The sequence below is a fragment of the Paenibacillus pinihumi DSM 23905 = JCM 16419 genome, assembly GCF_000422505.1.
Classification (GTDB): domain Bacteria; phylum Bacillota; class Bacilli; order Paenibacillales; family Paenibacillaceae; genus Paenibacillus_D; species Paenibacillus_D pinihumi.
Window position 1 is genome coordinate 150,069 of record NZ_KE383865.1, and the last position, 57,671, is coordinate 207,739.

The following is a 57,671-nucleotide window of genomic DNA, read 5'->3' on the forward strand; positions in this document are numbered from 1 at the left end:
CACCCATGCGAATACGTACCGGTATTTATTTGTGCTGACCCTGTTGCGGACCGAGCTTGGCGGTATGCTGGTCCGGCTGACTCTGCTTGGCATGCTCGTCATTTATCTGCTGGTGCGGTCTGCACTGCTGGAAGGGTTCGGAGCGGCTGGTATTTCGGTCCTGTTTCTCATCATTATACGGATTCAGGTTAGTGCGCTCAGACAGTCGCACCGCCATTCCGTATGGAGGCATATCTATCCCCTGCCGGATGAGCAGCATAATGAATCCATGATGCGGGTGGTTGTCAAAACATTGCTGATCTGCAGCCTTTTGTTATGGCTGCCGCTGCTGCTGCTTCTTGCAAAGGGGTTCATCTGGCCGCCGCTTATTACGATTGGTTTGAGTCTGGCCTATATCCTGTTTCGCCTCCCGGGTCAATTCCTTAAGAAACTGTCCAAGGAGCAGGACGACTAGGACAGGTAACGGCCTGCGCTCAATATTGATTATTACATGGACAGCTATATGTTGCTGATTGCGGAGTAAAGGGAATAAGTCGAACAAACCGTGAGCAAAAGATAACAAGGTCAAACAAATAAATGGAATAGAGCAATTCAGCATACAAAAGGCAAGAGACCTTCAAACCGGAATTCCGTTTGAAGGTCTCTACATGCTGTGCTTATATATAGATTATGCAGCTTTAAATCTGTTGTTAGCCCAAAGCGTACTTTACTTGCCGCCCACTTCAACAACAGCTTTATGAATCGTATCAAACAGCTCTTCCAAATGCTCTTCCTCAATACAGGAGAACGCAACACGAAGGTCTGACTCTCCAAGAGCAATGGTGCCGATTCCGTAGCTGTCCAGCAGTTTGACGCGAACGGATTCCGCACTGGCTGTGGTCAGCTTGAGGCACATAAAGTAACCGGAGTTGAACGGGTAGTATTCCCATACATCGCCATAACGTCCGCTATCCAGCAGTGTTTTAACCCGATTGGCGCGGCCTTTCATAATCTCGTACTTCTCCTGTTTTTGCGCCGCGAATTCAGGGGATTGCAAGGCATGCAGCACAAAGGTCTGGGACGGATGCGAGCAGCTGGAGATTGTTGCACGGATAATGCCCATTGTTTTTTGCTCCAGCGCCTTCAGAATTGCCTCAGACGGAGATGCATAGGTTACAAAGCCGACACGGAAGCCCCACACATATTCTTCCTTAGTCGCACCGTCAACCTTGACTGCCAGAACGCGAGGATGCAGATCAGCCAGCTGCCCAAAGATCGATTCCTGCAGGGAGTCCTCGAAAAACAGCCCAAAGTAGGCATCGTCCGCTACAACAACAACGTTGATTCCATCTTCAGCAGCCTCACGGATCGCAGCGACAATCTTGTCAGCATCCTGTTTGTCAGGCGTATAGCCGGTCGGGTTGTTCGGGAAGTTCAGGACAACGACTGCTTTGCCTTTGTCTTTCTGAGCCAGCAATGCTTGGCGCAGCCCTGCCGAGTTGAAGCGGTATTCATCGTTGTATAAATTATATTCTACAATTTCAGCCCCACGGCGGAGACCGAAGGTCAACTCATAGTTTTCCCAATTTTTATTCGGAATGATGACAGAATCACCTGCTCCCACAAAGAGATCAGCGATGATGCTCAATCCATGGGTCAGTGCATTCGTAACAACCGGGTTGCCGAAGGACTTGCCTTTCAGAGACGGGTTCTCTTCAATCATCTTCTCGCGCCATACAGAGCGAAGCTCGGGCTTGCCCTCTGGTGGCGCATATGGATAAAGGTCTTTGGGCTGATAAGCGGACAATGTATCTTGAATCATCTTCAGATGCATCGGCTTGCCGCCTTCCAGCGCAATCCCAATAGTAGCATTGAATTTATTAGCCTTATTTTTGGCTTCTGCTGATTGGCTCAGAATGCCCTCTTTTGGAAAATAAATCGCTTGTCCGATGTCAGACAGCATTTCGTAGACATGCGGATTCTCCTGTTGAATCGCTTCATTCAACTGTTGAGCAAGTGGGTTCATGAATCTTCATCCTTCCGAATTGTTCGATTCTTTTCGGGTTATTATATCACTTTTTTATCGCTTTCGGCAGGATGGAAAATGAAATTTTTTAAAAAGTTGCACACTGTTTTTGGAGTGTTGTATGATGACATCGTTAGCAAGTTTGCACGAGGCCTTCAAGGAGGTTAAAAATAAATGTTAAATGCCGCGCCTTCATCTTTTATACTTAAGCCTTCCTTTGCAAAAATTGTCTGTGAGCCCGGCTGGAAATGGCAAAAGCGGGAAAAACCGCTGGCTAACTATGACTTGTTTTTTGTGTGGAGCGGAGAAGGAAATCTGGAACTCAATGGGGTAACGTATCCGGTCGGAAAAGGAAGCTGTTTTTTGTTTCGTCCAGGGGATCATCCAAGCGCGACGCATAACCCTCAAAAGCCGCTGGTTCTGACTTATATTCACTTCGATATTCTGGACCAGGTCGAGCTTGTGCCCAAGTCGTACCGGGTATTGGAGGATACAGTCGATTTTGAATACTTGCTGTCCCGTTATGTCCGGCTGTTCCTCGTCAAGACCTATGCGGCAGAGGAGGAAGCACAGCTTATATTGAAGCAGCTGCTGATCCATCTGCTTCGGGAAGACCTGATGGAACGCGATTCCATAGAGCCGCGTGCCAGCAACCAGCTTACCGAGGCGATTCATGAGATTGCCAACTATATCCGGCAAAATCCCGGACATGCCCACCGTGTCGAAGATCTGGCCCAGCGTGCCCAATTGTCCCCCCGTTATTTCTCGATCAAGTTCAAGGAGCTGATCGGCGTATCCGTGCAGGCCTATATGATTCGCACACGGATCGACCGTGCGAAGCATCTGCTCATGCATGCGGGGATGAATGTGACAGAAGTCGCTGATGCCCTGGGCTACCGCGATATCTTTTTTTTCAGCAGGCAGTTCAAGCAGTACACTGGCAAGAGTCCTTCCGAGATCCGGTAGACACTCAAGTAGATAGCAAGAGCCTCCTTAAAGCAGCAAATTGCTGCAAGGAGGCTCTTCATTTATGATCTAATTGAATGGGAGAACAGCATAGGGGCCGTTATTTTTCTGCCAGTCTGCCAAGCTCCTCGCCCATCTTGACCCGCTTGCCGACCATCAGATCATTACGCAAGGTAAATGTATCGTCCTCTGTCAACAGAACTACGGTTGAGCCGAATTCAAAATAAGCCAGCTCGCTTCCTTTCTCTACGCTGGTGCTTTTCTCATCCACATATTTAATGCTGCTGACATTCATAGCCCCTACCTTTACGACAGCAACCTCGCCGGACTGATGACGGATATAGGTCGCCAGACGTTCGTTGCGGCTCAGCACGCGGCGCATATTGCGCAGCCCAAAATCATTGACCGGGTACACCTTCCCCGGTATATGGTCCCGTTCGACAACTTTGCCGCTGACCGGGTTATGTATGCGATGATAGTCCGTCGGGCTCAAATAGAGCACCAGGCAATACCCATGCTCATAATTTGCCGCCCGAGGCGAATTATTCAGCAGTTCTTCAATGGTATAATCCTGTCCTTTAATATTCAGAACGGTACCGTCTGTAATCGGCCCGGCTCCGGTAATCAGAGCGTCCACCGGGCTGACCAGCACGGAAGCATGAGGGTGAACCGGCCTGGCTCCAGGCTTTAGCCTTCTGGTAAAAAACTCATTGAGAGTGCCGTATTCCTGAAGCCGCTTCTCTGCCTCCTCCACACGAATCCCGTATAATTTCGCAAATCGGGGAATAAAATGCCGGCTTACGGATGATTGCGCCAGCCTTCCCGTAATTTTGGATATCCATTTTCGCGAGCTAAGCTCGGTCATGGATCTCAGCAGCCATTTGGTCATGCCGATTGTTCCCACCCTTTCTACTGCACCTTGTTTCAGCGGTGCCTTCCACGTAAGTTTGCCATATTGCGCAGGACAAATCAACATTTATAAGCCTAAGCGCCTTAAATGGGCAAATGATAGACTTGGCAATTGCTAATTTAATAAAGCAGATGGAAGTTTTTTGCACAAAAGAGCCAAAAATTAGGTCTATCTTCGGACAGAAACAACCTGTCTAGTAAAGTATAATGTAGAATATAAGAAAATATTACATATTACAAGAGAGGGTTTAGATGAAAAAAATAGTTTTAATGACAGTTGTAATCATGTGTTTGTCAGTGGTGATCAATCTGGTACCGGTAAAGCTGGAGGCGGCAGGTTCATATAAGGCAAAGGTTTTGAACGGGCCGCTGGATGTGCGCAGTGATGCTGACGGTAAATCGAAGATCATTGGTTCTGTCGCAAAGGGCGAGACAGTAACGGTTACAGAGGATGCTTTTGGCTGGTCCAAGATCAAGTCCGGCAAACTGACCGGATGGATAGCAGGCTACTATTTAAAAAAGATAGATGAACAGCGTACATCTGGGGGAGGAAAACAAACCGGGACGGCAACAACTGCCGGGGTCAAGACGGTGACCACCAGTTCGGGAACAGGTACGGTTACGGCTGATTCACTGAGAATCCGCGAAGATGCCGGAACCAAATACAACGTGATCGGCGGATTGAAAAACGGAGACGTCGTTACTATTACCGGCAGAAAAGGGGACTGGCTGCAAATTCAGTTATCCAGCAGCCAGAAGGGCTGGGTATCCGCTGAATTTGTCAAGGAAGGCGGTTCCGTGAAAACAACTCCGGCCGTATTCACTCCTTCCAAAGGCGGCAAGGGCTTGAAAAATCGTGTCATTGTCGTTGACCCGGGGCACGGCGGCAGTGATCCGGGTGTCGTTGGAACAAAGCTTGGAACTGAAGAGAAGACGATTAATTTGAGTACAGCACTCTACCTCAAAGAGGAGCTTCGCAGCCGCGGCGCCAAGGTCGTGATGACCCGAAGCAAGGATGAGAAGCCGTCTTTGGAAAAACGTGTAGAAATTAGCCATGCTTCCGGAGCGGATGCTTTTATAAGCATTCATTATAATTCCTCTACCAAAAACAGCTCCGGTACGCTGACTTTCTATCATAACGAGAAAAAGGACATGCCGCTTGCCAGGGCGATCGATCAGCAGCTTGGTGCGAGCGGAAATAAGCTTAAAAATATCGGGATCTCCTTTGGTGATCTGCATGTGCTTAGGGAGAACCGTGTACCGTCTGCGCTCGTAGAGCTGGGCTTCCTGACGAACGAGTATGACGAGAAGATGGTAATCACCGATGCCTATCAGCGCCGTGCGGCTGCTGCGATTGCCAATGGCGTTGAACGTTACTTCTCTAACTAGCGCCCTTAAAGGGATGCAACTCCTCCACAAACCGGTTGTCGTCCGGTAACTTGGGTCAGGGCAGGGGCCATACGCCGTGACTGCTTGGTCTAATGCTGTGTATGTTAGGATAGCCAAGCAAATCTGGAGGAGGTGGCTGTCATGACGAGGATGAAAATCGGGTTTGTGACGCCTGGATCCTACCCGCTCCCTTCTGCGGGAAGCAGCTCGGTAGAGAGGGTGGTAGAGCATGTTGCCGGACAGCTTGCTGCACGGATGGATACGAGAGTCTATGGTCGAAGCTCCCCCAGGCTGGCGCGCCGCTCCAACCTGAGGGGGGCGCTCTGTGTCCGTTTTCCCGCCGCAGACAAGAAGCGGTATGTATCGCTCGTTTCCCGCTCACTCCAATCTTTTGCCCCGGACGTCATCGTTGTCGAGAATCGCCCTTCTTATGTGCTTCGTATACGCAAGCGTAACCCGAAAGCCCGGATTTGGCTCAATCTCCATTCTTCAACCTTTATCAGACCCCCTTACATCACACTCAAACGGCTGAAGCTTAGCTTGCGCCATGCGGAAAAAATTATCGTCAACAGCAGCTTTCTGCGCGATGTGGTTGCTGCCAGAGTACCTGAAGCTGCGGGCAAGCTGCAAGTGATCCACCTGGGTGTTGAATGCGAACGATTTCCTTCGCAGTATTCGGCAGAGGGTTCAATCCGCAGGTATGCGCTGCGCAGCAAGAGGGGATGGCAGGGCCGCAGTGTCGTGCTCTTTATGGGTCGCCTAATTCCGCTCAAGGGCGTTCATCATCTTCTGCAAATTATGCCTGAGCTGGTGAAGCGGCACCCCCGGCTGCTGCTGGTCATTGTCGGCAGCGCATTTTATGGCTCGCACAGGACAACGGCTTACACCAGGAAGCTGCACCGGCTGGGCAGACAGTGGAAGGATCATATCCGATTTGTGCCCTATGTGCCCCATCCTCAAGTTCCGGACTGGTTCCTGGCATCGGATATTGCAGTAGTGCCTTCCGGGAAGCGGGAGGCCTTTGGTCTGGTGAATGTGGAGGCCATGTCCTGCGGGCTGCCAGTTGTCGCTACGGCCTCGGGTGGGATCAAGGAGATCATTGAGGACGGTCGGACAGGTTTTCTTGTTGATCCGCAGCGTGTGCAGGCCGAACTTCAGGAGCGTCTGCTGCTGCTTCTGGAGGATGATATTCTGCGGACTACAATGGGGCTGCGAAGCAGGGAGCGGGTGGAGCAGATGTTTACATGGCGCTGTACAGGTGAGCGGTGGATAGAGCTGCTGCACAGCCTGAGATAAAGCATGTTCGCAGTAATGCTTGACAAATCAGGGAATAAATCGGTATAGTTTTACCAAGAATCCACTAGGGGCGCCCGTCCGGGCTGAGATAAGGCAAATTGATGCCTTGGTCCCTTTGAACCTGATCTGGGTTATTCCAGCGTAGGAAAGTGGGAATAATGCCTTGTGCCTTATTTCAGACTGCCTTTCGCCGGGCAGTCTTTTTGTGCTGCCGGCGTTGGCAATATGGGATGGGGGAGCTGAAAGCCAGCCACCCGCATTGCCGCCGTTACAGTCTGGCATGGACAGCAGTCGCAACCAATCAATAAGCTGCAGTCTGTGAAAGGTATTTTTGGCAGTCATTTATTCAACCTGCTTACCAACTGATAAGCCTCCTAGGGATTCGATTTGTCTTGCTGATTGTTTAGCGTCGGTGTCGCCAAAATTATCCCGGGAGGTTTTTTGTTATGTCCATTTTGCAAACTTCTTTACCAGGTAGCAGAAAAGTATATCTTACAGGCTCGCGGCCGGATATCCGGGTTCCGATGAGGGAAATTGCTCTGTCTCCCACCAGAAGGGGAGATGTGGAGCAGGCCAATGAACCGATCCTCGTCTACGACTCCAGCGGACCGTATACGGACAGTACCTTTGAGGCCGATATTCGTCAAGGGCTTATTCCACTGCGCAGCAGTTGGGTTGAAGAGCGCAGGGATACCGAAGCATACGAGGGCCGCCGGATCAGGCCGGAGGATAATGGCTTCGCCTCGCAGAAGAGGGTTGATGAGAAGGGAGCGGCGCAATTCCCCGGCTTGAAGCGTGAACCGCTCCGGGCCAAGTCCGGACGCAACGTCACCCAGATGCATTATGCCCGCCAAGGCATTATCACGCAGGAGATGGAGTATATCGCGCTCCGCGAAGGAATGGAGCCTGAATTTGTACGCCGGGAGGTGGCTGAGGGACGGGCAGTTATTCCTTGCAACATTAATCACCCGGAAAGTGAACCGATGATTATCGGCCGCCATTTCCATGTGAAAATTAATGCCAATATCGGGAATTCAGCCGTTGCTTCCTCCATTGAGGAGGAGGTGGAGAAGATGACCTGGGCTACCCGCTGGGGAGCGGATACCATTATGGACTTATCCACCGGCAAAAACATACATACAACCCGGGAATGGATTATCCGCAACGCCCCGGTGCCGGTGGGAACCGTGCCGATCTATCAGGCGCTGGAGAAGGTCAACGGAGTTGCAGAGGATTTAACCTGGGAAATCTTCCGTGATACCCTGATCGAGCAGGCAGAGCAGGGCGTGGATTATTTTACCATTCATGCCGGAGTCCGGCTTAGATATATTCCGCTTACAGCCAGCCGGGTGACCGGCATCGTCTCACGAGGCGGCTCGATTATGGCTGCGTGGTGCCTGGCGCATCATCAGGAAAATTTCCTCTACACTCATTTCGAAGACATTTGCAAAATTATGAAAGCCTATGATGTCACGTTCTCGCTGGGGGACGGTCTGCGTCCCGGCTCCATTGCCGATGCCAATGACGATGCCCAGTTCGCAGAGCTTGAAACCTTGGGAGAACTAACAGAGATTGCATGGCGGCATGATGTACAGGTGATGATCGAAGGGCCAGGGCATGTGCCGATGCACTTGATCAAAGAAAATGTAGACCGCCAAATGGAGGTGTGCAAGGAAGCGCCTTTCTATACCCTGGGGCCGCTCACTACAGATATCGCCCCCGGCTATGATCATATTACCTCTGCCATCGGGGCGGCGATGATCGGCTGGTTTGGTACCGCTATGCTGTGCTACGTGACGCCGAAGGAGCATTTGGGCCTGCCCAATAAAGAAGATGTCAAGGATGGCGTCATTGCATACAAAATAGCTGCCCATGCCGCGGATCTTGCCAAAGGACACCCGCGGGCAAGAGTACGAGATGACGCACTGTCCAAGGCAAGATTCGAATTCCGGTGGCAGGACCAGTTTCACCTTTCTCTTGATCCTGAGCGTGCCATGGCGTACCATGACGAGACCTTGCCAGCGGATGCAGCCAAATCGGCCCATTTTTGCTCGATGTGCGGCCCGAAATTTTGCAGTATGCGGATTACGCAGGATATAAGGGAGCATGCGGAGCGCAACGGATTGGATACAAGACCGGCCTTCTTTTCCTGACAGAGAGTCACTTTCCTGGGTGAAAGCATAGGATAAGGAAGACTACTCTGTATCAGAGAAGGGAAGAGCCATGAAAAAAAACAGGCGAAGCAAAATCAGCAAGCCAAGAAAGCCGCTTTTTTACACGGCGGACCCGCGCACCTCAGAGCTTAAATACCTGGATGAGCTGAAAAAAACGTCCGCAAACAGCAGCAAGGAGCAGCCGCCGCGCAAGCCGGTCATGATCCATTCCGTTGTCGCGGATTATGAGACAACGAGGCAGAGTTCTCCGCAGGAGAAGCACCAGGTGAGCCGGACCTCCGCAGAGCCAAGCATCAAGATTATCGAGCATGCCATCACAACTACAGAGAATCAAAAGGCCGGCAGCACAACCATCGAAAAAGTTACCATCGGGGAAGCCAAGCTGGAGCAAGTGGAAAGCAAACTGCAAGCATCTCTTATCCCCATTCAGGAGCAGCCGCAAGATCATGGATTTAGCGATGCCGCAATACAGTCACGTTCCGTTGCAAATGAGACCAATGAAGAACAGGTGTTGTCCATGCAGGCACAGGCTGTACAGGCGGCAGACAATACCGCGAGCAATCCCGATGTATCCAACCTTCAACAGACCTCGGGGGGCGGCTACTGCTGTGGTGTCACTTCGTTTACGCTGCCGGACAGGGTCGACCGGATTCATGTGGGTCTCGTAATGCCGGATTCGTTCCGCTCCATGCTGGGCAGGAGTGCAAACTACGCGTTGACTGCCGCTTGTAATCAACCGGGCTGTCAGATTTTCATCGCCTCCAAATCTGCCGCGGGTGCCACTATTGCCATTGTACGCAATAAACAGGACGGCATCCTGACAGGTGAGCTGAACTGGATTGCGGCCCGGGTACAATAAATGCCAGATTGGGCAAATGAACATCAATCAGGTCTTTGCATCGTTATGATGCAAGGCCTGTTTTTTTTATCTCAAGCCGTGTAGCAGCCCACCCATATTCGTATCGGTTTTTATTGGCATCTGCCTTGTCCGTCATACCTGTATTCCTCAACGCCATGCGAACTGGCCGTCCGCCCGAAAAACCAAAGGCGAGAGTTCTCTCCGACCTGTACAAATGCCGTTGCGTGGAATAAGCACTGGCATACAATGACTCGTATAAGTACATTTCAAAAAGTGCCTATTCCGCAAGTCGGAATGGCTTTGAAGAACGGAAGGCTAGTCGGACTTTATGTGCAATTCAAGTGATAAGCCGGGATATGCCGGCCCGGGCCAGGAGGTGATGATATGCGCAAAACGGCGGCAAAACGAAGCGGAGCTGTATCGAGCAAAGGGCGTTCCTCTACTTTGCTGCGGAGAGGCTCCCGTTTGACTATTGTGAACTCTGAAGATCCGCTTGTATCGGTAATTATTCCTTATATGAATGAAAAACGGCTGATCCGCCGAATTATTCGCGAGGCCAGAGCCGTCCACCCAAGGACGGAAGTAATTATCGTTGCCAACGGCTCCACCAGGGAATCACTGCGTACAGTGCTAGGCAGTGGAGCCAAGGTGCTCGTATACAATGAAAGGCTGGGCCATGATGTAGGCCGCAGCATTGGCGCTCAGGCAGCATATGGGGAGGCATTGTTGTTTATCGATGCTGATATGGTGATTTCATCTGCACGGCTGCGACCCTTTGTGCAGGCAGTACTATCCGGGTCGGCCGATGTTGCGCTGAACGACTATTCCGGCCCTACCGGGAAGTTGGAGGTGCACCGTGTAGTCTTGGCCAAACATGCCCTGAATGCCATGCTGGGCCAGGAGTCGCTGAAGGGCGCTTCCTTGACTGCGATCCCTCATGCCATTAGCCGCAAGGGGCTCGCAGCTGTTGGTCCGGAATCTCTTCTGGTCCCTCCACTGGCTCAGGCCAAGGCCATCCAGTTTGGATTAAAGGTGAAAGCCGTTCATTCGGTACAGGTAGGCAAGCTGAATCCGATTCGAAGAAAGCGCGAGAAGCAATTCTCACTGGCCTCGGTTATTGTTGGAGACCATCTGGAAGCGTTGGATTGGTGGACTGGTGCTACGGATGATCGCGGGGGGATGGAGGATTTCAGCAGGAAACGTCATATTCTGGGGGGATAAGATGGCTACGCTGGCGAAAAAACAGCCTGGAGCAAGACACATCTCTCCCGGCAAAAAATCGACGGTTCGCAGCTCATCCGGCTCGATGCCGTCCCGGATAAGAGGTTCCAGGGGCGGCAGTTCCGCAGCTTCCGGACCGGCAGGGACGGCTTCACGCAAGCGCCGCCGTGGTTCAACCGGAACTGCGCTGCGAAGTCAGGGAGGCTGGTATAAGAGAGGGAAGCTGTCAAAGGCAGCATTCCGGGCTGCGTATGCTTTGGGCCAGGCAAGTGCGCGGGAGCTAAAGCAGGAGCAGCAAGAAGGCGGGAGACAGCAGTTGCTCAAGAACGGCTCGCAGATCAGCCAGACCATGAATGCTGCCTTCAGCAAAAGTAGGGCGGGAAGGCGCGATGCTTCCTTCTCCGCGATTTTACGTGAGGGAGCTGCATTCCGCAATGGCTTCATGGATGCATGGGGAGAAGGATTGGCCATGACTCCTTATGTACTGCTGCCGCTAAGAGGGACGGCAGCTGCAGTTGTAACAGTATGCAATGAGGAGGATTCAATCCGCCAGGTGTTGCATGAGCTGAAACTGCTGCCGCTGACCGATATCATTGTGGTCATTAATGGCTGCACGGATCATAGCTTTAAATATACCATGGAGTTTGAAGGTGTTACTGTGATCCATGAGCCTGAGGCGCTGGGGCTGGATGTGGGCCGCGCGCTTGGTGCCAAATTAACGAAGGCTGATACTGTATTGTTTGTAGACGGCGATTTTCCCGTCTCTGCCTGGCAGCTTGCTCCTTTCCTGCTTGCTGTGGATCAGGGAGTGGATGTCGCGTTAAATGATGTTACCCCTTATCTTGGGGCTTTTAAATACTGGGATGCTGTTTCCCGTGTGAAACAATTTTTAAATTGTTCGCTGGACCGTCCCGATCTGGTCACGAATTCAATGACGTGTATCCCTCACGCATTGTCACGGCGGGCGCTGGATACAATCGGAGAGAGTACGCTTGCCGTACCTCCCAAAGCACAAGCTGCTGCTCTGGCGGCCCCGCTGAAGGTTCAGGCAAGCGCTAGTATAAATGTCTTTATGAAAAACCGGCGTCGTAATCAAAACGTTGGCTCAGGCAATCCGGTAGCCCGCCTGATTATTGGTGATCATATTGAAGCATTAAAAAGTATTCAGCGCAAGCAGGGGTCCAGATTGTCCTTTGCGGACCGGGTAAGGCGCAGAAGTCAGGCAGGGGGATGAATTTATGCAGTTGACGAGCATTGTAATACCAACATACAACAAACTTCCCCTTCTTCAGCAGGCTGTTGCAGCTATTCGCACCTACACACGTATGGATGAGACTCCCTATGAGATTGTTGTAGCAGACAATGGCTCCCAAGACGGCACTGTCGAGTGGTGCAGGCAGGAGGGCCTGAGATTTGTGGCCTTGCCATATAATGCAGGCTTTCCTGTTGCCTGCAACAAGGGGATGAGAATGGCATCCGGGGACTTTTTTCTGCTTTTGAATAATGATGTGACTGTCACAAACAATTGGCTCCCCAACTTGCATCGGGCATTGGCATCAGATTCCAGAATCGGAATTGTTGGCCCTGTCTCCAATTTTGTCAGCGGCAAACAGCAGGTTGAATGCTCATTTAGAACCATGGAGGAGTTTCAGCAGCTGGCAGCCTCGGTAAATGTACCGGATTCCCGCAAGTGGGAGGAGACAGAGCGTCTGGTTGGATTTTGCCTGCTCTTTTCCAGAGCATTTTACCAGCAAATCGGCGAGCTTGATGAATGCTTTTCACCGGGGCATTATGAGGATGATGACTTATGCTTCCGGGCACGAAAGATGGGTTACAGGCTGCTGTTCTGCCGTGATGTTCTCATTCACCACATCGGAAGCGCCAGCTTTAAGAATCAGGATACAGCCGGGCTGCAGGAATTGCTGCAGCGAAACCGGAAGTTATTTATGGAAAAATGGCAGATCGATCCCCATATTTATATTTAATTGTGCTCTGATTCGTTTTAATCCACTGCTCGGCAAATCGGCCGGTCAGAGGTTTATGTTTGGGAGGGATGGTTTTGAAGGCAGTTATTTTGGCCGGGGGAACTGGAACCCGGCTGCGTCCTTTAACAAGTTACTTAAACAAGCATATGCTGCCCGTGGGCAAATATCCGATGATTCTTTATTCGATCCGCAAGCTGAAGGAAGCTGGAATAACGGACATTGAGCTTGTGACTGGAAGAAGCAGTGCAGGCTTGTTTACAGAATTTTTAGGAAGCGGCCGTGATGAGGGTGTTTCCCTGACCTACCGTATCCAGGAGGAGGCTGGCGGCATAGCGGAGGCGCTCAAACTGGCGGAGCCATTTGTCGGGTCGTCCCCCAAGTTTGTCATGCTGCTCGGCGATAATTTGTTTGAAGAGCCGCTCACAGCTCACATTGAGGCCTTCGGCGAACTGGAGGAGGGAGCAATGGTGCTCCTCAAGCAGGTTCCAGACCCTCACCGTTACGGTGTGCCGGAATTTGATGCAGGGGGCGAGACCATTGTCTCCATTACGGAGAAACCGGCTGATCCCAAGTCCAATTTTTGTGTGACCGGAATTTATATGTACGATTCATCCGTCTTCTCATTTATCGACCAGATCAAGCCTTCCCGGCGGGGGGAACTGGAGATTACCGACGTAAATAATGCTTATGCTTCAAAAGGACAGCTCCGTTTCCGCACGCTGGCAGGCTGGTGGACGGATGCGGGCACATTTGATTCCCTTCATGAGGCGGCCAGCCGATTAAGAGAGGGGGAACCGGAATGAGTACCTCAAAGCTTCTTGTAACCGGAGGCCTTGGGTTCATTGGCAGTAATTTTATCCGGTATATGCTTAAACGGTATCCTGGCGTCTCCATTGTAAATTTCGACGCGCTGACTTATGCGGGCAATCCGGATAATCTGCAGACATTTGAATCCGATCCCCGCTATCGCTTTGTCCATGCGGATCTGACAGATGCAGGAGGGGTCGCTCAAGAGGTGGCTCAAGGGTACGATGCCATTATTCACTTTGCCGCGGAGTCCCATGTGGATCGCAGCATAGCGGACCCGGGACGCTTCGTTCAGGCGAATGTAGTCGGCACCCATCACCTGTTGGAGGCTGCCCGCAAATATGGTATTCCACGTGTAATCCATATATCTACGGATGAGGTATACGGTTCGCTTGAGGCTAATGATCCGGGTTTTACGGAGCTGACCCCTCTTGCGCCCAACAGCCCATACTCAGCCAGCAAGGCATCCTCCGATTTGTTGGCCCGTGCGGCCTACCATACGTATGGTCTGCCTGTCATTATTACCCGTTGTTCCAACAATTACGGTCCATACCAATATCCGGAGAAGCTGATACCGACCATTATTACGAAAGCCATGGCCGGCCAGCCAATCCCTGTATATGGAGACGGACTCAACGTAAGAGATTGGCTTCATGTAGAGGATCATTGTGCTGCCATAGATTTGGTTCTCCAACACGGGACTCCTGGTGAGGTCTACAATATTGGCGGGGAAAATGAGCGTACGAACCTTCAAGTTGTTAAGAGCATATTGCAGACACTGGGTAAATCGGAAGAATTGATCACATTCGTCAAAGACCGTCTTGGCCATGACAGAAGATATGCCATTGACGCATCAAAAATAAAATCAGAGCTTGGATGGCAGCCAGAGATAGCCTTTGAGGAAGGGATCAAGACGACGGTAGATTGGTATGTTCACCACCAGGACTGGTTGAGCGCCATTATCACACGGCAGGAACGGATTAACGGCAAGGGGTTGAGCTGATGAAACGGCGGGCCCGGCGCAAAGTATCCTCTTTGAGTGTCCGCATCAAGAGCGGATCGAGAAAATCATTGCAGAAGCGGCAGACTGGCAGCAGGGGCAGGAAAATCGTATCGGCTGCTGGCGGAGCCAGAACGAGAAGGAGGCGGGAACCTGCTGCTGCACCTTCGATGCAGGAGCAGCCAGCAGCGGAAATGTCGTCCTTGCAGCAGCATTATCTGGAGGAAGGCCGGCAACTGGGGCGTTATGAGGGAGGGGAGGAACTGCTTGAGAGGGCGGTTCCTGCCGATCTTCTGCTCCCCGAGATTACGCTGGAGGAAATCATCAAGGCAGGCATAATGTCGATTCAAGACCGATGTATGCCGCTGCTTAATGTCCAGCAAGTCTATGACAGGCTTCACCAGGCCATGGAACAAAAAAGCCCCTGTTCAGTTGTAAGATTGGGTGATGGGGAATTGCTCGCCTTGGCCCAGGATACGGTCTACAGTACGGAGCAGGTAGCAGCAGAGGGAAGCTTTTTGTCTTATGCGGGAATCCAAGTGCCGGATCTCTCTGCCAGAGATACATTATCACATGCCATCCGGTCAGCAGATATCATTGGGGTACCGTTATCCCGGCAGAAAAACTATCATCCGCTTCTGCACCCGGTTTTAAGAGCCCATCATATTGAACTGAATGAGCAGCATACCACCTCTTCAACCATTAACTACAGTCTGCAGCAGACTGGCATGCTGCAATCCCTGATCCGCAGCCGTTCACTTCTGCTTATTGGCAATGCAGCGCCTGAGCTGGCTCAGGTAATGACGGTGCTCGGCTACAGGGTTAGCGGCGTAATCGCACCGGTTAACGGATTTGCAGATATAGACCGGGTCATCGGAGAAGCCAGCGGGCATTCATTTGATCTTGCCCTTGTGTCCGCAGGCATTCCTGCCGTCGTGATCACTTGGCGGATTGCAGCGGAGCTTGGCAAGGCTGCCCTGGACTTCGGGCATCTAGCTAATTTTATATCAAGCGGACAAATGTCTATATAGATTTGGAATGCTCAGGAAGGAGGAGAGCCAGATGGACCCGAAGAAGCAAAGCACGAACGGGCTGAACCGGCCGGAACTACCGAAATTGCCGAAACTGCACCAGTCCAGCCCGCTCAATCCCAAGCCCAAGCAAATAGAAAAGCAAAAGTCAAAATCAAAGCAAAAACTAAAATCAAAGCAAAAACTAAAACCAAAGCAAAAGCAGCATCGCTTAAAACCCAAGCGGACCAAACAACCTGTACAAGTGCAAACGGAGCAGGAATTGAACTCGCCACAGCCTCAGACGGCTGCTACAGCCTATCAGTCAGGCTATCAAACAGGCTATGAGGCGGGGGTAGCAGCGGGATCTGGCAGCTATGGAAGCTATTTTAACGGAACAAGTATTATTATTCCGAGCTATAATCAGGGAGAGTACTTAAAGCTTTGTATAGATAGCATCATTCAGCATACCCGACTGCCCTATGAGATTATTGTCGTGGACAATGCTTCTGAAGATGGAACTGCAGATTATTTGCACAGCATGGCAGGACGTGTCCGCTACCGGATACTGGAGGAGAACCGCGGTTTTTCTGGGGCGGTGAATACAGGTTTAATGATGGCCAAGGGCATGAGGATGCTGCTGCTGAATAACGACACACTGGTCACGGAGAACTGGCTGGAAAATATGATGGCTTGTCTCGACAGTGACAGTCGCATTGGTATGGTCGGGCCGGTCACCAACTTCATCAGCGGGCTGCAGAAGGTCGATGTTCCGTACACCAAGGTTGAGGATATGCCAGCATTCGCCATCCAAAACAATAGATCTGATCCTTCCCGATGGCAGCGTGTAGACCGGCTGACCGGATTTTGTCTTCTATTCCGGCGTTCACTGTGGGAGAGGACAGGATATTTCGACGAAGGCTATCAAATCGGAAATTATGAGGATGATGATTATAATATTCGCGTCAGGCTGCAGGGGTATACGCTGGTTATCGCCCGTGACGCCTTTATCCATCACTTTGGGAGTGTCAGCATGAAGGCTTTGGGGGAACAGAAGTTCCTTCAGGTCAATGCGATTAATGAGCAGTACTTCTTGAACAAATGGGGAAATCCAAATGAACTGGTTCAGCATATAAGGGAGCTGAAAGCGGAGCATCACCCGGACGGGCAGGTCACATATCCTGTTCCCCTTGCCAGTAGTGAAGCAGGTTTTCAGCCGCAGTATGTTTTGATTAAAGGGCTGGGGGATACCTTATACTGGCTGGAGCACGGACACCGCAGGCCAGTTGAGGCAGCAGAGGGCCAGCAGCTTCCGATCCAGGCATTCCGAATCCCGGTAGTGGATTTAATACGCTGGCCGATTGGTGAGAAAATAACAGCTTCTCAGGTACAGGAGAAATGGCAGCATGAAAATTCCCCCAATGAGGGGCAGCTTGTTTCATCAGCCGGACGGTTATATTGGCTGGAGCAGGGTATACGCCGCAGGATCGTGAGCGGGCTCGCAGCATCCATGTGGGGGATTAACAGTAAATCGTCTGTTCAGATGGATGAATCTGACCTGCTTCATTGGCCGGAAGGACTGCCGGTCATCGCACCTGTCAAAATGGTGCAAAGGTTATAACTTTAAGGCCCGGAACGTTTGCGTTCCGGGCCTTAATACGGTCTGACCCAGAGTAGCACCTCCATTAATTGTGCATATGCTGTACTAGACGGGTAGACGGGGAGGGACGCAAAGATGCAGCGTAAGGTCGATGAGATTATTGAACATCTGTCCAACTCACATCAGCAGCTTGCCCGCGTATTGGAAGCCAAAAGGCATGTGGCGGTTCGGATGTCGCAGATTGTACATGACATACCGGACCAGCATCCAGAATTGGATGGGTTCGACGGGTTGGTGGATAGTGCTCAGGTTGTCTCCAAAAGCGTTGTTTCGTATTTAAATAGTCTGGCAGATTTACAAGAAACAATTGCTGATAACCTGTCGCATGTTATGAAGGAGCTGGCTTCCCAGGAAGAGGAATAAAGCAGATGGAGAACTCCTACAGACTGGACTGAATTAGATAGTAGGAGCGATTACACAGTTGACTGCTTGACTATCACCATGCTGTTCCTGCTGCAAAAGCAGGAACAGTGCGCGGAGATTCATAAGTGGAGATTCATAAGTAGAGATTCATAAGTATTGAAGGATGTAAAAGAAGAAAATAAGAACCAAAGCGGAAAAGAGGTGGGGAGGCCATGAGCCGGGAGCAATCTTATATGCGTGTGCTGGATGCTTCCGCAAAGCTGCAGTGGAACGTGGCGATGATTTTGGAAGCCAAGGCAGTGGAGGCAGAGAAGGTAAGGAGCTGGCTATGCAATCATATGACCTGTCAGGCGTTTAGCAGTCAGCAGGATCAACTTAAGGGCTCTATGGATGTGCATGATCAGCTCATAGAAGTAATTGAGGGATTAACCAAGCTGGGACAAGGCATGTCCAGCGTACTGAAGGTCGTATTGCAGCAGGATGCAGAGTCCGGCGGAGATAATATGGGCGGCATGTATGGGGGCGGCGGCGGTTTTGATATGGGCTTTGGAGACAAGTGATGAGCCGTCTTGAGAAAGAATGGGAAATCAAAATGGAACTTATTGCGTCCATTACGCAGAGCCAGGCTGCACTTGCCAGAATATTAAACAGTGTCGCTGACTTATCGGAGCATTCACCTGGAATGGCAAAAAGACTGCAAGATAATATGGCAACATTAACGGGCCTTCAAGAAATGATTGCCCAGAAAATCGCCGGCATCAGCTGGCGGAGACCTTCCCGCGGGAAGCCGGGCCGCATATGGCTGGCTCATGCGAGGCTCGCAGTGGGCGGAAGGGATGGACTGGATTGTGACGGGAGGAATAAAGTTGATCAGGAAAAAGAAAACGGCTGGACGAAAAACAACAGGGGGTTCCAAGCGCAAACGCACATTGCGCCGCAAATCGATTACAGGCAGAAGGCTCAAGGCCAGACGCCGGACAGGAGCTTCCAGCAAGCTGAGAGCAGGCAAAAAGGGCAGGAGACGAATCAAAAAGCTGACCCGCGGCCGTATTAAAAAACGCCGTATCATCCGTGTACCGGCTGCCGATGCAACCTACAGCCAAGGTTATGACAGTGCCTATAATGAGGGCTACAACTCTGGATTTGCCAAAGGCTTCGAAGACGGTCATCAACTCTCCTACGAACAGCAGCCATAATGTATGGTTCCTCAGCCGTATTGAACTTTTCCACGGAAAAGCTCAATACGGCTTTCTTATGTACTTCTTGACAGAGTTTATAAGCACTTATTGATAAAATTTCGGGATTTTGAATTTTTGGGAAAAACAGGGTGATGCTGCAGGGTGATATCTCTTTTAGCCGGTTTTAATCCATGTCTCACTATTCCCATTACTCAGCAAAAATAACTCGATAAGAAAACTCAGGTTACCCAGTAAATGACTTAGCAAAGTGATATGGCAAAGTGATGATAAAAATGGTCCGGTAAGAGTGGCATGACAAACATAGCTAAGCAAGTGTGGTTGAGTAGAAATGAATAACAGAAATGACTAAGTAGGCGCGGTTGAGTAGAAATGAAAGACAAAAGTGATTAAGTAAGCATGCTTGCAGGAGTGAATGATAAAAATGACTAAGCAAGCGAGGCTGAGTAGAAATAAATGATAAAAATGACTAAGCAAGCGTGGTTGAGTAGAAAAGAATGATAAAAATGACTAAGTAGGCGTGGTTGGCAGAAGTGAATGATAAAAATGACTAAGCAAGAGCGGTTGAGTAGAAGTGAATGATAACAATAACTAAGCAAGAATGGTTGATATAGAAGTGATTGATAACAATAACTAAATAGGGTATATATGTAAAAACATGTGATCTAAAGTAACTCAGCAAGTGTAGCTTGGCAAAAGTAATTCTACAAAAGTATCTGTATCTTAGTAAGCATGATTAGAAATTGACAAAAATAACTCTGCCAGCGTGGATTGATGAAATTAAATCGAATAAAGTGACTCACCAAAAGTCACTCGAAAAATGACCCCGTAATAGTGACTTGGAAAAAGTAAATTTATTCAGTAACATGATTTAGACACTTTGCATGCATATGGCTGTCAGAGCAGCAATAGGTGACTGCCGGCGCATATGGCAGTTAAGACGGAAGCAGAATTCATCCCAGTAAAGCTGCAAGTATCTTGGTCCAATTCCATGAAACGTCTTGTTGACCCAATGCTTGGCCTGCATAGCAACTCTTTCTAAGCCAGGAGCATTACTATTTAAAATAATACTTTTCTCAGAACTTGAACTGTAAACCTCTGAAGATAAGTGGACGTGCCGTCTGAAAAACATAGGTTGGAGCACCTCAGGCATTCTTCGGTTTACCATGAAAGCAGGATTAGCGATTTTTAGTTTAATATAAGGTGAATCAGTTACATGCTGATTCCTGACATCCAATGCTGTTTCGCTCCATGTATTCAATGTCGTGGGGGAGTTGGAATTTATAAGATCATTAAGATTATCTAACTCATTGATAATAGAAGGGACGGAGGCCATAGCTACAATGGTATGCTCCTTCAGATGGCGTCTTATGGATGGTCTGTTAGCTCTGTTAGCCTGGCCGTAGAAAGTAATCTCAGCTCGAACATCTCCATACAGAGGCTGCTCCATATCCAGCATACTGATAGCCATACGGATTCTTTTCAGCATAGACCAGGCAGTCTTATAAGAGACTTTAATATCTTTGTGCAGACGCATAGCCTGAGTCCCTCCAGGTTGAGCCATTCGTTGCAAAGCTTGAAACCATGTCTCAAGCGGAATACGGGTATGCTCCATAACTGTCCCGACAGTTAGAGAGGTTTGATGACGGCAGTGGATACATTGGAATAGAGGAACCTTACGACTACTAACTAAATAAGCATGCCTATGTTTGCAACGCGGACAGCAGTAGCCTTGAGGCCATTTTGCCTGGTAGAAATAAGCAAGAACTGGATTTCCCTTGATTTTCTCAATCTGCATCTGCCGCCCTCCAGCATATCTAATCTATTGATTTACCGGTAAAGCAATAAAGAATCTATTGAATGAAATAGTAACATTGATATGAAGACTGAGATTCAGTCACTTTTTTTGCATGTAAGTCTTTCCTATACGAAGCATTTCTATAAATCAATTATAACAAACATATGTTCTTATTTCAATATTGAATTAGAAAAAATATTAATAAATGGATATTAAGATGTTAATCAAAAATAGCTGATTTTAGGGATATGGTCTATTCATTTTAGAGGTTGATAAGCTGATTAAAGGGAATAGTGCAACATTTTGAAAAAGGTTATAAAAGAGATACATTCATCTGTCAAAAGTAAAAAATTAGAAATTTATTGAAATGTCATATATTTGACGTTCTTTAATGACTTTCATATTCTGCAATTTTAAATTGTTAACTTCATTCCCCGTATATATCCCTTCTTGTCGAACATTCCATTAGCCATCTCGTATACTCAGTTCATAATACAGAAGTGCATGTCTTGCGTTAAAAAAATATTTTCCAAAAATGTTCCTCACCAAGACTGAATCCCTTTAAACTTGTTCGAAATCCGAAATCCGAAATCCGAAATCCGAAATCCGAAATCCGAAATCCGAAATCCGAAATCCGAAATCCGAATAGACGGGTAGCTGAATGATAGAGATAGCTCCCCAAATTGATAGGCTCATAGAGAAAGCAGCGAATGGGTTGGCAGCGGCGAGCCTGCACGGGCCCCAGTAACGCCGGGCGTTGGACAAATCCCCCGCCTAAATTAGGTACACGAAGGACAAGAGACCATGTTCATTCCACACCTGCCGCATATATTTAGAAAATACAAGAAACGCACTATATGGGAAAGCAGGTGACGACATGCCAGCCCGTAAACACAGAAACCCGAAACGAAGGCCGCTTTATGACAGCGCGTTGGATACAGGATACAAAAACGGCTGGGAGCATGGAAGGAGAGATGGCGCCTGCAAGGCTATTTTGGAAAGCGTGGTTCCTCCTCAGCTCCCGCATTACAATTTGCGTATTTTGTACGTTCCACAAGGTTTTGAAGCGATTGATGCCGGAATTATCGGGGCATTGAAGGCGATGGTGAAGGAGCTTCATATTGTAGGCGATTTGAATCAAATGTATGAAATGGCTTCTTCATTGCGCCCGGATTTCGTTGTCGTTCTTAACGGACTGCATATTTTTCCGGGTGATCATCTGGAGCAGATTGATGCTATCCGTGCACTTAACATTAAGACGATGATCTGGTTTGTGGATGATCCCTATTCTTCAGAGGACAGTATCAAGATTGCCCCGCATTATGATATTGTCCTAACTCATGAACTTGGGGCAGTCGATGCGTATCAGCAAGTGTCCAACGGACAGGTACACTATATACCGCTCGCCGTTCATACGGACTGGTTTAAGCCGACGCGAATCGAAAACCAGTATATGAGTGATGTCTGTTTTATCGGGCAAGGCTTCTGGAACCGGATTGAGTTGTTTGATGATCTTGCTCCCAGCTTGAGCAGCAGGCGGGTCATTATTTGTGGAGGGCTATGGGACCGTCTGAAAAATTATGAGCTGTATGGAGATGCCATTCGCCCGGGATGGATGCCGGTTCAAGAAACGATTCGTTATTACAACAGCGCGAAGATTGTGATTAATTTGCATCGCACAACTGAGGCGGGATCCGATAACCGAAATACGCTCCAGCTTTCCGGACGCTCCATTAATCCGCGCACGTATGAAATTTCAGCCTGCGCAACACTGCAAATGGTCGATATCCGGGAGGATTTGAACCAGTATTACAAACCAGGTGTGGAGATCGAGACGTACGCCAGTGCTTCTGAGCTAAAGGACAAAATCGCATATTATCTGGAGCATGAGGATGAACGGCTTATGATCGCGCTTAGAGGGTTGAAGCGGACCCTGCAGAGCCATACCTTTTCGCTGCGGGTTCAGGAACTGCTCAATATTATTATGAAACAGGAGGGCATGCCCAATGGTTAGGAGCACAAAGAAAGCATCTAAACGAATCATACGAAGACAGTCAAGAATCATACCTCCAAGAATTCTGCATCCGTATGAGCATGGAAGAAGGGACGGTCTGGCTACTGGCTGGGATCATGGATACTGGTATGGCCAATGTGAGGCTGTTATTCAAAAAACGATCCGGCCCGCAGTTAAAAAGGATATCCATCTGATGTATGTGGCTACCGGAAAAGGATTTCCTTACTCCCCGATAGATGAAGCGATTATTACGACGCTGTCTTCTGTCGTGTCTCATATCACGGTTACCGATGCTTTACAGGATGTCTCTCTGATCGCCAAGGAGAAGCGGCCGGATCTTGTGCTGGTGCTGGACGGCTTGCAGTTGGATCTTATCCACCCTAAGGAGATGAGAGCAGCAGGCATCCGTACGGCTATATGGTTCACGGACGATCCTTACTATACAGATGTGACCGCTAATGTTGCCCAGCATTACGATCATATCTTTACGCTGGAGAAAACCTGCGTTGATTTTTACCGTCAGCATGGCTGCCAAAGTGTGCATTACTTGCCGCTAGGCTTCTATCCTAATGAATTCAGGCCTCGTAACCCGGACCGCAGCAGACGCAAGGAAATTTGCTTTGTGGGAACCGCTTATTGGAAGCGGATTGAATTTTTTAATGAAATCTCTGATTATTTGAGCTCCAAGGACTCGCTGATCTCAGGTATCTGGTGGGACCGGCTGCCTAATTTTGAGCAGCTTGCTACTAAGATCGAGCTGAACAAATGGATGGGGCCGGCTGAAACGGCTGAGACCTATAACGGTGCCAGGGTTGTTATCAATATGCACCGGGCTCATGACGACGAAACTTTCAATAATAACAGTGCCAATATCCCGGCCGTGTCTCTTAATCCGCGTACTTTTGAAATATCCGGTTGCGGAACGCTGCAGCTCTCGGACATCCGTGATGATATGGAGCAGTTCTACACGCCAGGAGAGGAAATTGTCACCTACGCTTCCCCGCAGGAGCTAATCGAGAAGGCTGAATACTACCTGAATAATGAAGAGGAACGTCGCCGGATTGCTCTCAAAGGGCTATACCGGACGATGCGCGACCATACGTATGAAAGAAGATTGGAAACATTGCTGACAATCCTATTCGGCTAATTGGGCAAATGTCACAGGGGTGCAAAGGCGGAGAGCTGCAAGCCGTAATTTGTACACTTGTTCACGGTTCAAATGTCGTGCCGATATGGCTGCCTGATTAATATATTGTTGGAGAAAAGCAAAAGGAGGTGAACACATACCCGAGCTTTGCAGGGTATGGCAAGCAATTGGCAAATAGCAAACCGGTCTTGATTGCATTTTCCCATATCTGTGGTTCTGATTTTATCACCGGGGCAGAAAAGCTCCTTCTGTTCATGCTCCAGGAGCTTCAAAGCTCATACGAATGCAGGCTTGTTGTTCCAGAAGAAGGGATCCTCGCCAGAAAAGCCAGAAAGTCAGGCATTCAGGTCATTCTTTTGCCTATCCCGATCACGCCTGCGCTTTATCTGGCGGGTCCGTCCGCCAGCCAAGAGGCGGAAACGCTAAAGCATCACCCGGCATGGCCGGCTACGATTTCATTGCTTCAGTCACACGGTCCGCAGCTTGTGCTTGTCAGTACCTGCGTCCACCCGTTGCCAGCTATGGCTGCCAAGGCACTCGGCATTCCGAAGATCTGGGCGGTTATGGAGACAATTACGGAGTCAGAACATACTTCACACGCCGCCTCTTTCATTCATCAGCATGCCGACTGGATCATAGGCATCTCGTCTACCACTCTGCGTCCATTCCATAATGCCGGCTTGGATGGCAAGACGACGATTTTGTTCCCTTCCTGGAATATGGAGGATTATCAGCCTGAAGCCTGGGTGGAGAACCGGGCAAGCAAGCGCGCAGAGTTGGGGTTTCATGACGGGCAACGGGTAATCGGGTATGTCGCCGCCTCGATCTATAAACGCAAAGGCTTTGAGGATTTCATGAGCATGGCGCTGCAGATCGGGGAACGCTTTCCGAAGGCGGTATTTGCAGTCATCGGCCATCCTGTGGAGAAGGAGCTTGTAGAAGAAGCATTTGACCGTGTACGTGCTGCCGGGATGCTGAACCGGTTCCGCAGGGTTCAATTTGAACAAAGCATACAGAGAATCTATCCCGCTATAGATATTCTCGTTGTCCCAAGTCTTATGCCCGAGGGCTTCGGTATGACCGCACTGGAAGGATTGCTGTTCGGGAAGGCTGTCGTTGCCTACGATTCAGGCGGACTGGGAGAAATTCTGAATCTTACAGAGAATAAGAAATTTCTGGTGCCAACCGGAGAAGTAGACGGCCTGGTAAAAAAGGTGGCAAAGCTGCTGGACGATGAGAAACAGCTTGTCCAAACAGGCCTGCGCAACTCTTATAATGCACAGGCGGTATTCGGGATCGCGGCCTACCGCAAACGGCTAAGTCATTTTTTAAATCTGTTGGCCGTGAAGGGGCATACACCGCTCCATCTGGTAAGAGGCTCTTCCCCGACAGTATATGTACTTGAAGGAGGCATACTGCGGCCTTTTGCTTCAGAAGAGGCCTTTCTAAAGTCCGGCCATTCCTTTCAGGATGTGCGTACCATCACGGACGATATGCTGGATACATTCCCTCAGGGGGATCCGGTCATAGGACTGCCAGTTGCTGCCCCGGTAAGACGGAAGGCACGCAAAGGCAAGTATGGTCTCGTCAAGGGCAGAGGAAGAACAAGGGGGAGAAAGAAGAGGAAAGGCTTCAGCCAGTCCAACCGGCGTGTGAAGAAAGGAAGCGTAGCACGTCGTAAGCGCAGGCCGAAAGCCGCGTCCCGAACACGGACGAAGGGCAGACGGCGGGCGTAATGAATTGGCTGGAGTGATTGGGTTAGCAAGGAGAGGAGGAGCTTGGTTTGAATATCGCAACCATACTGGGGACCCGTCCTGAGATTATAAGGCTCAGTCTGATTATACCGAAATTGGACAGGATGGCCCAAAAGCATATTCTCGTCCATACAGGACAAAATTTTACCGCTTCACTGAGCGATATTTTTTTCGAGGAACTGGGAATCCGAAATCCCGATTACTTGATTGACAGCCATCAGTCTACACTAGGCGGGCAATTGTCGGTCATGTTCGGAGAGATTGAGAGAATTCTTCGCTTTGAGAAGATTGATCTGGTCCTGTTGCTTGGCGATACGAACAGCGCTCTCAGTGCAATTTTGGCAGAAAGAATGGGCATTCCGGTCGTTCATATGGAGGCGGGCAACCGCTGCTTTGACCTGACTGTACCGGAGGAGAAGAACCGCAAAGTCATAGACGCCATCTCAACAATTAATATGCCGTATACCGAGTACAGTAAAGCCAATTTGCTCCGCGAGGGCTTTCCGAGCAACCGGATTGTCGTTACAGGCAATCCGATTTACGAGGTGCTGGAGCACTTCAAGGAGCGCATAGACAGCAGCGATGTGCTGGAACGGCTTGAATTACAGGAGGGCAAATATCTGCTTATGACTGCTCACCGGGCCGAAAATGTGGATCATCCGCAGCATTTGTCAGGCATCATTGAGGGAATTAATAGGGCAGCGGAAGAACTGGAATTGCCGGTAATTTGCAGCATTCATCCCCGTACCCGCTCCAAGCTTGATCATGGCTCGTCAAGCTTGAAGCTGCATCCTCTTATCCAGCTCCACGAGCCGTTCGGATTTTTTGACTTCGTCAAGCTGGAAAAGCATGCCCGGTGTGCCATAACAGACAGCGGTACAGTCCAAGAGGAATGCTGTATATTTCAGGTGCCTACAGTTACGATTCGCAATACGACAGAACGGCCGGAGACGGTTGATTGCGGCAGCAATGTCGTATCAGGCCTTCTTCCCGGACGTATTGTCCACGCTGTCAAAGCCATGACCTCTCTTCCCGCCGATTGGAATCCCCCGAGTGGTTATTTAGCACAGGATGTTTCAAATAAGGTGGTCAAATTCTTGCTTGGAGGGAAATGGAATGTTTGAGAATCAAACCATTTTGGTTACGGGTGGTACGGGTTCCTGGGGGTATGAGCTGGTTCGCCAGCTGCTCCCGCAAAATCCGAAGGAAATCATCATTTTCTCCCGCAATGAATCCAGTCAGGTTACAATGAGCCGGACTTTTGAAGATAGCAGGCTCAGCTTCTGCATTGGCGATATCAGGGACAAGGAAGCTATCGTCAAGGCATGCGAGTCTGTAGATTATGTATTCCATCTGGCAGCACTGAAGCATGTACCGGTCTGTGAGGAACAGCCCTATGAAGCTTTAAAAACAAACGTCATCGGTACGCAGCATGTCATCGAAGCCGCTATTGCAAATCAGGTGAAGCGCGTAATCTATATATCAACGGATAAAGCTGCAAACCCATCCAATTTCTATGGTATGACAAAGGCTATTGGGGAGAAACTGATTGTCTACGCTAATCTGCTGCGTACAGAAACGAAATTCGTCTGTGTGCGGGGCGGAAATGTGCTAGGAACAAACGGAAGTGTCGTGCACTTATTCATGAGTCAGATCAAGCATAAAAACCAGGTCCGCATAACAGACAAGCGGATGACCCGCTTTTTCCTGACGCTGGAGGAAGCCATATCACTGCTGTTCAAGGCTTCGGAAGCAAGTTTGGGCGGTGAAATTTATGTCATGACCATGCCAACTTGCCGGATCACCGAGCTCGCCGAGGTGCTGATGGAGGATATGGGCAAGCAGGTGGAAATGGTGGAGACCGGTGTGCGGCCCGGTGAGAAGCTGCATGAAATATTGCTCACCGATTTTGAAAGCAAGAGCACAGTCGTTTACGATGAGCAGTATCTCGTCATCCTGCCTGCATTGGAAATTCCGGGCCTCAAAGAGCATTACCAGCATTGCCTACCGGTGGACTTCGAGAGCTTCTGCTCTAGCGAAGGACTGATGAATAAAGCGGATATCCGGAAAATGCTCGTCCATGGAGGCTTTCTGTCATGAAGCTGCTTATCATCGGGGGCGGCGGGATGGCCGGGCATCTAATGGTCAGATACTTCAGATCCCGGCCCTCCTTCCAGGTTGTATACACGACAAGACAGTCTAGCGCTTCTCAGGCAGGCAGCTGTGAGCCGTTTGCTGAGGGGAGAAGATTTCTTGATGCCTCGCATTATGAGGCAGTGGAAGCGCTGGTGCTGGATGAACAGCCGGATGTTATCGTAAACGCTGTAGGCATATTGAACCAGGAGGCGGAGAATCATCCGTTAATGGCATTTCGCATTAACGGATTCCTGCCCCATTGGCTCGCGTATCTGGCGAACCGTTGTCAGGCGAGGCTTATCCATATTAGCTCAGATTGTGTGTTTTCAGGAAAAAAGGGGAGCTATACTGAGAGTGATGTCCCCGACGGCACCACGATTTATGCCCAGACAAAGGCGCTTGGGGAGCTGCGCTGCGGACCCCATTTAACCATCCGCACCTCGATTATTGGTCCGGAAGTCCGCAGTCACGGAATTGGCCTGCTGCAATGGTTCCTCTCTCAGGAGGGAGAAATCAAGGGCTATGAACGTGTGCTCTGGAACGGGGTAACGACGCTAGAGTTGGCCAAGTCGGTCGAGTACGCAATTGAAAATCCGCAGCTTGAAGGGCTAGTCCAGCTCACAGCCCCCGAGACGGTTAGCAAGCATGAACTGCTGCTGCTTTTGCAAAAGCATTTTAACCATAATGGCGCAATGATTATTCCAGACTCGAAAATTGTAATTGATCGCAGCCTTCGCCCGATACGCAAGGATTGGCAGTTTGATACTGCCAGTTATGATATCATGCTGAGCGAACTCGCTCAATGGATGAGAGGCGTATGAGCGTTAAGGGGCAGCGTATACTTGTCACTGGAGCCGGCGGGTTTTGCGGAGAGCATGCCTGCCGGTACTTTGCAACAAGGGGCATGAAAGTTACCGCAGCAGTCCGATCGATCCCATCCAGTGGCGGCAGCGATGCGGCTACAGGGATCGGATGGCCTGGGGCTGTAGATGTCCGTATCTGCGAATTGACTGACAGGGAGCAGGTGAGCAGACTGATTGACGAGGTGCAGCCTGACTATGTGCTCCACCTGGCGGGCCTTAACGCGGTAGTACCGTCATGGCAGGACCCGGTTTCATACATGGAGACGAATATGCTGGCGACAGCTTATTTGTTGGATGCTGTCCGCCGCCTGAACAAAAACGTCAAGCTGTTGATAGCCGGATCTATGCTGCGTTTTAAGCTTCCCCAGGATGGTGAACTGCCCCAGCCGGTCCATCCGTACGGCATGAGCAAGACATTGCAAGTATTGATTGCCCAGTGTTGGGCACAGTTATACAGCATGGAGGTGCTGATTGCCCAGCCATCCAACCTCATTGGGCCGGGGCGTTCAACCGGGCTATGCAGCTTGCTTGCAGGCTATACGGTAAAGACGGAAGAGGCTTACGGATTTCCTCTGCAAGGGCAGCCGCCCCAAAGTGAAAACCAGAAAGCGGAATCAGGCTTTCAGCTTTCTTCCCGAACCGAGAAGCGGGATTTTCTGGATGTCCGTGATGCAATGGCAGCATACGAAACCATATTTATAAAGGGCCAGCCCGGCTTCATTTATCCGGTCGTATCCGGCAAAATGATAACGCTTGGCAAAGTAGCCGATACATTTGAAGAACTGGCACTATGTCCCCTTGGTATTCGGAACGGCAAGTCCAATGCGCCATCCCCTGCGGAAGAGAATGGAAAACCAATGCGGGAACTGGGCTGGCAGCCGCAAATTCCTTTCCGCGACTCCATAAGGGACCTGTTGCTGCATGTTCGTCTGGCAAGGATGAAGGCTCGCCGGGAAGGGGCCCGACTTAAATGACTGTGAAAGTAACGATAGTCATCCCGTTCTATAATGATCCATATATCGTCCATGCCTTAGAAAGCGCCTTGTCCCAAACCTATGGCAATATTGAAATCATTGTTGTGGATGACGGCTCCAGCAAGTACCAGGAGCTGTTATGGCCGTATATGAACAAAATCCGCTACATTCTGAAGGAACACGGGGGAACAGGCAGCGCACTCAACCAGGGTTTTCGTGAAGCGGAGGGCGAATATATTGCCTGGCTTAGCTCAGACGACTTCTTTTACCGGCATAAGGTGGAGCTTCAGCTCAAAGCCATGTTTACATCCGGAGCGTGGATCAGCCACACTGCGTTTAATTACATTGACAAATTCGGACGTGTCACCGACTATCTGGTCTCCCACGCACAAAGCGATACTGATCTGTACCAGGTTTTTTTAAGGGGCAACCCGGTAAACGGCTGTACGGTCATGATGCGAAAAGCGCTGTACAACAAGGTCGGTCCTTTTGACGAAACGCTTATCTTCACACAGGATTTGGATTTTTGGTATCGCGTGCTGCTGCTGGGAATTCCATTTCTATCTTTGAAACAACCGCTTACCGCTTACCGCAGGCATGAGAAAATGGGGACGCTTCTCCATCAGGATGATGTCATGAAGGAAGCATTATATCTCTATAGCAAGTATGAGCAGCAAATGACGGCCTTAATTTACCGCAACGGGATTGGCACAGAATGAGCATCAATAAACGAAGGGGTATCTCGTCCGCTAAGGATGACGGGATACCCCTTCGTTGTGAGCAAATGCAATAAAAGCTATCGCTATGAATAGAATTCTCAGCCGGGAAGTGATGCGGTCAATGAATCCAGCATCGCCCCGTACTGCTGGCCAATGAGCGCCAGCTCCTGCTGGATCTGCGGCAAAAAGCGCACTGTTCCCATGCCGGAGTGGCGGCGGTAGACAGTCAGGGGCTGATTAATATAATGAAAGTCGACCCGTGAAAGCAGGACACGTATCCATAATTCGTAGTCATGCGTATATTTCAGGCCTTCGTTGAACCAGCCAAGCGCAGGAAGAAGCTCGCGTCTCATCATTACAGTACAGCCGTTCACCGGACATACCCGGCGGAAGGACTCGATAAAGGAACGGGCGGTAGGAAATTTCATGCCTTCGCCGATCACCGTAATTTGCCCATGCTCATTCATGACATCAAAATCGGTATGGCTGATTTGAGCGCCAATCTGCTCCATGAATGATGCCTGAAAAGAAACTTTATGCGGGGCAAAGCGATCATCCGAGCTTAGCCATGTGACATATTTGCCGCTTGCTACACGGAAGCCATAATTCAGCGCACTAGCTGTCCCGCCGTTAGCCTTGCCAATATAGTGGATGCTCGAATGGTAAGGGGCGAGTCTTTCCTGATGCATCGTAGAGCCGTCATCCACGACGATGACCTCAATATTGGGATAGGTCTGATGCAATGCACTGCTTACGGATTGTTCGATATAAGGGCAGTTATAGAAAGGGATTACGATCGATACTAAAGGTAAAATGATTATTCACCTCCATCCCGCTTGTCATTACAAATCAATATATGGCAGGATGGCCCGGGAGGGCACGGACAAGTGCGGTCATACCCGGATTTCTTTTTTTGAAGCAACACGAATTGTTTGCTTGGTATCTTCTATAGAGGGAAACCCATTGCCCGTAGAACATTGAAAACATCTTCCACATAACGATGGGGCGAAAAATGCTGCCGGATATGCTCCTGGCCTTGGGTTCTGATGGAACCGCGCAGCGTAGAGGAGGAAATCAGCTCCAGCGCTTCTGCTGCTGCAAGAGAAGGAATATGCTCCATAATCAACTTGCCCGTGCGGTTATGTTCAATAAAGAACTGCACCCCATCGGAAGCAGTAGCAAGAACCGGACATTGGCAGCTCATCGCTTCTGCAACTGCATAGCCAAAGCCTTCAATATGAGAGGTGGAGAACATCAAGCCTCCTGATCGGCCAACTTCATAAAAGTAACGGGGCATCTCATGATGTGGAACATTGGAGCGAATTGTGAGGCGCTCAGAAAGCTGATACTGTGCGACTAGCGCTTCAAAATAAGCGCGCTCAGCCGGATCGTACAGATTGGCATCTTGAAACATCCACAGCTGCAAATCCGGAACGCTTTTTATGAGTTCCACAGCCGTTTCAATGTAAAGCAGCCAGTTTTTGTTCTTTTCCAGCCTGCCTACCCAGGCAAGAACAGGTCCTTTCGCATCGGGGAGACTCGTTTCAGACGGCACAGGCGGACAATTCTCGGTATCAACTGCATTCTGAATATAGAACTGTGGGAAACCGGCTAAAAATTCATGATAAAGCTGCATCAGATGGGGAGTAGGGGTGCATATGGCTGCATCGGCGTAGCTTTGGATATAAGGAGCAGCCACACCCATCAATTCTCTGGCCTGGCTTAGCATTCCAAGTCCTTGGGCTTCATAAATAATGCGCCCCGTATGACCCATATTCCTCAGACGGGGCAGCATTAGGTAATCGCTTGTACATATAATGGCGTCGTATTGGTACATTTGGATAACTGGTGCAATCTCATGGTCCAAATCCGAAATAAATAAGGGGATATCTTTAATATTTTGCTTCCCTGCGCCATCCCGCAAATAAAGCAGATGGGTCTCAATACCAGCCTTCATCAATGCTCTGCAGCGGGTACGGTTCAAGGTCTCAACGCCTCCGCTGGGGATGTAATACGTAAACAGTATGCGCAAGCGAAACCCCGCCTTCCGTTGGTGTCCAACATGGTGGATAAGTTCAAACTTCTCCTTATTTATAACCTATGTCGGGCCAAGCAATGAGGCGTGGGATTATGCACCGGGGAGCCTGCCCGATCACAGTATAATATCAGGAAGCCAGCGTCCATTTTAGCAGGAGTGCTGCTTGGGTCAAGCCGCCGCCGAAGCCATAGAGCAGCAGGAGCTGATCTTGTTGTACCTTGCCAGTCTTGATTCCAAGATCAAGTGCCAGCGGGATTGTTGCCGCTGAAGTATTTCCGTAGTAAACCATACTGTATAATGTCTGATCCATCGAAATGCCGGTACGTTCACAAATGGCTTCAATAATACGCAGATTCGCGCTGTGCGGAATAAACCAATTGATATCCTGAGTAGTAAGGTTTTGCTGCTCAAGCAGTTTCTCTACGCCTGCGGTTACACGAGTGACTGCCCATTTATATACCTCCCGGCCATTCTGCACCAGCTTGCCTTTACGGTCAACCGGGATGCCTCCTATATGATTTGAGAGATGGGAGCTGTAGACGTTATGTCCGAGTTTGCCTTCTGTGTGTGAATAGGAAGCGAGGAATGAATCAGACTGGTCGGCTTCAACAAGTACAGCTCCAGCACCGTCTCCGAACAAAATGCATGTTGTCCGGTCTGTGTAGTCTGTAACCTTGGTCAGCGTCTCGGCTCCGATCACAAGAATCTTGCGGCAGATGCCGGAAGCCAGCAAACCTGACGCCATCTGCAATGCGGCGACGAAGCCTGCACAGGCCGCCTGAAGATCAACCGCGCCGCTTGAAGCAATATTGAACTCAGCCTGAACGCGAGAGGCTACAGCCGGGGTTATTGTATCCGGTGTAGTAGTGGCGACAATTATATAATCAACATCCTCTATGGTAACCGGGTAACGGGTAAGCATGTCGCGTACAGCACCAAAGCACAGATCACTTGTAAATTCATGCTCCGCAGCCGCTCTGCGCTCTACGATACCCGTTCGTTGAACAATCCATTCATGATTTGTATCGACCATAGCCTCCAGATCACTGTTGCTGATCACGCGCTCGGGTACATAGCTCCCTATGGCGGTTATTGCTGCGCGGGCCGAGTAAAATGATTGAGTCATTCGCCATTCCTCCTTGGTTCTAAAACCTGATATTAGTACCAGGTGCTAAATTTAAGTTAAATGTATACAACTTGCGAACAATTGTCAATAAAAATTCCGTTCATCTTACATCTTTTTTTACTGCTGGCTGCCAATCTTTTGGCCGTATAAGGGATGGTATATTGTCACACGATATGAAGGACAATTGTCTGAATGGAGGAGCTAATGATGATGAAACGTAGTTTCACTGCGCTGACAGCAAGTATTGCTCTTGCTGCCATGCTGACAGGCTGTGCAAGCAACCAGGGGGAAGTAGGCAATAAAAGCTATCAGCAAAACAGTGTGCTTCGGGATGCCAATGGCAACCGGATCATGAATAAAAGATTTGCCAATGATCAAGGCAATGAAATGAACCGTGTCAATGGACGCCGCCTCAACAGCAACAATGTCTTAGGTGCTCATCAAAATTATAAAATTGATATGAGCGAATCCGCGGCGAATCATGTGGTATCTCTCAAAGAAGTACATTCTGCTTATGTCATGCTTGGAGACAAAAATGCTTATGTAGCTGTAAATCTCCATGATTCCCGGATGCCCGGAACAATGAGAACCCACTCGGCAGGTACGGATGTTGCTTTAACGGATCACCTGAAGGAAAAGATTGCTGCTGAAGTAAAAAAAGTTAAACCGGACACCCGGCATGTCTACGTATCTACAAACCCGGATTTTGTCGGACGCATGACCAGCTATATGGAAGATGCGCGAGCAGGCCACCCGATTCAGGGGCTGATAGCTGAATTCAATGCGATGGTCGAGCGTGTATTTCCTGAAAGGGCAGCAGGTACACGATAATCACGCTAATACTCATTATGAAATTTCTCAAAGGCTTCAGACAGGTTTTATCCTGTACTGGAGCCTTTTTATTTGCCTGTCCCAATCGCTTGCGGCTGAAAAGGCTGAAGCGGGTCAAACGCTTGCTGTGCCCAAATTTATCCCTTACCGCACCACTCTTGAATCCCTTTCATACTATATTTTGACTGTATCCCTTAACCTTGTTATACCACAAAAACCCACGCAAGGAGGGGTGACTCATTTGAAGGCCAGCGAGCACAAGAGCAAATTTTTGTTGACGCATCGTGAACGTGAAGTATTCGAACTATTGGTACAGGATAAGACAACACGGGACATAGCGCAGCAGCTATTTATCAGTGAGAAAACCGTCAGAAATCATATTTCTAACGTCATGCAAAAATTAAATGTCAAAGGCCGTTCCCAGGCCGTTGTCGAACTAATTAAGCTTGGAGAGCTTACTATCTAATTGCGTTCGCCCCGGCTGAGCATGAAGCCTTCCTGAATCCCAGACCAGGAAACAGGAGGGCTATTTTATTTATTCTCATTGTGCAAATTTTCAGATCACATGACAGCAGTTCAAGAACAGAATATGCCTGTTCAAAAATATTCTTGACGAATCCACTGCTGTTATGTAAAATCTGACTTATAAAGGGGAGTAGCTTTTACAACAAGGTCGTCAATTCACGAGGTTATCGCCTCCGGCTTTGTTGGCAGCGTTCCGTTGTTAGCCAGACCTTTACCGCAGGGTAAAGGTATATCTTTTTATGACCATTACCGTTTGCGGTAGTGGTCATTTTTATTTTCCGGAGGAGGGATAAGCCCAATCAGCCAAAACAACGAGTGAAATACACATAGTTTGGAGACTTTAATGAAATATAAGAATTATCCCCGATAATGACTTATATTTCCCGCGAAGCAAACGACGCTTCCGTTAACACATGCCGGGTAGGGCGGTCTGCTTTGACCGTTTGCCGGTTGTTGCAAAGGAAAGCTTTTGTTTCGTGTTTCAACATAAACGATAGATGAAGGAGTGGCACATTATGGAGCTTTTTACACCGGAGTTTTGGTCAGCTCTATTGGCAATTGTAATTATTGATTTGGTATTGGCAGGGGATAATGCGATTGTAATCGGAATGGCAGCAAGGAATTTGCCTAAGGAAAATCAAAAGAAAGTGATCTTCTGGGGAACTTTCGGCGCGATTGCGATCCGCAGTGTGTTGACACTAGTCGTTGTATGGCTGCTGCTGATCCCGGGTCTGCGTGTCGTTGGCGGACTGCTTCTGGTTTGGATCGCTTACAAGCTGCTGGTTGAAGAAAAATCACATGAAGTGAAGACAGCCACAAATCTTTGGGCAGCTATCCGTACGATCATTATTGCGGATACGGCAATGGGATTGGACAACGTCCTTGCAGTCGGTGGCGCAGCCCACGGCAACTTTGTACTGGTCGTCCTCGGTCTGTTGATTAGCGTGCCGATTGTCGTGTGGGGAAGTACGCTGATTCTGAAGCTTATGGAACGTTTTCCATTTATCATTTATATCGGCTCCGGGGTGCTTGCCTTTACAGCAGCTAAAATGATTGAAGAAGAGCCTCTGCTGAATGGAATTTTTGGCGAGATGGCTGCAATCAAATGGGGATTCAGCATATTGGTGGTCGTGCTCGTTCTTCTGGCGGGCAGATTGAAAAACAAAAGCAAAGCACGCGCTTCCGTATCGACCTCTTAAACCAAAATTAGAAATGAAAAACGGCCGTCTCAAGCAGACCGGCCGTTTTGTGTATCCCATGAAAAATTCAGATTGCTGCTGATATTCAGGTTATAATAGAAATAAAAAAAGGGGTGCGGGCTGTGAATAATGAAGCGATATTGCTATATGACGGCGTATGCAGCTTTTGCAACAGCAGTGTCCAGTTTATTCTTAAACGGGACCCTCACGGGTATTTCCGCTTTGCTGCTCAGCAGAGCGACACAGGCCAGAAATTAATGAAGGATCATGGAACAGAGCATGTGGACGGGATTGTATTAATAGAGGGAAATCGCAGCTATGTGAAGACGGATGCAGTTGTACGTATTTGTCGTCATCTGCCATGGCCGTGGAGGCTGGGGGCAGCGCTTGTCGTTATTCCGCGTTTTGCCCGTGAATTTGCCTACGGAATTTTTGCCCGCAACCGCTATCGCTGGTTCGGCAAGCTGGACAGCTGCATGCTGCCCACACCGGAGCAGCGCAGCCGTTTTATTGATTAAGCCTGGAGTGTGATTATCCGTTGACGACCTCGCCACCGTTAATATGCATCATCTGTCCCGTCATATAGGAAGAGTCATCTGAGGCCAGATAGACGTAGGCAGCTGCCAGCTCGGCAGGCTGTCCGGCCCGCTTCATCGGCGTATCCGAGCCAAAGGCAGATACCTGCTGCTCGTCAAAGGTGGACGGGATTAATGGTGTCCAGATCGGACCCGGCGCGACGCCGTTCACACGAATGCCCTTCTCCGCCACATTGATGGCAAGCGAACGGGTAAAAGAGACGACAGCCCCTTTCGTAGCAGAGTAATCAAGCAGATTGGCGTTGCCCCGGTAAGCTGTAATGGAGGCTGTATTGATAATGGAGGCTCCCTGCTTCAAATGAGGCATAGCTGCCTTCGTTACATAGAAGTAGCCGAATACATTGGTCCGAAACGTCTTGTTTAATTGGTCCGCTGTTATATCCTCAATTTTCTGCTGCGGATGCTGCTCGGCGGCGTTGTTGACCAGCACATCGATTTTGCCGAAGGTGTCGATTGTATCCTTCACGCATTCTTTGGCAAAGCGCTCATCGCCTATATCGCCCGCTATGAGCAGGCACCGCCTGCCTTCCTGCTCGATTCGCTTTTGCGTCAGCCGGGCATCCTCATGCTCGTCCAAATACACAACAGCCACATCGGCGCCTTCTTTGGCAAAGGCGACGGCAGCCGCCCGGCCGATTCCGCTGTCTCCGCCTGTAATCAATACGGCTTTGCCCTCCAACTTGCCGCCTGCCCGGTATTGCTCTGATTCAAATACAGGCAGGGGCTTCATATCGGATTCCAGCCCTGGCTGCCGCATTTGATGCTGGGGCGGGAACGTTTGCTTGGTTTGCTTGGAAGACGGGCTCATGATACTTCCTCCTTCAGTTCAATTTGGACCGCTCACCTTATGTTGGCAACTTGGGGAAAAAAAATACCCCAGAGCCTAAGTGAACTTTAAAAACCATTAAACTTCTCAAGGTTTTCCAAACATCAGAAGGGGGACTTTCCCAGTAACATGTATTAGAACATGCTCCACCCGTAAGACCGGGAAAGGGATTCCAATAGATGCACGCCTGCGGTGCTGTTGCCCTTGCTATTGAGCGCGGGCCCGATCACGCCAATGCCGTAGCGGCCGGGAACCAGCGCCAGTATACCGCCGGAAACACCGCTTTTCGCCGGGATTCCGGCCTGGATGGCAAATTCGCCGGATGCATTGTACATCCCGCAGGATATCATGAAGGTTTTGGCAATTTGAACATACCGCTTGGGTATGAGCTGAACGCCTGTTGCCGGATCTGCCCCCTGATTCGCAAGAATCACAGCCATAGCAGCGAGATGGCCGCAGTTCGTCTCAATGGAGCAGTGGCGGAAGTAGACATCCAACACTTCCTCAACGTCCGTATCCTCATCAAGCACCTGATTTTCCTTCAGGAAATAAGCGAGTGAGCGGTTGCGGTGTGCCGTACGCTTTTCAGACAGGTAGACCTTCTCATTGACGGTGAGACTGGCATCACCAGTAAGAGTATGGAAAAACTCCAGCACCCGACCGGCCTTCTCCTGGGGCGATTTCCCTTTAATCATTGAGGAAACGGCAATTGCGCCCGCGTTAATGAGCGGATTAAACGGAATGCCGGGCTCCACAAGCTCCAGCTTGAGCATGGAGTTAAAATCATCCCCGGTAGGCTCCTTGCCAACCTTGGTGAAAACAGTTTCTTCCCCGTTATCCATCAAAGCAAGCATCAGTGTAAATACCTTGGAAATACTTTGCAAAGTGAAGGAAATGCTGCAATCTCCTGCGTGAATAACATTTCCTTGCCGGTCGGCAATTGTAATTCCCAATCCCTGTGCAGGCGCATGGGCCAGCTCGGGGATATATTCGGCTACCTGACCATGTATCGTCTCTTTGCGGCTTTGTTCCAGAAGCTCAGGCAATTCATTTTTTAATTGGCTCCACTCGTTGTGCATCGCTTGATCCTCCTGTATGTATACTGCTTTTATTCTAAATTCCCGAATCAACATTTGTCACCATTTATGTTATGATTATATGATGAAGCATCGGAGGGGAAGAGATGGGTAAGTTTTTATTGTTTCCGCTATTATGGTGGCTGTTCGGCAATCCATTCGTCGCCATTATAGTCCTGCTCATTATTGCTTATTTTATTGACCGGCGTTTCATTGGCTTGACGCCAAGTCTGGTTCGCCCGTTCAAGAGGCGAAGCCGGATTGCAAAACTCCGCCAGCAGCTTTTGCTTAACCCTGGCGACGTGACAGCCAAGCAGGAATTGGCCCGGCTTTATATCGAGAAGAAAAATTATCGTGAAGCGCGCAAATGGCTGGAGTCAATCGGGGATGTGATGGAGCATTCGGCAGAGTTTTGGGATGATTTGGGCACAACCTACATTCATACCGGAGATGCTGCCCGCGGTGAGGAAGCGATCCTGAAGGGGATCAGCATCAATCCTAGAGTCAAGTACGGACAGCCGTATTTGAGGCTGGCTCATCTTCATTCGAATGGAGATCCCGGCAAAGCGCTGGACTATCTGGAAACGTTTCGTCACATTCATTCTTCCTCTTGTGAAGCTTATTACAGACTCGGGACGATTTATGAGCAGCTCGGACGTTCGCGTGAAGCGGCAGAAGCTTACCGCGAAGCCGTGAATATATACCGTTCCCTGCCCAAATACAAAAAGCGGCAGGAAAGAAAATGGGTTATTCGCTGCTTATTAAAAAAACGGAAGTAAACTTTTGCGAAAAGAAATATACCACAGGGGTTGTAACAGATGATGCGACGAAACAGATGGCTGCTGCTTGCCATTGTGATCGTGATGCTGTTATTAATCAACAACACGGTCTATTATTATACAACGAAGCATTCGCTTGAAGAGAGTCTCAGCCATGAGATGAGCTCTGTCGCCAAGCAGATTGAAATATCGGTGGAGCAGTCGAGGCTGGGAGCAGAGAAATACCAGGAGCTGATCGGCAGCGGGCTGCGAACGGCAGCAATAGCCGCCCAATATGCGCTTGATCCGGATATCGAGAAGGTCAGCAATGAGCAATTGGCCGAGCTTAGTGAGCGGCTTGGTGTTCTGCATATTACACTGCTCAAGCGGATAGAGAATGATATTGTGCTGTACAAATCCTCTGACCCAAAACAGCTCAACGTCAAAACCTCCACCTGGAAGCCGTGGTACCAGGCTTTTAACGAGTTGTTTGACAAGCAGGATGTTACAATTGATTGGGGGCAGCCGCTCAAAAACTTCTGGACCGGGCCGTTTGAAGTCGCCACGACCGATACGAGCAAAGTCCGCAAGTGGGGCTATTATTATGATGGTTCGACGAACTATATTACAGATCCGTATGTCAGCTATGAAATGCAAGAGGAATATGAGAATATTACTGGCGTCAGCAAGCTGATTGAGAGAACATTAAAAGAAAATGCTTCGCTTCTGGAGATTACCGCTTTTAATCCGAAGACCTTCCCGCTTGGGGAAATGACAACCAAGACCGAGAGCGGCGAAGACCTCAAGCATATTACTCAACAGCCGGTTATATTCGGCTCCTATCAATTCAAGGGCCAGGCTGACGCCGAATACATTGCCAAGGTCTACGACACGAACGAATCACTGACGGTGAATACAAAGATTAACGGCAGGCATGTGCTGAAAAAATTTGTTCCTGTGGAAATAAGCAAGGTAGCCAGCATATTGGATGAGACCGGACAGCCGTTAGACCGGTATGTGCTAAGCCTGGTGTCGGATTACCGTTCTATACAGGATACATTGGACAACCAATTTTTTAATATCGGCTTCATTATTATCATTGTCTCGCTGCTGAGCGGATTGATTATCTGGATCTCGCTGCGTGCCTTACGCACTTCTCGCGACCGGGTCGCCAGGGAGGCCCAGGAAACGTATCTGACTGAAATGAATCAGCTATATAATTCGATTCGGGCTCAACGGCATGACTTCATTAATCATGTCCAGACGATGCACTCGATGGCGACGTTGAACAAGGTGAATGAGCTAAAAGCGTATGCCAAGGAGTTAAGCGGAGAAGTTCATGAACTGAGCGAACTGATCACAATTGATAATCCCGCTATTGCTGCGCTTGTGCGCTCCAAGCTGTCCCAGGCGGCCGGTCAGAAGACGCGTCTGGAATGCAGCTTTGAAGGGATGGGGACACTGGAATTAGGTGTCAAATCACTTGATCTGACCCGGATGCTGGGCAATCTGATCGACAATGCACTGGATGAGGTCAGCCATTATCCGGAGGAGAAGCGGCTCATTGAACTGAGAGCCTCAGCAGATGCACAACTGGAATTTAGCATCTCCAACTATACGGAGAGGGCCGGTGTGCTCAAGGAAACTTCCTGGTTTGAGGCAGGTTATACGACAAAGGGCGGCGGGCATCAGGGTCTTGGCTTGTCAATAGTCCGCAACATGGTGGAGCAATACAAGGGACAAATGCAAGTTCAGCTGGACCAGCCGCAAAAAATAACGATCGTGATTCATATTCCGAATAAAAAATAGGCGTCCCGGCGATGCCTCAGGCTGTCTATCGCCGGGCACGTGCCCGCGCGGCGGACAGCTTTTTTTAATAAAGGACATCAAAGCCGTTTACGCTTGGTTCAGAAACGCTGCGGTAATATAAACAGATGGGGGAGAACAGCATGGATGGACTCATACGCCTGGAACAACAGCAAATGGCCTATCTGGAGGAGCAGTTCGGCTCTCAGATGCCGCGGCATATATTATCCAATGGATGGGATTATTACAGCAACCGCAGAGTGTTGACCACCGAGGTCATTGACGGAAATTCAATATACGGTGCAGTAAATGGCAGCAGTGTGTATGCCGTCGTGCTGGACTCCGATGAATTCGGCTACAGCAAGTGCACCTGTGATTATGAGGGCTACTGCAAGCATATGGCCGCTGTTTATTATCAATATTGTGCATTGATCGGCATGGACCCTGAGGAGATGTACCGGCATTTGATCAGCGAAGGGACAATCGAGCAAAAGCGCATGAAGCGCGAAATGGCCGCTAAGCGGCCGCCGGATAATGCCGGGCCTGCTGTATGGAGAGAATGGTTCAGCAAGATGTACGGCGAGATGTGGAAGCAATGCAAGCAATCGCTCCATCCGTTGCAGGCAGTGCTGTCTGAAATGAAGGGCACAACCAAGCATTGGGAAAAGAACCGGCAGCGGCTTCACTGGATGCATGCGATCGAATTTGTGCTGGAACAGGTAGAGCTGGCCTATGAAGCGACAGACAGCTACAGCCGCTACTATTATGAGATGTCTTTCAATCGTACGGTTGATCCGTGGATACTCAATTTTCATGAGCTGACCCTCGCCATGCAGCCATCCGCATTGGATGAGGAGGAAGAGTTTTGGCTCGAATCCTTGACGTCCGCGCTGCGGGAGCGTGCTCTTCGCAAGGCGGCGAGCCTGCTCCGCTGGGATCTGCTGTATCATGTACTGGCAGAGAAGCTGGCTGAGGACGCTGCCTGGCGCAGCGGCGAGCGGGGACTGCTGGGTCGCGTAATGGCAGAGCTTGAGCGGGAGACGCTCATCAATCCTGCTATGGGGACGAACGGGCCGGAGTTGGTGTCCGATGTTCCAGTTTCCCGGGCGGAAGCTCCGCAAGGGAAGCAGCAGCGGCCGGAAGCATTCATTCAAGCGGCTCTTGCCTGTCTGGATATGGTGGATGGAGACGATGCTGATGCTGTGCGCCGCATGCAGGAGACGGAATTTGAGCGGACCTCGGATCTTGTATACAAGTTTGTCAACCGGCGGCTGGAAGACCGCCTGTGGCCGGCGTTCCGGCTGTGGATGGATTATTTGCATGAAAAGCTGGAAGGCAGCCGCAATGCGACAGTGCTGAGGCCTTATTTAACCTTGTGCAGGCAGGCGGATGTGCTGGGAGGCGGAGGAGCGGCGGAATGGAGCGGCAGGCTGATCTTCTTCCTTCCTGCTTCCTACCATGAGCTGGCAGCTCACTGGCTGCATACAGGGCAGTATGAAGAATGGGCGGATTTACAGCTCTATCTCGGTATCCGGCCTGATGAACTGGATGTCGCTGATATGCGCTCGGTGAGCAAATCAGCTCCCGGCAGTCTGATTCCGATGTACCATCAGGCGGTAGATGAAGCGATATTGTCGCGCAACCGGCAAGGGTACAGGACGGCGGTCAGGCTGATGAAGAAGCTGGAGAAGCTGTATCTGGAGGACGGCCGGACGGAGAAGTGGAACAAGTATGTGTCCGGGATTGCCGATAAATATCAGCGGCTTCGAGCGTTTCAGGAAGAGCTGTGGAAAGGGAAGGTCATGACATGATAAAAGCGGCGGATCGCCTCGTCTGGGCTGTGGACGGGAACTGGCTCAATAATGAAGGCCTGTGGATGAGCTACAAGGATGTTTCTGGCTCTGTACAGCGTCTGAAGCAGCTCATGTTTGCCTGGCATGAAGGCTCCTGGTACGGGGCAGAGATCGAAGAGAAGACCATACAGGGAGTGAACGGTCTGCTGGTGCCCCCGCTGCTGGCTATTGATTATCTGGCGATGCCTGCCCATGCAAAGTTAATGAAGGTTCAGTGGAGCAGCCGGATGGAGCTTTATATTGAAGCTGCATCACTGCTGCATCGGGCCCTTCTGGAGGGCTGGTATGCGCCGAATCCTGCGGGCTGGAACGGTCCAAGATGGATTTTGCATCTGCCACAGGAGGCTCAGGAAGCCTATGACCGCTGGCTGCAGGAGGCTGCTGCTGAGGGATTGAAACCGGGGCTGGCGGATGAATGGCTGAGCCTGGCCGCTGATGAAGCCATTGAGAGCAGCGGAGAAGCGCGCCTGGCTTGGTCATATCTGTCTTCGAGGATGGGTAAAGGCACAGGCGACGGCATTACCCGGGATAAAGAGGATTGGTGGTCGCAAATCGGCTGGATGCAGGATAACACGCCCTTCCGAATCGTCCTGCAGCTGGCAGAGCCGCAGGAAGACAGGAGCTGGAGGCTTCATGTTTTGCTGCAAAGCCGGGAGGAAGATGCTCTTCCTGTTGTTGTAGTGTACAAGGACGGACATTGGCTGCCGGAGGCATCGGAAGGCTCGAGTCTGCCGGAGCATTGGGAGCCCGTTATGCAGGAGAAGCTGACCAAGGAGCTACGCCGCTGGATGGATGCCTATCCGCCGCTTGCAGCTGAGACGGGGGATATGCTGAAGAAATTCCTTACTGACCAGGAAGCCTGGATGCTTCTGGAAGAAGGCAGCGTCAGACTGCTGGAGGCGGGGAGTTCGTTGCTGCTGCCTGCCTGGTGGGAGGCCGTGCGCACCCGGAAGCCGCGGTTGAAAGCGCAGATCAAGTCATCCGTTGGCTCTATGTCTGATCCTGTATTTGGACTGGATGCGATCGTCGATTTCGATTGGAAGCTGGCGGTAGGCAATTTGGACTTGTCCGAAGAAGAATTCTTGAGGCTGGCTGATGAGAAGCGCAGGCTTGTGCAAATCCGCAGCGAGTGGGTTTATTTGAACCCGGACGATGTCGAGCAGATCCGCCGTTGGATGAAGACCAAGGGAGGGAAGAAGTTGCTCTCCCTCAGCGAAATGCTGGAGCTTCATCTTCGCGGCGGCTGGCCGGACCGCTACCTGGACGAGGAGTTGACCGGTGCAGGAATTGAGGCTGAGGTGGAGCTGAACGCTCACATGGAGCACTGGCTGGACCAGCTTCGCCACACAAGCGAGCTGCCGCTGGTTGATAAGCCTGCCGCCTTCCTCGGCGAGCTGAGGCCTTACCAGCTTCAAGGGCTGTCCTGGCTCGCTTTCCTGAGACGGTTCGGACTTGGAGGCTGCCTTGCAGATGATATGGGACTGGGCAAGACGATCCAGTTCACCGCATATATGCTGCATATTAAAGAACAGGCTGCAGTCAGATCAGCTGGGGCCTTGACAGGACCGTCACTGCTGATATGTCCGACATCAGTCATCGGCAACTGGGAGAAGGAGCTGGAGCGCTTTGCCCCGACACTCAAGGTTGTTGTGCATTACGGGCCACGCAGATTGAAGGGGGAGGAATTCCGTGATGCGGTACAGGATGCGGATCTAATCATTACTTCATATGCGCTCGCTCCGCTTGATGAGGAGGAACTGGGCAGCATCAAATGGAATGCACTGTGTCTGGACGAGGCGCAAAATATAAAAAATGTCTATACGAAGCAGGCGGGGGCGATCCGCCAGATTCCCGCGTATCACCGGATTGCCATGACAGGAACACCGATGGAAAATCGGCTTACCGAGCTGTGGTCCATTCATGACTTCATGAATCCCGGTTATCTCGGCACGCTGGCGGAATTCAGGCGCGAGGTCGTCCAGCCGATTGAGCGGACCAAGGATGAAGAGATGATCATCCGGCTCCAGCGCTGGGTGCAGCCGTTCATGCTGCGCCGTCTGAAGAAGGACCCGGCAATTGCACTTGCGCTCCCTGACAAGCATGAGGCCAAGACCTATATTTCGTTGACAGTCGAACAAGGGACATTGTATGAGAATACGGTCAGCGGCCTGCTGGAGAAACTGAACACGCTGACGCCAATGCAGCGGCGCGGATTGATCCTCGCAACTTTAACCAGGCTCAAGCAGCTATGCGATCACCCGTCACTATTGCTCAAAGACCAGAAGGGCGGTGCAGCCAAATGGGAAGCGGAGCGCTCCAACAAAGTGACGAGACTGCTGGAGATGGTGGAGGAAATCGCGGCGAAGCAGGAACGCTGCCTGATCTTTACCCAGTTTGTTGATATGGGCAACATGCTGCAAACCGAGCTTGAAAAGCTGATTGGATTGCCGGTGCCATTCCTGCACGGCGGCGTCTCCAAGGCGGAGCGCGATGCCATGATTGCAGATTACCAGAACCCTGAGCAGGAGCGGTGCGCGTTTATCTTGTCCTTGAAGGCAGGCGGTACGGGACTTAACCTGACCGCAGCGAATCATGTCTTCCACTTTGACCGGTGGTGGAATCCCGCAGTGGAGAATCAGGCGACGGACCGCGCCTTCCGGATCGGACAGCAGAAGGAGGTTCAGGTGCACAAGTTCGTGACGCTCGGTACGCTGGAGGAAAAAATCGATGATATGATCTCGCGCAAGCAAGCAATGAATGAACAGGTTGTCAGCAGTTCTGAGAGCTGGATCACGGAACTGTCTCATGAAGAACTGACCGAGCTGTTTACGTTGCGTAAAACATGGCTGAGCGGGTAAAGGGAAGTTAAGATAAGTGAACAGATAAAGGGGTGGGGCTATGAGCGGAAAACGCGAGCAAATCGCCGGCAGGGGGCAACAGGTGACGGCAGACGACAGGCCGGCTGGGATGACCCGTCCGGAGAGCGGTAGCGGGGCCGGCAGGGAAGACGGCGGGCATGGAGTGCACGGGAACCTCCCGGCTCCTCTGTCCGCTGCTCCACAGCCGTCTGCGCCGCTGCCAGCCCAATCGCTGACCGGGGCAGATCCGCAATGGCAGGAACTTTACGCGGCCATTCGCAAGGCGGTGCTGGAGCTTCGCTCCGGGTCTTAAGCGACCGCGGCTAATCAGGATTCCGACAGCTCATCCAGTGTCTTGCCAAGGCCAGGAGCGAGGTACGTAAGGAACCATTCCACCTCAGGCATTTCCAGCTTGGCAAGGGCATGCTCGGTCTGGCCCTTGGCGACAGCAAATTCACGGTTGCCGGAGGACAGCTCAGATACACATTTCAAATAAGCGTCGAGCAGATCGGCAGCTTTCAGATATTTTCTCAGTTCCAGAGCGGCAGGATCAACCGTTGATTCTGCCGTTTTGTCATGTCCTTGAGCCCCGATAAGCGGCTCGTAGGCTTCACGGAGCGGCTCGGGCACCATGCCAAGCAGGCGGTCTGCGGCAAGTGCTTCCAACTCGCGGAAGCTGGCGAGCATCTTCGGGTTGTGATGCTTGACTGGTGTTGGGATATCTCCGGTGAACACCTCAGCTGCATCGTGGAACAGTGCCATCGCGGCTGCACGGTCACTGTTCAGCTCGCGCCCGAACAATCGGTTGCCGATTTCACACAGCATATGGACGAGCAGCGCGACATGATAGGAATGCTCGGCGACAGTTTCTTTGGTCGTGTTGCGCATCAGGCTCCAGCGTTTAATATAGCGAAGACGGTACAAATAAGCGAAAAAATGGCTTTCCATTTTAGAAAAACTCCCTGCTTGTAAACTTTTAGCCCGTCATGCTCAAAAAGGGCTAACTATGCTATTATAATATTAAAGCTGAAATGCGACCAGAGAGAGGAGCAACGAGGACGATATGAACCGTTTTGAAGACAGTGTCTATCAACTAATAGTAGAAACCTCAACGAACCTGCCGGGGGATGTCCGCCAGGCTATTAAGGCTGCTCAGGAGGCTGAGGACAGCGCCACCCGTGCAGGCCTTTCCTTATCTACCATCGCTACAAATATTGAAATGGCTGAAAATAAAGTATCTCCAATCTGCCAGGATACGGGTATGCCTACCTTTGTCGTGCATACGCCGGTTGGAGCCAACCAGCTCATTATGAAGGAACAGATACGCACCGCGATCGCCAAAGCAACGAAAGACGGCAAGTTGCGCACCAACTCCGTCGACTCTCTGACGGGGGGCAATACCGGTGACAATCTCGGGCCTGGTACGCCGGTCATTCACTTTGAACAATGGGACAAGGACGATATTGATGTCCGTCTGATTCTCAAGGGCGGCGGCTGCGAGAACAAAAATATCCAGTACAGCCTGCCGGCCGAGCTTGAAGGGCTGGGCAAGGCAGGCCGCGATCTTGACGGCATCCGCAAATGCGTCATGCATGCAGTGTATCAGGCACAGGGTCAAGGCTGCAGCGCCGGATTCATCGGTGTCGGCATCGGCGGCGACCGGACAACCGGCTACGAGCTGGCGAAGCAGCAGTTGTTCCGCCGCGTGGATGATACGAATCCGATTCCGGAATTGCAGCAGCTTGAGGAATACGTGCTGGAGAATGCCAACAAGCTCGGGATCGGCACGATGGGCTTTGGCGGACAAGTCACCTTGCTTGGCTGTAAGGCTGGTGTCATGAACCGCTTGCCTGCAAGTTTCTTCGTCTCCGTTGCGTATAACTGCTGGGCATACCGCCGCCAGGGCGTGCTGATCAGTGTCGAGACAGGCGAAATCAAGGAATGGCTGTACCCGGAAGGCCAGGAAGTGAAGATGAAGTCTGATCTGGCCAGCAGCGCGGAGGAAGCGGCTGCGGCTGGAGGCACAGAACGCAGGGAGGTCGTGCTGAACACACCGCTCACGGAGGAACAGATGCGCAGCTTGCGGGTTGGTGATATCGTCATCATCAACGGCGAGATGCATACTGGCCGTGATGCCCTTCACAAGCATTTGATTGATCACGATTCTCCGATTGATCTGAACGGCTCGGTTATTTACCATTGTGGTCCGGTTATGCTCAAAGACGGCGAGCAGTGGCAGGTCAAGGCAGCGGGTCCTACGACCAGCATCCGCGAGGAGCCGTATCAGGGCGACATTATCAAGAAGTTTGGCATCCGTGCTGTCATCGGAAAAGGCGGCATGGGCGCGAAGACGCTCGCGGCGCTTCAGGAGCATGGAGCGGTCTATCTGAATGCGATCGGCGGAGCGGCACAATATTATGCCGAATGCTTCAAGAACGTGAATGGTGTAGACTTTATGGAATTTGGCATTCCGGAAGCCATGTGGCATCTCCAGACTGAGGGCTTTGCTGCAATTGTCACCATGGATGCCCACGGCAACAGCCTTCACGCTGATGTGGAGCAGAATTCGCTTGAGAAACTGTCCCAGTTCAAGGAGCCTGTATTTAAATAAAAAGAGGGATGACTTACGCGATCTTTTGGACTTGCCTTCAACCATTATTTTGAACGCTGGATGTTTTTAATAATCCCCGGATCATTGATTCTGGGATTTCTTTTTGCGGATGCACTTGCTCCGTATGTGAAATGGGTTCCTTACCTGTTTGCCTTCGTCACGCTGACGATGGCTCTGGGTTGCGGACTGGCGCAAATCAAGCTCGTGATTATGCGCCCGCTGCCTGTACTGTGGGCGATGCTGATTGCCCATCTGCTGCTTCCGCTGCTGGCATATGGAATTGGAGCGGCGCTGTTCGGCGCCCACTCCCCATATACAGTTGGATTTGTGTTGTTCACGCTCATTCCATTCGGCGTATCCTCGGTCATCTGGGTCGGGCTCTCGGGCGGCAGTGTGCCGCTCATGCTCTGTCTGGTTGTATTGGACTCAGCGCTCAGCCCGGTCTTGGTGCCTGCCGGCATCCATGCCATCTTCGGGCAGGGGGTTGAAGTGAATACTGCCAAAATCATGCTTGATCTGCTGATTATTGTTGTGCTGCCAACCATAATCGGCGTTGCACTTCATCAATTTAGCAAAGGCCGGATCAATCCTGCAGTCAAGCCATATACGGCGCCGGTTGCCAAGCTGTGCTTTGTAGCAGTCGTCATGCTCAATTCCGTTGCGATTGCCCCCTTTGTGCTTCAGCTCGGCGGAGATATGCTCAAGCTCGTTCCTGTTGTAATTGGTCTTGTGCTGCTTTGCTACGCTGCCGGTTACGCCGGATCGCTCGGTTTTGGCAGCAGGGAGCTGACTGCAACGCTGTCTTATGCAACGGGCATGCGCAATATTTCACTCGGCATTGTACTGGCTATGGGCTATTTCAGTCCGCTGACGGCGGTCCCGGTTGTGCTGTCCATTCTTATTCAGCAGCCGGCTGCTACATTATTTCATTACATTTTGAACAAGCTGAATAAAAGGCGTCATCTATACCATACTCAGGTCAGAAGAGAGGATGTATCTTCTTGAACAGCTTTCGCTTTCGTTTAACAACAATGATGATCGTGCTCATCGGACTATCCGTACTGGCCTCCGGCTTGTTCATCGGAAAAACCTACAAGGAAAATTATCTTGATAATTTGCAGCAGAGCATGGTGCGTGAAATGAAGGTTGTGCTGTCGAAGACGGATTGGCCGAGCGGATCGCTGGAAGAGCAATACGCTTATTTCACGAATGAAGCGCAGCGCTTTAAGAAAGTGACCGGCGAGCGCATTACGTTCATATTGGGGGACGGAACAGTTGTCGGGGATTCGGATCACGACCCGAAGTCGATGGAGAACCACCTGGATCGCAATGAAATCCGGATGGCCCGGGAAACGGGAGAGGGACGGGATATTAGGCTTAGTGAAACGACCAAGAGCAATTTTATGTATGTTGCGATCCCCGTTGATCCGGCATCCCTTTCATCCTCTCCGATGCTCCGTCTGGCAATGAACCTGGGCGAGGTCGAAGCCAGCATCAGCAAGATGTGGATGGTGCTTCTTCTGGGACTGCTGGTGCTGTTCATTATCGCGGCCCTGCTATGCTACCGGATCGCCAAAGGGTTGACGAGGCCGCTGGAACAAATATCCGAGGTCGCCAAGCAGATTAAAAATCATCAGTATGAAGCACGCGTAACCGGTCCTGACAAGGGTGAAATCGGGGAGTTGGGGCAGTCCATCAATGCAATGGCAGCGAGTCTCCAGGAGCAGATGCGCCAGATCAGGCAAAATGAAACCCAACTGGAGAGCGTGCTCGAAAATATGATCAACGGCATTGTCATGATTGACCGTGACGGTAAAATTGTGCTGATGAACCAGCGGGCGGAAGAGGTGCTCGGCTTCTCGGCCAAGGAATTCGAAGGTCGCCACTATACGGAAGCCAAGCAGCAATACGAGCTGGCCCAGATGATCCAGGAAGGATTGGAGCTGCGGGAGCACTTGAAGGAGGAACTGACTTTCTACTTCCCGGTTGAGCGGCTCCTGGAACTGCATTTGGTGCCTGTATTCCATGCCGGAGATGAGTTCGGCGGGGCGCTGCTGGTCGTGCAGGATGTATCCGCCATTCGCAGACTCGAGCGTATGCGCAGTGAGTTTGTGGCGAATGTATCCCATGAGCTGAAGACGCCGGTCGCTGCAGTCAAGGGGTTTGCGGAGACGCTGCTGGGCGGTGCCGTGAACGACCCGGAAATTGCCCGCTCTTTCCTGCAGATCATATTTGATGAGAGCGAACGGTTAAACCGGCTGATTGGTGATTTGCTGGAGCTGTCCAAGGTGGAATCGAGAAGAGTGCCGCTGCACTTCTCTCCGATCGAGATGTCCGGCTTTATTGCCAAAACGATCGAAGTGATCTCGGCGGAGGCAGCCAAGAAGCGTATTATTCTTGATATGCGGGTGGAGGAAGGCATCTATGTGGAAGCGGACGAGGATCGTCTCCTTCAAATACTGATGAACCTGCTGTCCAATGGCATCAATTACACGCCTGAGGGCGGCAAGGTGTCCGTCAGTGTGGAGCCGTTGTACAAGAAGCAGGGCGGCCGTCTCAAGCAGGAAGGAGATTATGAGCATATCCGCATCCGGATTACAGATACTGGAATCGGGATACCGAAAAAGGATCTCCCGCGCATTTTCGAGCGGTTCTATCGTGTCGACAAGGCCCGCTCCCGCAGTTCAGGCGGCACGGGGCTTGGATTATCCATCGTCAAGCACCTTGTAGAGCTTCATAAAGGTACCATAACGGTGGAAAGCACAGTTGGCGTCGGCTCTACCTTTACAATTGAGCTGCCGGTGCTGCAGTAGATTTACAAGGCCTTTACATTGCGTTTACATTCGTTTAATCTAATTTTTATAAATGTATTGTAAACTGTGAGTAATGATCCTGTCCGCATGGCGGTATTCATTACGATTCAAGTCGTATAAGCTGGAGGTTAACATGTCGCAAAAGGTGCTTGTAATTGAAGATGAACCGACCCTTGCCCGGCTGCTTTCTTATAACCTGATGCAGGAAGGATATGAAACGACTGTCGTGGATCATGGAGCAGAAGGTCTGCAAACTGCGCTGCAAGGAAGCTTTGACCTGATTATTCTTGATATTATGCTCCCTGGGATGAATGGCTTTGAGGTGCTGACAAAGCTGCGTCAGAACCGCATCGCAACGCCGGTCGTTATTCTGACTGCACGCAATGCCGAGGAAGAGGTTGTTCAAGGATTAAAGCATGGCGCGGATGATTATATTACAAAACCGTTTGGAGTAGCCGAGCTTCTTGCCCGGGTATCCGCGGTGCTCCGCCGTTCCCAGAACGAGGAAGCCCGCGGCAAGGAACAGACGGAGAAAGTTATTACAGCAGGCGTGTTGTCCATCTATCCGGAAAAGTACGAGGTTGTACTTGACGGAGAAGTGGTGCCGTTGCGTCCGAAGGAATTTGAAGTACTGCTATACCTGGTCCAGCGCCCGGGCATGGTTGTCACTCGTGACGATCTGATGAATGTGGTGTGGGGCTTCGACTATATCGGCGGACAGCGTACAGTGGATGTGCATGTCAGTTCCCTGCGCAAGAAGCTGGAGCTGGGGCAGCAATCCGTTCAGATTGAATCTATCCGAGGTGTCGGCTATAAGCTGGTCATGCCCAAAAAGCTCGTCTCTCCTTTGTAGGAGGACGAGCTTTTTTTCTTTTACAATGCGGATACTTGGCGCCGGGCAAGTATGGGTTGCCTACACCTGCTGCTTCCAGGCAAACATCCGCTTTTGATATTCCTTGGGCGAACAGTCATTATATTTTTTGAACATTTTGTAAAAATGGGCCATATTCGGCATGCCGATCTGGTCGCCAACCTCAGCAATGCTCAGGTCACGGGTGAGCAGCAGCCGCTCCGCCCATTTGATTTTCCGGTAATTGACGTATTCCGTAAAGGACATGCCCAGTGTTTTTTTGAAAAATTTGACGAAGTAGTAATAACTCATATTCGCGAGCTTGCATACCTCACTGATGGAAATCTTGTCTCCGAGTCTGGATTCCACATATTGCAGCACATCCTTCATCCGCAACCGGTCAAAGTTTTCCTGCTCGGTCAGCACCTTGCGCTGGTCATTGCGCAACAGGAGCAGAATAATTTTCTTGATCAGCAAATCGACCGCCAGCTCATAGCCGTTCTCCTTGGCAACCGTCTCCTTATGAATCTCACGGACGATGGAGGCAATTTCCCTGCGAATTTCCGGTTTCTCCTCAAAGATATAATTGGTATGGCTGAGCGGATGCTCGGATTCAAAGAAATAGCGGATGTACGGCATCGTGCTGTGATCAAAAAATTTCTCCAGATCGAACTGAAGGACGATATAATGAAGCGGGCCGCCGTAGCTGCGGTCGCGGTGAAGCTGGGAATGGCCGATAATCGCAATGTCGCCTTCCTGAAGGCTGTAAAATTCATCATCCACATGAACCTCAAGCATACCGGTCTCCACAAGCAGCAGCTCCACTTCACGGTGGTAGTGCCAGGGAATCATCAGATCCTCCTCGCGATGAACCACAAGCACCCGCAATGACAAAAGAGGGTTTTCATAATGAACTTTTTCATTGGTGTATTCCATGGGTGAAATCTCCCTTTGGCAAAATCACATAAAAGCAGCGCTATTCTGTAAATATCTTTTCTGCTGTTTCTCCATTATACTTTATTTTATTCTCAAGTCTAAATAGCAGTAGCGAGATGAATAAGGAGGCCAGCAATAATGAGATCTGTACGAGTTGGAATTATCGGCTGCGGGGGCATTGCCAGCGGCAAGCATATGCCGAGCCTGAATACAGTAAAGGAAGCGCAGATGGTGGCTTTTTGCGATATCGTCCGGGAGCGCGCTGAAGAAGCAAGAGCCAAATATGGCAGCAAGGATACAGAGACTGCAGTATATGAGAACTACCGGGAACTGCTGAAAGACCCGTCCATTGAAGTGGTACATATTTGTACACCGAATGATTCTCACGCGGAAATTACGATTGCCGCTCTTGAGGCTGGCAAGCATGTCATGTGTGAGAAGCCGATGGCCAAAACAGCTGCGGATGCGCGCAGAATGCTGGAAGCCGCCAAGCGGACCGGCAAAAAACTGAGCATCGGCTACCAGAACCGCTTCCGCGCGGACAGCCGTTATTTGAAGGATGCTTGTGCAGCGGGAGAGCTGGGCGAAGTGTACTTTGCCAAAGCCCATGCGATTCGCCGTCGCGCGGTACCAACCTGGGGCGTTTTCCTCGATGAGGAAAAGCAAGGGGGCGGACCGCTCATTGATATCGGGACCCATGCGCTTGATCTGGCGCTGTGGATGATGGACAACTACAAGCCAAAGGTTGTACTTGGCCGGGCATACCACAAGCTGTCGCAGACTGAGAATGCGGCTAATGCTTGGGGACCATGGGACCCGAAACAGTTCACGGTTGAGGATTCGGCTTTCGCCATGATTACCATGGAGAATGGTGCTTCCATCATGCTCGAATCGAGCTGGGCACTCAACTCGCTGGAGGTCGATGAGGCGAAGGTTACGCTGTGCGGAACAAAGGGCGGGGCAGATATGAAGGACGGCCTGCGCTTCAACGGCGAGCATAACAGCCGTCTGTATGTGAATAAGGTGGATATGGAAGCCGGAGGCGTAGCCTTCTATGAGGGGCAGTCCGAGACGGCTGCCGATGTGGAGGCAAGAACATGGATTCACGCGGTCATCAATGATGAGGAGCTTGTAGTAACACCAGAGCAGGCGCTCGTTGTCTCGGAAATTTTGGAGGCTGTCTACGAATCCTCACGTACAGGCAAAGCTGTTTATTTTGATTAATCCTAATTGAACTTTACAGCGGCAATTTTAGCAGATAAGCAGACTTCTTCCCGGTAAGCGGAGGGAGTCTGCTTTATTTTTTTGAGCCTTTTTAAGATGGCACAGCCGCTTACACTTGGTTAAAATAGGATGAGAAGTGGAACGGGAGACACGCAATTCAAAAAACTGTTAGAACTATTGCAAAAAAACGGTTGTTTCCCCTGAAGAGATTGTCTATTCTTATAAAATAGAGTTGCCATGCTGAGCTTGTATTCAGGAATTCAAGCTCAGCTGGGTATGGCTATGGTTGTTTTTATATTGATTAAGGGGTGTAGGAATGAAGAAAGCACGCAGCTTTACGTTGCCGATTACAATCTTCTCGATTGTGCTGATCGGTACGATCGGCACATTGTTTTTTCTCCCGGCCTATGATCGGGAAGTGAGCTTTGATGTTTCGATTTTGCCGATGCTCAATGCGATTTACAATTTGTTTACGTTCAGCTTCCTTATTATATCGCTGGTCGCGATCAAGAAGCGCAACATCAATGTTCACCGGAATTTTATTTTGTGGGCGTTCGTGTCTACAGCCTTGTTCCTGGTTACATACGTTATTTATCACTTTTTGACAGAACCGACGCCGTTCGGCGGCAACAGCACCGTGAAGATGATCTACTACTTTATTCTGATTTCCCACGTGCTGCTGGCGATTGTCAATGTCCCGCTGGCGTTAATCTCCGTTGTTCGCGGCTTCAATATGCAAATTGCAAGCCATCGCCGGATTGCACGCTGGACGATGCCGATTTGGCTGTATGTAAGCGGTACAGGTGTTATCGTTTACCTGCTCATTTCACCTTATTATTAAGCAAAAGCAAGCTGTGTCCGCAAAAAGCCGGCCCTGAATTCAGAGCCGGCTTTTTGCTTTACACCCGTATTATAATGTCAGGAGCCGCAAGTCATGCTGATTCGCAATGTATCATCCTCCGTCAGCTGCTCCCCAAGCTGAACTTCCATCCATTCCATTCCGGTATCCGAACACATGCCGTGTTTTGTGCCGCATGGAATATCCAGCACTGTTCCAGGGACTGCCTTGCGTTCCCGGCCATTACGGATGAATAAGCCGCTGCCGCTCAGCACCGTCCAAATTTTGCGCCGTCTGGCATGAACATGATAGCTTGTGCTCGTGCCCGGCTGCATGCGTACTTTGCGGGTCCAGCTCTCCATTCCTCCTGCCGCTTTGACAACATCAAGTGTCCGCACATCGCCCCAGCGCTTTTCCTCATACCATGGCAGAGCGTCCCCTTCCGGGAGCTGCTGCTTGATCGCATCCGCATTGCTTAAGCTGGCAACCAGAATGCCGTCGGGGCTGGCAGCTACAATGACATCAGGCACATCGATGAGATGAACGGGGCAATGAAGTTCATTGACGAGAAAGCTTCCGCCGGAGCTCTGGGAAACTCTTCCGGGGCCAATCTGAGAACTGTCAAGCTGAGCCGTAAGCTGCGGCCAGCTCCCAAGATCATTCCACATGCCGTCATAGGGCAGCACAATAGCCTGCCGGGTTTGTTCGGCAATCTCTTCATCAATGCTTCTGACGGGTAGCAGCGGATAACGGGCCAGAAGAGAGCCGGCATCCAGCGGAAGTTCGCGCTCCTTCAGGGCAGCCACCAGAAAGCCGAGCCGGAAGGCAAAAACACCGCAATTCCAAAGCGCTTGTCTGGCGATCAGCGCGGCAGCCCGGGATTCCTCCGGCTTCTCTACAAAGCAGGAGATTGGAGTGTAAGGCGCCTTCGTAAATGCTTTGCCGGGCACAATGTAGCCGTACTGGCTGGAAGGTGAACGGGGCTGGCATCCGATTAACCCCAGTTCAGCTCCACTTTCCTTCAATGCTCTGGGAAGCTGTTGAAGCAGATGGAAAAAGCTTTGCTCGGCATACATGTCAGCAGGAATAACCGCGATAAGCTCGTCGTCATGCAGGTTTAGTGAATTGTGAAAATAAGCGGTTGCCAAGGCGACAGCATGAAAGGTTCCCCGTTTATGGGGCTCACTGAGCAGGGGAATACGATCGCCAATATGATTCTGAATGCTGTCTGTCTGGCTTGCGTGCGTGACAATGACCGCGCTGCCAAGCAAACCGGCTGCCTCCAGTTGCCTGCGTATGCGCTGTATCATTGACTCCTCTTTCCCGTAATTATCCTGCAGCAGCCTGAGAAAAACTTTGGAGCGGCTGCCGTTGGACAAGGGCCAAAGCCGCTTGCCGGAACCTCCCGACAAAATTACAACCCGCACAGGGGTTCCCTCCTTGTATCAGCTTGCCGGCTCAAACATGGCTCCTCCGGAAATGCCTGCTATCCTTTCGAGTTTCGTACATAGCCCTTGCGTTTATGAAAGGAGAGGGACCTGAAGGCTTTGGCAAGCGATTTCTTGCGGGCCGGAGCAAGAGCTGAGTAGCTTTGGCCAAGGCTTTTGTTCAGCGCCCGTTTGAAGCTGACCCGGCTTGCATTCCGGGCATAGAGGAAGTTCCCGTATGTTTCAAATTCGGAGAAGCCGAACTGCTTCTTTTTGTTAATGCTTCTGAGAATAGCGGAATACCATTTGACACCATGGCGCTTTTCGATGGTCTGCTTCAGCTCGCGAACCTTCTTTTTGTCAAACAGCATATAATGGGCCACGAATGACCGGGGCGCGGAAGCCTTTTTGCCCAGAAGCCGGGAGTAGGTATTGAAATATTCATCTTGGCTCCATTTTCGCGAATAGAAGATGAATTTCTCTCCTGACTTGAAACGGTGCGGCCGAAGCAGTATCGTATCGGCATCAATAACGAGGTAATGCCGCTGATTGCCGAATCGCTCGCCGCCAAGCTTAAGCAACTGCTGATACAGCCACCCGGAGCGTTCCCATCGTTTGGAGCGATAATTAATATCCTGCTTGGTGAACGGGAGCACGTTGCGCTCATTGACAAAGGTACAGCCTTTTTTCGCAATCGCCTTGCGAATGGCCGGCCTGTCAGGGGAGACAATCATAATGCGGTCAATCGGGTGTTTCACATGTTTGCGCACACTGTCTATTACATATGGGAGTGTTCCCAGGTCCTTCTCAATGGCGGGAATAAAGACATCAATCACAATTCTGCTGCCCGGACTTTTGCTCATAGATGTTAGCGCCATTCCTTTCCATTTTGGTCATGTCGTGTTATGATATGACGCCCGCTTTGATTTTGTCCCGGAAACGGGAGGGAAGATTTGGTATAATGAGGTATCTTCCGCCGAAAGGGGCCAGGCTAATGACAGCCTTCCAGAGCGTTTTGAAGCATGAGCATATCAGCTTTGGCTACCGGAGCGACAACCCGGTCAAAGCGGTTTTTCATTCCCATGCTGAATATGAAATTTATTATTTTCATGAAGGAAGCTGCCGGTATTTAATCGGCGATCAAATATATGAGCTGGAACCGGGAGATCTGATTATTATGCATGGCATGACACTTCACTGTGCAAATATGAGCCCCGGGAAACCGTACGTCCGGA

The 57,671-nt window shown here is 50.5% G+C and carries 52 protein-coding genes and 1 riboswitch (2 of these 53 cut by a window edge); of the genes, 40 read left to right on the forward strand and 12 right to left on the reverse strand.

Annotated elements, in window-relative coordinates:
* Positions 1 to 454, forward strand: the 3' portion of a protein-coding gene (locus H583_RS0120695; protein ID WP_028562149.1) for an ABC transporter permease. The gene continues 788 nt to the left of window position 1, outside the view; 454 of the gene's 1,242 nt are visible here — the last part of the coding sequence; its start codon lies off the left edge, out of view; it ends in the stop codon at positions 452 to 454.
* 252 nt (positions 455 to 706) lie between these two features.
* Here H583_RS0120695 and H583_RS0120700 read toward each other — a convergent pair whose 3' ends face one another.
* Positions 707 to 2,005 (reverse strand): aminotransferase class I/II-fold pyridoxal phosphate-dependent enzyme, encoded by a 1,299-nt coding sequence (locus H583_RS0120700; RefSeq protein WP_028562150.1) that lies wholly within the window; start codon positions 2,003 to 2,005, stop codon positions 707 to 709.
* 174 nt (positions 2,006 to 2,179) lie between these two features.
* Here H583_RS0120700 and H583_RS0120705 point away from each other — a divergent pair, with 174 nt between their 5' ends.
* Positions 2,180 to 2,971 (forward strand): helix-turn-helix domain-containing protein, encoded by a 792-nt coding sequence (locus tag H583_RS0120705; protein ID WP_028562151.1) that lies wholly within the window; start codon positions 2,180 to 2,182, stop codon positions 2,969 to 2,971.
* A gap of 100 nt (positions 2,972 to 3,071) precedes the next feature.
* On the opposite strand, the gene asd is transcribed toward H583_RS0120705, so the two are convergent.
* Positions 3,072 to 3,860 (reverse strand): archaetidylserine decarboxylase, encoded by a 789-nt coding sequence (asd, locus tag H583_RS0120710; RefSeq protein ID WP_028562152.1) that lies wholly within the window; start codon positions 3,858 to 3,860, stop codon positions 3,072 to 3,074.
* 272 nt (positions 3,861 to 4,132) lie between these two features.
* Between asd and H583_RS0120715 the strand changes: the two genes are divergently transcribed.
* The 14 genes from H583_RS0120715 to H583_RS37240 all read left to right on the forward strand — a co-directional run bounded on the left by H583_RS0120715 (position 4,133) and on the right by H583_RS37240 (position 18,840).
* Positions 4,133 to 5,269 carry an N-acetylmuramoyl-L-alanine amidase family protein gene (locus H583_RS0120715; protein ID WP_028562153.1) on the forward strand — a complete coding sequence of 379 codons (1,137 nt, stop codon included), beginning with the start codon at positions 4,133 to 4,135 and terminating at the stop codon, positions 5,267 to 5,269.
* Between the two features lie 141 nt (positions 5,270 to 5,410).
* Positions 5,411 to 6,565: a glycosyltransferase family 4 protein gene (locus H583_RS0120720; RefSeq protein WP_028562154.1), complete on the forward strand. Its 1,155-nt coding sequence runs from the start codon at positions 5,411 to 5,413 to the stop codon at positions 6,563 to 6,565.
* A gap of 56 nt (positions 6,566 to 6,621) precedes the next feature.
* Positions 6,622 to 6,730: riboswitch (TPP riboswitch) on the forward strand.
* Between the two features lie 281 nt (positions 6,731 to 7,011).
* Positions 7,012 to 8,718 carry a phosphomethylpyrimidine synthase ThiC gene (gene thiC / locus H583_RS33680; RefSeq protein ID WP_051236764.1) on the forward strand — a complete coding sequence of 569 codons (1,707 nt, stop codon included), beginning with the start codon at positions 7,012 to 7,014 and terminating at the stop codon, positions 8,716 to 8,718.
* A gap of 70 nt (positions 8,719 to 8,788) precedes the next feature.
* On the forward strand, positions 8,789 to 9,598 hold the full coding sequence (locus H583_RS0120735) for a WIAG-tail domain (protein ID WP_028562156.1): 810 nt from the start codon (positions 8,789 to 8,791) through the stop codon (positions 9,596 to 9,598).
* A 384-nt stretch (positions 9,599 to 9,982) separates the two neighbouring features.
* Complete coding sequence (locus H583_RS0120740) at positions 9,983 to 10,819, forward strand: glycosyltransferase family 2 protein (RefSeq protein WP_028562157.1); 837 nt, start codon at positions 9,983 to 9,985, stop codon at positions 10,817 to 10,819.
* A 1-nt stretch (position 10,820) separates the two neighbouring features.
* Positions 10,821 to 12,053 carry a glycosyltransferase family 2 protein gene (locus tag H583_RS36725; RefSeq protein ID WP_161631208.1) on the forward strand — a complete coding sequence of 411 codons (1,233 nt, stop codon included), beginning with the start codon at positions 10,821 to 10,823 and terminating at the stop codon, positions 12,051 to 12,053.
* Between the two features lie 4 nt (positions 12,054 to 12,057).
* Complete coding sequence (locus H583_RS0120750; RefSeq protein ID WP_028562159.1) at positions 12,058 to 12,804, forward strand: glycosyltransferase family 2 protein; 747 nt, start codon at positions 12,058 to 12,060, stop codon at positions 12,802 to 12,804.
* A 74-nt stretch (positions 12,805 to 12,878) separates the two neighbouring features.
* Complete coding sequence (locus tag H583_RS0120755; protein WP_028562160.1) at positions 12,879 to 13,607, forward strand: sugar phosphate nucleotidyltransferase; 729 nt, start codon at positions 12,879 to 12,881, stop codon at positions 13,605 to 13,607.
* On the forward strand, positions 13,604 to 14,614 hold the full coding sequence (rfbB, locus tag H583_RS0120760; protein ID WP_028562161.1) for a dTDP-glucose 4,6-dehydratase: 1,011 nt from the start codon (positions 13,604 to 13,606) through the stop codon (positions 14,612 to 14,614). Before H583_RS0120755 ends, rfbB begins: the two co-directional genes overlap by 4 nt.
* A complete protein-coding gene (locus H583_RS0120765) occupies positions 14,614 to 15,642 on the forward strand; it encodes a GT-D fold domain-containing protein (RefSeq protein ID WP_051236768.1) in 1,029 nt (342 codons plus the stop codon). The genes rfbB and H583_RS0120765 overlap by 1 nt, the downstream gene beginning before the upstream one ends.
* 31 nt (positions 15,643 to 15,673) lie before the next feature.
* Positions 15,674 to 17,242 (forward strand): glycosyltransferase family 2 protein, encoded by a 1,569-nt coding sequence (locus H583_RS0120770; RefSeq protein WP_081667415.1) that lies wholly within the window; start codon positions 15,674 to 15,676, stop codon positions 17,240 to 17,242.
* 114 nt (positions 17,243 to 17,356) lie between these two features.
* Entirely contained in the window at positions 17,357 to 17,644 is a 288-nt protein-coding gene (locus H583_RS0120775) for a hypothetical protein (protein WP_028562164.1), read from the forward strand.
* A gap of 212 nt (positions 17,645 to 17,856) precedes the next feature.
* Positions 17,857 to 18,204 (forward strand): alpha-helical endospore appendage domain-containing protein, encoded by a 348-nt coding sequence (locus tag H583_RS0120780; protein WP_028562165.1) that lies wholly within the window; start codon positions 17,857 to 17,859, stop codon positions 18,202 to 18,204.
* 306 nt (positions 18,205 to 18,510) lie between these two features.
* Complete coding sequence (locus H583_RS37240; RefSeq protein ID WP_081667416.1) at positions 18,511 to 18,840, forward strand: hypothetical protein; 330 nt, start codon at positions 18,511 to 18,513, stop codon at positions 18,838 to 18,840.
* 871 nt (positions 18,841 to 19,711) lie between these two features.
* Here H583_RS37240 and H583_RS0120790 read toward each other — a convergent pair.
* A complete protein-coding gene (locus H583_RS0120790) occupies positions 19,712 to 20,638 on the reverse strand; it encodes a transposase (protein WP_028562166.1) in 927 nt (308 codons plus the stop codon).
* An 877-nt stretch (positions 20,639 to 21,515) separates the two neighbouring features.
* Between H583_RS0120790 and H583_RS0120795 the strand changes: the two genes are divergently transcribed.
* The 8 genes from H583_RS0120795 (at position 21,516) to H583_RS0120830 (ending at position 30,245) form a co-directional block, all read left to right on the forward strand.
* Positions 21,516 to 22,652, forward strand: coding sequence for a CgeB family protein (locus H583_RS0120795; protein ID WP_028562167.1), 1,137 nt, complete (start codon positions 21,516 to 21,518; stop codon positions 22,650 to 22,652).
* Positions 22,645 to 23,799 (forward strand): CgeB family protein, encoded by a 1,155-nt coding sequence (locus H583_RS0120800; RefSeq protein ID WP_081667417.1) that lies wholly within the window; start codon positions 22,645 to 22,647, stop codon positions 23,797 to 23,799. The genes H583_RS0120795 and H583_RS0120800 overlap by 8 nt, the downstream gene beginning before the upstream one ends.
* Positions 23,800 to 23,927: 128 nt before the next feature.
* Positions 23,928 to 25,535 (forward strand): glycosyltransferase, encoded by a 1,608-nt coding sequence (locus H583_RS35485; RefSeq protein ID WP_051236771.1) that lies wholly within the window; start codon positions 23,928 to 23,930, stop codon positions 25,533 to 25,535.
* Between the two features lie 47 nt (positions 25,536 to 25,582).
* Positions 25,583 to 26,677 (forward strand): non-hydrolyzing UDP-N-acetylglucosamine 2-epimerase, encoded by a 1,095-nt coding sequence (wecB, locus tag H583_RS0120810; RefSeq protein WP_028562169.1) that lies wholly within the window; start codon positions 25,583 to 25,585, stop codon positions 26,675 to 26,677.
* Positions 26,670 to 27,653, forward strand: coding sequence for a polysaccharide biosynthesis protein (locus H583_RS0120815; protein WP_028562170.1), 984 nt, complete (start codon positions 26,670 to 26,672; stop codon positions 27,651 to 27,653). Before wecB ends, H583_RS0120815 begins: the two co-directional genes overlap by 8 nt.
* Entirely contained in the window at positions 27,650 to 28,510 is an 861-nt protein-coding gene (locus H583_RS0120820) for a dTDP-4-dehydrorhamnose reductase family protein (RefSeq protein ID WP_028562171.1), read from the forward strand. The genes H583_RS0120815 and H583_RS0120820 overlap by 4 nt, the downstream gene beginning before the upstream one ends.
* Complete coding sequence (locus tag H583_RS0120825) at positions 28,507 to 29,526, forward strand: NAD-dependent epimerase/dehydratase family protein (protein ID WP_028562172.1); 1,020 nt, start codon at positions 28,507 to 28,509, stop codon at positions 29,524 to 29,526. The genes H583_RS0120820 and H583_RS0120825 overlap by 4 nt, the downstream gene beginning before the upstream one ends.
* Entirely contained in the window at positions 29,523 to 30,245 is a 723-nt protein-coding gene (locus H583_RS0120830) for a glycosyltransferase (protein WP_028562173.1), read from the forward strand. The genes H583_RS0120825 and H583_RS0120830 overlap by 4 nt, the downstream gene beginning before the upstream one ends.
* Before the next feature lie 98 nt (positions 30,246 to 30,343).
* On the opposite strand, the gene H583_RS0120835 is transcribed toward H583_RS0120830, so the two are convergent.
* The 3 genes from H583_RS0120835 to H583_RS0120845 all read right to left on the reverse strand — a co-directional run bounded on the left by H583_RS0120835 (position 30,344) and on the right by H583_RS0120845 (position 33,409).
* The gene (locus H583_RS0120835) at positions 30,344 to 31,060 is read right to left on the reverse strand and encodes a glycosyltransferase (RefSeq protein ID WP_028562174.1); all 717 of its coding nucleotides are present in this window, start codon (positions 31,058 to 31,060) and stop codon (positions 30,344 to 30,346) included.
* A gap of 131 nt (positions 31,061 to 31,191) precedes the next feature.
* Positions 31,192 to 32,277, reverse strand: a complete 1,086-nt coding sequence (locus tag H583_RS0120840; RefSeq protein ID WP_028562175.1) for a glycosyltransferase family 4 protein — start codon at positions 32,275 to 32,277, stop codon at positions 31,192 to 31,194.
* 133 nt (positions 32,278 to 32,410) lie between these two features.
* Positions 32,411 to 33,409 (reverse strand): ketoacyl-ACP synthase III, encoded by a 999-nt coding sequence (locus H583_RS0120845; RefSeq protein WP_028562176.1) that lies wholly within the window; start codon positions 33,407 to 33,409, stop codon positions 32,411 to 32,413.
* Positions 33,410 to 33,613: 204 nt separating this feature from the next.
* Between H583_RS0120845 and H583_RS35490 the strand changes: the two genes are divergently transcribed.
* The 4 genes from H583_RS35490 (at position 33,614) to H583_RS0120865 (ending at position 36,482) form a co-directional block, all read left to right on the forward strand.
* On the forward strand, positions 33,614 to 34,240 hold the full coding sequence (locus H583_RS35490; protein ID WP_161631209.1) for a YhcN/YlaJ family sporulation lipoprotein: 627 nt from the start codon (positions 33,614 to 33,616) through the stop codon (positions 34,238 to 34,240).
* A 241-nt stretch (positions 34,241 to 34,481) separates the two neighbouring features.
* Positions 34,482 to 34,706: a helix-turn-helix domain-containing protein gene (locus tag H583_RS0120855; RefSeq protein ID WP_028562177.1), complete on the forward strand. Its 225-nt coding sequence runs from the start codon at positions 34,482 to 34,484 to the stop codon at positions 34,704 to 34,706.
* A 574-nt stretch (positions 34,707 to 35,280) separates the two neighbouring features.
* Positions 35,281 to 35,964 (forward strand): TerC family protein, encoded by a 684-nt coding sequence (locus H583_RS0120860; RefSeq protein WP_028562178.1) that lies wholly within the window; start codon positions 35,281 to 35,283, stop codon positions 35,962 to 35,964.
* 122 nt (positions 35,965 to 36,086) lie between these two features.
* Positions 36,087 to 36,482, forward strand: coding sequence for a thiol-disulfide oxidoreductase DCC family protein (locus H583_RS0120865; protein ID WP_028562179.1), 396 nt, complete (start codon positions 36,087 to 36,089; stop codon positions 36,480 to 36,482).
* 13 nt (positions 36,483 to 36,495) lie between these two features.
* On the opposite strand, the gene H583_RS0120870 is transcribed toward H583_RS0120865, so the two are convergent.
* Entirely contained in the window at positions 36,496 to 37,368 is an 873-nt protein-coding gene (locus H583_RS0120870) for an SDR family oxidoreductase (RefSeq protein ID WP_028562180.1), read from the reverse strand.
* Positions 37,369 to 37,520: 152 nt separating this feature from the next.
* Positions 37,521 to 38,465, reverse strand: a complete 945-nt coding sequence (gene glsA, locus H583_RS0120875) for a glutaminase A (RefSeq protein ID WP_028562181.1) — start codon at positions 38,463 to 38,465, stop codon at positions 37,521 to 37,523.
* Between the two features lie 104 nt (positions 38,466 to 38,569).
* Between glsA and H583_RS0120880 the strand changes: the two genes are divergently transcribed.
* The 5 genes from H583_RS0120880 (at position 38,570) to H583_RS0120900 (ending at position 46,050) form a co-directional block, all read left to right on the forward strand.
* Positions 38,570 to 39,241, forward strand: a complete 672-nt coding sequence (locus H583_RS0120880; RefSeq protein ID WP_028562182.1) for a tetratricopeptide repeat protein — start codon at positions 38,570 to 38,572, stop codon at positions 39,239 to 39,241.
* Between the two features lie 39 nt (positions 39,242 to 39,280).
* Positions 39,281 to 41,029, forward strand: coding sequence for a sensor histidine kinase (locus H583_RS0120885; RefSeq protein ID WP_028562183.1), 1,749 nt, complete (start codon positions 39,281 to 39,283; stop codon positions 41,027 to 41,029).
* A gap of 140 nt (positions 41,030 to 41,169) precedes the next feature.
* Entirely contained in the window at positions 41,170 to 42,837 is a 1,668-nt protein-coding gene (locus H583_RS0120890; RefSeq protein ID WP_028562184.1) for an SWIM zinc finger family protein, read from the forward strand.
* Complete coding sequence (locus H583_RS0120895; protein ID WP_028562185.1) at positions 42,834 to 45,737, forward strand: DEAD/DEAH box helicase; 2,904 nt, start codon at positions 42,834 to 42,836, stop codon at positions 45,735 to 45,737. The genes H583_RS0120890 and H583_RS0120895 overlap by 4 nt, the downstream gene beginning before the upstream one ends.
* Before the next feature lie 40 nt (positions 45,738 to 45,777).
* On the forward strand, positions 45,778 to 46,050 hold the full coding sequence (locus H583_RS0120900; RefSeq protein WP_028562186.1) for a hypothetical protein: 273 nt from the start codon (positions 45,778 to 45,780) through the stop codon (positions 46,048 to 46,050).
* A 14-nt stretch (positions 46,051 to 46,064) separates the two neighbouring features.
* Here the strand turns inward: H583_RS0120900 and yfbR are convergent, their stop codons facing one another.
* Positions 46,065 to 46,685, reverse strand: a complete 621-nt coding sequence (yfbR, locus tag H583_RS0120905) for a 5'-deoxynucleotidase (RefSeq protein ID WP_028562187.1) — start codon at positions 46,683 to 46,685, stop codon at positions 46,065 to 46,067.
* Between the two features lie 115 nt (positions 46,686 to 46,800).
* Between yfbR and H583_RS0120910 the strand changes: the two genes are divergently transcribed.
* From H583_RS0120910 to H583_RS0120925, 4 genes are all read left to right on the forward strand, one after another.
* On the forward strand, positions 46,801 to 48,348 hold the full coding sequence (locus H583_RS0120910; protein WP_028562188.1) for a fumarate hydratase: 1,548 nt from the start codon (positions 46,801 to 46,803) through the stop codon (positions 48,346 to 48,348).
* 126 nt (positions 48,349 to 48,474) lie between these two features.
* A complete protein-coding gene (locus H583_RS33700; RefSeq protein WP_342663542.1) occupies positions 48,475 to 49,353 on the forward strand; it encodes a bile acid:sodium symporter family protein in 879 nt (292 codons plus the stop codon).
* On the forward strand, positions 49,350 to 51,161 hold the full coding sequence (pnpS, locus tag H583_RS0120920; protein ID WP_028562189.1) for a two-component system histidine kinase PnpS: 1,812 nt from the start codon (positions 49,350 to 49,352) through the stop codon (positions 51,159 to 51,161). Before H583_RS33700 ends, pnpS begins: the two co-directional genes overlap by 4 nt.
* 133 nt (positions 51,162 to 51,294) lie before the next feature.
* On the forward strand, positions 51,295 to 52,014 hold the full coding sequence (locus H583_RS0120925; protein WP_028562190.1) for a response regulator transcription factor: 720 nt from the start codon (positions 51,295 to 51,297) through the stop codon (positions 52,012 to 52,014).
* A 60-nt stretch (positions 52,015 to 52,074) separates the two neighbouring features.
* Here the strand turns inward: H583_RS0120925 and H583_RS0120930 are convergent, their stop codons facing one another.
* Positions 52,075 to 52,947 (reverse strand): helix-turn-helix transcriptional regulator, encoded by an 873-nt coding sequence (locus tag H583_RS0120930; RefSeq protein WP_028562191.1) that lies wholly within the window; start codon positions 52,945 to 52,947, stop codon positions 52,075 to 52,077.
* A 138-nt stretch (positions 52,948 to 53,085) separates the two neighbouring features.
* Between H583_RS0120930 and H583_RS0120935 the strand changes: the two genes are divergently transcribed.
* Together H583_RS0120935 and H583_RS0120940 are read left to right on the forward strand one after the other, a co-directional pair.
* Positions 53,086 to 54,171, forward strand: coding sequence for a Gfo/Idh/MocA family protein (locus tag H583_RS0120935; RefSeq protein WP_425414538.1), 1,086 nt, complete (start codon positions 53,086 to 53,088; stop codon positions 54,169 to 54,171).
* A gap of 316 nt (positions 54,172 to 54,487) precedes the next feature.
* Positions 54,488 to 55,012, forward strand: a complete 525-nt coding sequence (locus tag H583_RS0120940) for a DUF420 domain-containing protein (RefSeq protein ID WP_028562193.1) — start codon at positions 54,488 to 54,490, stop codon at positions 55,010 to 55,012.
* Positions 55,013 to 55,089: 77 nt separating this feature from the next.
* Here H583_RS0120940 and H583_RS0120945 read toward each other — a convergent pair whose 3' ends face one another.
* Positions 55,090 to 56,436 (reverse strand): sugar phosphate nucleotidyltransferase, encoded by a 1,347-nt coding sequence (locus H583_RS0120945; protein ID WP_028562194.1) that lies wholly within the window; start codon positions 56,434 to 56,436, stop codon positions 55,090 to 55,092.
* Between the two features lie 59 nt (positions 56,437 to 56,495).
* Complete coding sequence (locus H583_RS0120950; protein WP_028562195.1) at positions 56,496 to 57,299, reverse strand: DUF6492 family protein; 804 nt, start codon at positions 57,297 to 57,299, stop codon at positions 56,496 to 56,498.
* Between the two features lie 131 nt (positions 57,300 to 57,430).
* Between H583_RS0120950 and H583_RS0120955 the strand changes: the two genes are divergently transcribed.
* Positions 57,431 to 57,671 carry the 5' portion of an AraC family transcriptional regulator gene (locus H583_RS0120955; protein ID WP_028562196.1) on the forward strand. Its footprint extends 623 nt past the window's final position, so only the first 241 of its 864 coding nucleotides appear in the window; the start codon lies at positions 57,431 to 57,433; the stop codon falls past the right edge of the window.

Bases quoted from the DNA above. Each gene is read 5' to 3' on its own strand.
- H583_RS0120935 (WP_425414538.1), top strand. From the start codon at position 53,086: ATGAGATCTGTACGAGTTGGAATTATCGGCTGCGGGGGCATTGCCAGC.
- H583_RS0120930 (WP_028562191.1), bottom strand. From the start codon at position 52,947: ATGGAATACACCAATGAAAAAGTTCATTATGAAAACCCTCTTTTGTCA.
- H583_RS0120705 (WP_028562151.1), top strand. From the start codon at position 2,180: ATGTTAAATGCCGCGCCTTCATCTTTTATACTTAAGCCTTCCTTTGCA.
- H583_RS0120860 (WP_028562178.1), top strand. From the start codon at position 35,281: ATGGAGCTTTTTACACCGGAGTTTTGGTCAGCTCTATTGGCAATTGTA.
- H583_RS0120715 (WP_028562153.1), top strand. From the start codon at position 4,133: ATGAAAAAAATAGTTTTAATGACAGTTGTAATCATGTGTTTGTCAGTG.
- H583_RS0120815 (WP_028562170.1), top strand. From the start codon at position 26,670: ATGTTTGAGAATCAAACCATTTTGGTTACGGGTGGTACGGGTTCCTGG.
- H583_RS0120830 (WP_028562173.1), top strand. From the start codon at position 29,523: ATGACTGTGAAAGTAACGATAGTCATCCCGTTCTATAATGATCCATAT.
- H583_RS36725 (WP_161631208.1), top strand. From the start codon at position 10,821: ATGGCTACGCTGGCGAAAAAACAGCCTGGAGCAAGACACATCTCTCCC.
- H583_RS0120885 (WP_028562183.1), top strand. From the start codon at position 39,281: ATGATGCGACGAAACAGATGGCTGCTGCTTGCCATTGTGATCGTGATG.
- H583_RS0120720 (WP_028562154.1), top strand. From the start codon at position 5,411: ATGACGAGGATGAAAATCGGGTTTGTGACGCCTGGATCCTACCCGCTC.
- H583_RS0120800 (WP_081667417.1), top strand. From the start codon at position 22,645: ATGGTTAGGAGCACAAAGAAAGCATCTAAACGAATCATACGAAGACAG.
- H583_RS0120925 (WP_028562190.1), top strand. From the start codon at position 51,295: ATGTCGCAAAAGGTGCTTGTAATTGAAGATGAACCGACCCTTGCCCGG.
- glsA (WP_028562181.1), bottom strand. From the start codon at position 38,465: ATGCACAACGAGTGGAGCCAATTAAAAAATGAATTGCCTGAGCTTCTG.
- H583_RS0120700 (WP_028562150.1), bottom strand. From the start codon at position 2,005: ATGAACCCACTTGCTCAACAGTTGAATGAAGCGATTCAACAGGAGAAT.
- yfbR (WP_028562187.1), bottom strand. From the start codon at position 46,685: ATGGAAAGCCATTTTTTCGCTTATTTGTACCGTCTTCGCTATATTAAA.
- H583_RS0120910 (WP_028562188.1), top strand. From the start codon at position 46,801: ATGAACCGTTTTGAAGACAGTGTCTATCAACTAATAGTAGAAACCTCA.
- H583_RS0120740 (WP_028562157.1), top strand. From the start codon at position 9,983: ATGCGCAAAACGGCGGCAAAACGAAGCGGAGCTGTATCGAGCAAAGGG.
- asd (WP_028562152.1), bottom strand. From the start codon at position 3,860: ATGACCAAATGGCTGCTGAGATCCATGACCGAGCTTAGCTCGCGAAAA.
- H583_RS0120765 (WP_051236768.1), top strand. From the start codon at position 14,614: ATGAAACGGCGGGCCCGGCGCAAAGTATCCTCTTTGAGTGTCCGCATC.
- H583_RS0120825 (WP_028562172.1), top strand. From the start codon at position 28,507: ATGAGCGTTAAGGGGCAGCGTATACTTGTCACTGGAGCCGGCGGGTTT.
- H583_RS0120795 (WP_028562167.1), top strand. From the start codon at position 21,516: ATGCCAGCCCGTAAACACAGAAACCCGAAACGAAGGCCGCTTTATGAC.
- H583_RS0120820 (WP_028562171.1), top strand. From the start codon at position 27,650: ATGAAGCTGCTTATCATCGGGGGCGGCGGGATGGCCGGGCATCTAATG.
- H583_RS0120890 (WP_028562184.1), top strand. From the start codon at position 41,170: ATGGATGGACTCATACGCCTGGAACAACAGCAAATGGCCTATCTGGAG.
- thiC (WP_051236764.1), top strand. From the start codon at position 7,012: ATGTCCATTTTGCAAACTTCTTTACCAGGTAGCAGAAAAGTATATCTT.
- H583_RS0120900 (WP_028562186.1), top strand. From the start codon at position 45,778: ATGAGCGGAAAACGCGAGCAAATCGCCGGCAGGGGGCAACAGGTGACG.
- H583_RS0120775 (WP_028562164.1), top strand. From the start codon at position 17,357: ATGCAGCGTAAGGTCGATGAGATTATTGAACATCTGTCCAACTCACAT.
- H583_RS0120750 (WP_028562159.1), top strand. From the start codon at position 12,058: ATGCAGTTGACGAGCATTGTAATACCAACATACAACAAACTTCCCCTT.
- H583_RS0120940 (WP_028562193.1), top strand. From the start codon at position 54,488: ATGAAGAAAGCACGCAGCTTTACGTTGCCGATTACAATCTTCTCGATT.
- H583_RS0120780 (WP_028562165.1), top strand. From the start codon at position 17,857: ATGAGCCGGGAGCAATCTTATATGCGTGTGCTGGATGCTTCCGCAAAG.
- H583_RS0120870 (WP_028562180.1), bottom strand. From the start codon at position 37,368: ATGAGCCCGTCTTCCAAGCAAACCAAGCAAACGTTCCCGCCCCAGCAT.
- H583_RS0120845 (WP_028562176.1), bottom strand. From the start codon at position 33,409: ATGACTCAATCATTTTACTCGGCCCGCGCAGCAATAACCGCCATAGGG.
- H583_RS0120790 (WP_028562166.1), bottom strand. From the start codon at position 20,638: ATGCAGATTGAGAAAATCAAGGGAAATCCAGTTCTTGCTTATTTCTAC.
- H583_RS35490 (WP_161631209.1), top strand. From the start codon at position 33,614: ATGATGATGAAACGTAGTTTCACTGCGCTGACAGCAAGTATTGCTCTT.
- H583_RS0120735 (WP_028562156.1), top strand. From the start codon at position 8,789: ATGAAAAAAAACAGGCGAAGCAAAATCAGCAAGCCAAGAAAGCCGCTT.
- H583_RS0120880 (WP_028562182.1), top strand. From the start codon at position 38,570: ATGGGTAAGTTTTTATTGTTTCCGCTATTATGGTGGCTGTTCGGCAAT.
- H583_RS0120770 (WP_081667415.1), top strand. From the start codon at position 15,674: ATGGACCCGAAGAAGCAAAGCACGAACGGGCTGAACCGGCCGGAACTA.
- H583_RS0120895 (WP_028562185.1), top strand. From the start codon at position 42,834: ATGATAAAAGCGGCGGATCGCCTCGTCTGGGCTGTGGACGGGAACTGG.
- H583_RS0120950 (WP_028562195.1), bottom strand. From the start codon at position 57,299: ATGAGCAAAAGTCCGGGCAGCAGAATTGTGATTGATGTCTTTATTCCC.
- rfbB (WP_028562161.1), top strand. From the start codon at position 13,604: ATGAGTACCTCAAAGCTTCTTGTAACCGGAGGCCTTGGGTTCATTGGC.